Source organism: Euzebyella saccharophila, assembly GCF_014855495.1.
Classification (GTDB): Bacteria; Bacteroidota; Bacteroidia; order Flavobacteriales; family Flavobacteriaceae; genus Euzebyella; species Euzebyella saccharophila.
On sequence record NZ_JACYFJ010000009.1, the window covers coordinates 1 to 57,241 of the forward strand.

Consider the following 57,241-nt stretch of genomic DNA (forward strand, 5'->3'; position numbering starts at 1 on the left):
CATCCCCATAAATCCCTCGGTAGGAAAAGCCCGAACAGAATTTTTAAAGAATTTTCATTGGGGCTAGCCCCAATGAAAAAAGAAGATTGTTTAACTTAGAACTGTCCGAAAACGGGTAAGTCTTCAATTTGGTATGAACACATTTTATAATGTCTATAAGCTATAATTTTTTCTTTTTTCTAAAAGTCAAAAGTCTGGTTAATTCATTCTTATTTAAAATCACCAACCTCTAAAAATGTGTAGAATTCCCTAAAAATGTACTTATTCTAAAAAAAGGGAAAAGCTACACGAAGAAAGAGGATTCGTAATTTCCATCTTATAAAAGACTAATCAAAAATTTTGGCAAATCTTTCTTTAAGTAGTTCTTTATACGTTAGCTGCATTTCTTCACTTAATAATGATTCATCAATCAAATCCAAAGCGACATCTTTAGATTCGATAAAGCGATTGAACACACCATTAATTTGTTTGTTATTTAAACCTAGGACCCGGGCAAATTCTACCAAATGATTTTTAGCAATTTTTTTTCTTTTACCCGCAATACTCAGCGCCATCTCTTCCGTATCCTCAGGGTTTACAATGGAAACATTCAACAAATCATAAGCGGGTGACAAGGTCCAACCATAAGTAGAATTTATCAATGAGAAATTTTTTAAATGCATATCGTTGTTACCGGTCAAGTAGCTAAATACCGTTAGCTCAAATAATCGCAGCTTGTCCAACAACGTATTCTCCGCGTAGGAAGTAATGGCCTTACCAACACGTTCCATTGAGCCTTTGTATTTATCGAAGGCTTCCGTAATCTGAAACATATCCAACATGTGAATCTTTGTTCCATCCTCTTCCCTATCGATTCGTTTGGTAATATACGATAGCTCACCTGAAGACAACCGTATTAATGAATGTGGTACCACATCGATATTGAACAGTTTGGCCATCTTCATTGTCAAATGTTCGTTTGCCGGCATTTCCTGAAAATCCTTGGAGGGTGGTTTAAAGATATAATTGCCCCCAAGCGCACCAACGACGGTTAACCTACTATCCTTTCCTGTTTCATTTAAAACGGACATCGAAAGCTTTGGCTGCACCCCTGGTACCGCAATACTTCGTTCGACCACTTTCTTGGCCAACTCACTCATTTGATTCAATGAATATTCTATTTTGGGTGGTATTTGGGTACCGAAAAATTCAAGACTACATGATGCATGAAAGTCTCCTTCTTCGATTTCTTGATAACAATATAAGCACCTATTCATTTTCTTGAATTATGGGTTCAACACTCACCGCCCCAATACAATTTTGGCAGCAGGCCATTAATAACCCCATACGGTCATTTCTATTAATTTTCCAACTGTTGGAAGCAATGTTCAACAACCAACCTTCTGGTATCAATCCCTCGAAAAAGGGAAACAATCTCTTGTCGGTATATAATTCACTACTGACCGGCATATTAAAAGTGATAAATTGATCGGGATAATCGGTTATATACACTTCATCATAGGCAAACGTGTATTCCCCATCATCCGTTTCCGTTAACAGACCACAATAAATAGCATCGTAAAATATTTTAGCTTGCCTCATTACTATCCAAATCTTTTAGACTTACGGGAATTAATTTGTGCCCGAACATTTTCAAAACCTGGTCTACCTTTTCAAGGTTAAGGTTGGTTTTACCTTGTTCTATTTTGCGTACTACCGTCAATGCCACCCCTGCCCTTTCGGCAAATTCTTCTTGGGTTAGACCCACCTCTTTTCTTCGTTCTTTTACAAAATCCGACAACTCCTTCATTATATGTAATTAAATATAATTTTGCACTAAAATAACAAATTATATGTAAAAACGTATAATATCTTTAAAAACACTCTTTTTTATATGTTAAAACATATAATTAGGAATTAAAGACCGAATTAATAGCCGTAATTCTAGCTGTATTATCTACTTGATGGTATTGGTTGAAGGATTTTATATCAGTATGGCCACTAATACTCATTATGGTCTTATCTGCAATACCCATATTCCGCAGGATGGTTATGAAGCTTCTTCTGGCAGTATGCGTTGAAATCCGCTCGTGAAATGATTTTACGAACCGCTCCTGCACGACCCCTTTAGTCCTGGAGTATTCGACATCATGGGTTAAGCCAATTTGTTCAATCACTTCCTTTATGGCATCATTTTGTTTTTGATTGGATATCAAGGGTAGCCGATAATCATACTTCCGCAATATCTCTAAAGCTATATTGGACAACGGAATAAGACGGGTAGCTTTATTACTATTCTTCTCTTCCTTCAATAAAATACAGTTGGTTGGGGTTATTGTTCTTTTATTGATAAGTTTCAGCTCTCCGTATCGCATTCCAGTGAGGCATTGAAATACGAATGCATCTTTAACTTTCTCCAAATGCGGACTTCTAAAAGGTGTTTTATACAGTTCAAGTATTTGCTCCAACCCTAACACTTCTTCACGGGTCAAAACGCGTTGCGGTTTTTTGAAGTCTTTGAAAGCAACGTTAAAGGCGAAACCATTCTTTTGGGACCAAAACATAAATGTTTTGAAGAGCCCCACATTTCTGCTGAACGTATTGGTGTAATGATTTTTATACTCATAGCAAAAATCGGTGAACTCCGTAAAGAACTTTTTGTTGATTTTACCGAAGGTCAATTTATAATTGTATACTTCCTCAAATTCCGATAATAGATTTTTAATATTCGTATAGCGCTTGATGGTTGACTTTTTCCACTCCTTCAGTTTTATTTTTTCTTTAGTGAATTTGTCATAGACCTCAAAAAAAGAGCTTGATTTATTAACTCTTTCAAATGTTCTATCAAAGTGTTCTTTTAAAGTATGACTATCAAATTGCATTTCACCTAACTCTGAACGGGATCTAATCAAATGGAAGGCATCTTCAAAATCACGGAGGCGTTTTGATATGGCAGCCTGATTATGACTTACATTTTTACCAGTTTTGAATGGGTGCTTGTTTTCAAAGTCCCAATGTTTGGGTAAAATGGATTTTTGGGTAGAATAAACGAACTTCTTTTTTTCTTGATTGAAGTAGCAAGAAAACATAATTAAGGTCTCGGTTTCGGCTTTTGATTTCCGGAGAAAAAAGGTACATTTCATAATTTTAAAAAAATTCAGTTTGTCAACGCGTTGACAAAATCGTTGACAAAAATGTTATATCTATTTAGTTAAAAAAGTTATAAACAGCAGTAAAATTTCGACATAAACAACTGTTTTATAGAAACATACATATTAAAACCGAATAATTAAAATTATAAGAAAGGATAGCCTCCGGCTCCACGATCACTCACAACTGCGTTGTGAATAAAAACAGAACAGACCCAACAAGTTTACTTGATTGGGTCTTTTGTTTTTAGGCAGCTGTCTTTAAAAGACAGGCAGTTGTATTTGCAGAACGGAAGCTCAAGGGAACACCGCAGGTAATTCTCCGGCTCCATAAAAAAAAGCCACCTTATCGGTGGCTTTTCAATTCTACCTACGGGATTCAAAGGCTTGCGCCCCTGCTCGCCCCTTCCCTAAAAGCGATTAAAAATTCAAGACGTGCTTTAAGTTGTGTATAAAATAGAATTTACGATCACAACGAAGCCAAGCTTCGTATTTTAGAATATCACAAAGGATGTTAGCGTCTTTCCAAAGAATTCATATTTTTAATGGGCAGCAGTCCTGCCCTCCATTGAACCTACTAGCAAGCAATTCTTTATTTAATTATGCAAGAATTAGGTAGTGTTCACTAAAAGAGACTTATGAATTAAAGAATTAGATGGCAAAAGGTAAATCTTGGTTACGGACACTTATAGAAGTTTTTGAAGTCTTTTTTAACGACCTACATAAAAGCAAGAGAGGCCGAACTTGGCACCAGCATGTAGTACCTTACGAAGAAGCTTGGGCGGTACGGCGGGAAGGTAATCAGCGTATCACAAGTAAACATCGAAAACAAAGCACAGCAATCCGAAAGGCCAAAAGCTTAGCCAAAAAATACAAATCCGATGTCATTATACACCGCGAAAGTGGCGGTATTCGAGACCGGATAAGCTATGGGGAATAAACTCCAATGTCAAGTGCGCTAACTTTGGTCTTTTTTGCCTAAATAAAGCAAAAATGTGGCAACATTAAATTTATCCACATGCTTTAATCGATTTCAGCTTCATATATTCTAGCTATACAAAAATGCGCACCATCTGTACAAATCCGCCTTCGAAAATTATATTCACATTGTACTTTCAACATGTTTTCGATTAAAAGGACTCAAAATCAGTGCTTTGACTCCTCCTTTTAAAAATTTATATCCACTTAAACTATAAAGACATGTTGACCCAAAGTATTTCAAACATCGGCACCCTTAGTCCATTACGTAAAACCGATAAACTTCAAGACCTTTTCTTGCCCAAAGACATTGCCGAACAGACCGGTCTCAACGCCTGGGCCCTTTCCTCTCTTAATAAGACGAATCCTATTGCGATTAATGAGCGAATAGCCAAGGGCACCAAAGCCATCGTATTTAATCGTAAAAGACTGACCAAGGCCAGTGCGCCAAAAATGGCATTTAGCCAAAGCGCCGATGAAGGTTCACCATTGATAAGGGAAAATTATATTGAAATCACCATTAGTGACGGAAACGATACACACGGTAGCACTACAAATCATATTTTACTACATTTTGGTGAAGGGCATACCGTTCAACTTAACGGAAGGCCTACAACTAATTTCCAACGTGGAGACACCCTAAAATGGGATTTCAATACCATACAGAGCTATATGGAAGGAATTCCCACCGATGCATGGGACGAACTAATGTTGGAGACGGAAAGTGGAGATGGCATCAAAATTGACCATATTAAAATTGTACATAGCGGTGAAACTATTCTGGATTGGGACCAAAATGTTTGGTTGGACGATTCCATCATGGAACCCAATAGATTTATCTCGTTGACAGCTCAGATTTTAGAGACAAAGCTCGACCAAATAGACCACAATTGGATTGCTCAAATTCATTGGGCAGCCAGGGAGATTGGCAAGACCGACCCTACCAAATACGAAACCGAAAATGCCTGGTGTAGTGAATTTGCAAGTTGGGCATTGAAGAAGGCTAGATGGAACACCCCGGATGGAAATATTGGCTCACAATCAATGGAAGATTATTTTGCATCCCTGAATCGGGCCCATCAGATAAGCGAAATCATGAACGGTTCCTATGTGCTGAATCCCGGCGATTATCTAAGATTTCAATGGGCAAGCGGTGGACAGCATAGTGGTATTTTTATTGACTTTGTAGACGACCCCAACAATCTAACTAACAATACCCGAATTAAGACCATCGAGGGAAATACCAGTTCTACCGTGCGGGTAAGAACCAGCAGAAAATTGGGGGACGTAATTTCTTGTGGAAATACGAGGTAGGCCATTAAATAAATACATTCTAAGTTTTGAAAATTTACTTCCAAAAAAGCATACGCCATGGCGTATGCCTTCTTTGCCCTACCTGCAAACAAAACATCCCGATGACTTGACCATCGGGATGTTCATTAAATATTATCTGATTGATATACCGCTATTTCTTCACCACTTTAAAGGCCTGTTCCAATCCATTCGTCAAAACTTTCACCGTATAAATTCCATCGGGCAAAGCGGAAAAATCGAGTTCAGGCTCTTCTGCATCTGTTTTTATATCCATGAGGACCCGACCTGAAAAATCGCTTACCAAAATTTCCTTTTCCCCAGTGGGGATATTGTTGAGCCGAACCCGACCTACTGTAGGATTCGGGTAAACGAAGCCAGAAAGAACCTCTTCAGTATCAGGGTTTTGATTGTTTTCATTATTGATACTGACGAGACCTACTTTGGCGGTTAAATTGACAGATTCTTCAATTATGCTATCCTCTTCAAAAAGCTCTGATACCTGTTCTTTTGAAAGTGACTTATTGAATAGTTTTACATCATCTATACCCCCTTCAAAGTACTCATTGCCCCAACCAGACCAACCGATATAGCCCATTTCACGATTTGATACGCGTCCGGTATGTGCCTCACGGCCCACTTCCTTTCCATTGATGAACCAAGTCATGGCACTGCCGTCATAGGAAACCACAATATGTTGCCAGGTATTGGCTGTTATCGTACCGTGTGTCAGCAGTTTTCTACCTTCATCGGTTTGCAGTGCAAAAGCAAGGGAACCATCATAAACAAAAGTCATAAAACCACCGCTGGTATGGGTTCCTGCAATACCCTGATAATCGCCTGATACGTTTTCGGGATGAATCCACGCCGCTATTGTAAACTGGGTATCAATTGAACGGTCAATATCGGGCAAGGTTACAAAATCCTTTGCTCTCGATAATGACAGGCCGTTACCTATCTTGCCATTCATCGCATGGTCTTTAAAGTTGATACCACCAACCAAAAATCCATTGTATTGGTTTCCGCTGAAATCGGTAGCCCGCGTTCCTATCGCGTCATCCAAAGACCAGTGACCAACGAGACCCTCAACAGCAGGCTTTTCTATGGGTACCGATATTTTCTGCTCACCAAAAACCTCAATGGCATTAATAACGGGATGTCTAGTTCCTCCATCCGCACCCAACGCAGAAAAATCAATGTTCAACGTCCCGTCTTCGACGATAACGGTGTATGACTTTACCAGTATAGACTCCGCTCCTATTTCATTGAAAATATCCAGGTCATCTTCCACCAGACGATTTTCCATACGCACATCAAAAACACGGCTTCCTGAGGTACCACGACCACCATCGGTGGCCCCAAACCAAAGTTCCGCAAAATGTAACCTCACCGAATATTCCCCATTATCCAAAGGAATATCGTAACCCATCTCTTGACTACGGCTATAGCGGAAGGTTCTAAAAGGGTCTTCCAGACCTGTCTGGGGCCTATTTAAAGTGCTTCCCGTATCATAATAATTATCCGCTGAAAAAACATTTCCGGCATGGTAAACCTCCGCCCCTCCCGCATTGATCCGGAGTACAAAACTTTCTGGCTCCTCCTGCTGTGGAGTCTCCACAATCGGTTCCTCCTTATCTATAGCTTCTGAAAGAATTCTATACGCCCAATTCTTTGTCCGGTCGTTGTTAGGCACACTGGGTGTTTTTAACGTACCGCTATTGTCAGTGGTAATTTCACCGACATCGATCCAAACACCATTGGTCACATCCCACCATTGAAATTGATAGGTTTCCGAATTCTTTAGATTCGTAAGCCTAGGCAAGGCCTCAGGGCTAGACCGTAAATCAGCAGTAAAAAAGCCAAGGGCAAAGTCCGCCTTTTCATCCATGGCAAGTGTGTGCCTAAAATCTTGACTATCGCTCAGGTTGGTATGTGCCGCAGGGATTAATTTTTTATAATCGTGCCCTGAATCCAATATGAATTTTTTAAGGTGGCCCATAGACTGTGATTCAAACGCTTTCAAGGCATTTCGCTGAGGGTCATTATTTGGAACTATTGTACCTCCATTCTCGGAACTCCTAGAGGTAGATGCTGCCGCACCGGCGTACCACGCATCGCCCCAGGCATGGCCTGCAAGTCCACCACTTAAAACCGAACCGTACATTTGCATCTGTGCCATGGTGGTATCGTCAAGGCCTTTTTCTATCTCATTCTGTGAATGCAAACCCCAACCAGGATAAAAGGGTTCTAAATTTAAAGCAGGTTTTACAGGCTGATCCAGGTAGATATCCTTCAACCACCGGTGCATGTCTTCATCCCTTTCGGCATTGCTTACATTTTGCACATCTAGCGCGTTCGGTAAATCTTTATCCCAATTGCGTAGGGTGGTATTGAAAGACATTGCGGTTCTTGGCTGGCCGTAAGGCATCTTATTACCTAATTGCTTGCTAAGTTTCAAATGGGCATCCCTCACAAGTTCAAGCCAACCCGGATATACATTTCCGGAATTCGTATCATGGTGTACCCAGCTAAATATCATATTGTAGCCGCCATAACGTGCCCATAGATATCTAATGTAATTATAAAAGGCATTCTTTTCTTCCTGCGCGCGAAACGGCCAGCGCTCATGCCTTCTTACGGATTCGAACAAGGTTACAAATCCCTGGTCGGACAAAAATTGCATTCTTTCATCCACGGCCTGCCAGTATTCGGGTACGATTCTTCGGTAATCCACTTCCAGACTGGCATCGGTCACTGGTTGCCCGGGCTTTTTCATTTCAAAAGGAGTCGCCCCGTTCGGTGCCACTTTTTTCCCCCAAGTGCCGCTTGACCATAAACCGGTTTTGGTACCCTTACGATCTAAATTTCTTCCCTGCTGCATGAGATAGGTATCATCTGGAAAACTGGCGATAACATTCAGCCCATTAAAGCCCTGACGCTTTCTTTCAGCTATATAGTCTTTAAAGGAGATGCCAGAAATACTGTTTGCCGTATCGAAACCGAAAACAGCGGTCAATGCGGACCATGAAGTATCCGCCGTATAAAAAAATGGAGTACCGTCGGCATATTCAAGGGTTCGGTTATTTGAAGCGACCCTTATAAAACCACGATTATTGGGATTGCTCTGAACCTCCGCAGGATCAGCAAGAAAAGAACCGGTTTTACCTACAAAGCCACGATCTTCATTGGTAATAGTGCTGTCAATTACCCTCCAGGTCCATTCTCCCGGTGAAGTAGCTACCAGACGGACGCGAAAAATATTATCGCCATCCCAGAATACAGGAACCCGGTAGGTCTCTTCTGCCGATCCCGTTTTATTTAGTTCTACCCATACATCCACTTCGGTATACGGATTGTCATAAGTGTTCTCGCTATTAAATGTAACTTCAACCACCTCCATTACGCGGGCTCTGTCGTTACTTACCTGACCGGAAAGGTTAATAGCCGTAAAGGCACATAGCAATATACATACAATACGTATGTAAGCATTAGATAATAAATTTGTCATGATCGGGGGAATTTTGAGATTTTGGGGTTATTCTTTTTTAGCAATATATATTTACAAAAATATACTTACGCTTTTAATTATAATGATGGATTTCCAATTAGTTTAAATCGTACAAAAAGATAGGTAATGCACTACTAGCGGAATAAAAAACTGTTAAGGATTCGAAAATCACTTTAAAATTTAGAGGATGATGAACTAATAAAAGGTTCTGATTTAAGTGAGGGTATCCATATAAACTCTTAAAGGTTGGGGATTTCATAAAAATTTTTTCGATACCCTATTCAGCAGACCAAGCAAAAATTAAATCCATACCTATCCATCAAATGACTACCTTAGCCAGCGTATCCTAATCCCTATAAAATGTACACCTTAACCTATGAATCACAAGCCAATCCAAAGCTTACGAATAACGACATCGAAAAAATTCTAGTCACCGCCCAAAACTTTAACTCCCAAAATGGAATTACAGGCTGTCTTATTTTTTACATGGGGAAGTTTATTCAAATTTTAGAAGGGCCTAAGGAAACCGTCTTGGAGCTTTACAAAAACATTGAAAAAGATGATAGGCACTCAAAGATTAAAATGTTTTCTGAAGATGATATTACCGAACGTAATTTTCCCGATTGGGGTATGGCTTACTATCCAATTGATGAAAAAGCAATGGGTTATGCCGAATTTGAACAGTTCAAAAGAAATCTCATGTTATTGGCAGACCTCAGCAAGCCTACCAACGTGACCGCTATACTGTTTTGGAAAAAGATGAAACTTTTACTTTCATTACCTCCTAAAAAAGTTTAATCCCAAAACACTACCATTCAGACCGTTGATTTTTTGAGTTAATTCTATCTTTTATTGAACAAATGACCATAATCAAATACCAAGAGCTTTGTCTTATCATAAGTAGGTAAATTGTTTGTGGGGAACAATTTAAATATTGGAAGAGGATGGTGTGGGGCCATCCTCTTTTTTTCTTTATAACAGTAGTCTCCTAAGAATCCAATTTGAAAATACGCTTCATTTGTACCCATTTCTCACTTGAGGAAGCGTCGGGGTCAGAAGCTTGGTACTTACTCATAAATTCTTCCCACTCGGCCTGACGAGGTAATCCTGCCAATTTTCCCATTTGTTTTTCAAAATCAAAATCTGCCGGTACAGTCAATATCATCACTAATAGAGTGCCATGCCTATAAATTTCCGAATCGATGACCCCTACTTTTTTCAATCCAGCGGTGATTTCTTTCCAAATATTCTCAGAACGATGCCATTTCTCATATTCGGCAATAAGTTCAGGGTCATCTTTTAGTTGTAAAGTTTGGCAATATCTTTTTACAGGTGCGGGTTGGGCTTTTTGAACATAGCCATATGAATCATTAGTTTCTTGGGCCATCAATGGACCTGACATAACTAATAACAGAAATAGTGAACTTAGGTAGAGGATTATTTTTTCTTTCATATCTAACATATTTAGATTTTAAATATATGCAATACACTTTATTTAAGGAAAATTCAGTTCATAGGAGTATCTTTTATAAAACAGTTGTTTGGAATAACTTTCAACTCATTCGAGTCAACCTTTAAGTTTTTATTAGCACTTTTTCTAGTCGGGATCGGCTATTTTAGAAGGTCTTGGATTTTACCGTTCATCCTGCCCGACCCAAAAACCAAAAAAATGCGCTTTCCTCTTCATAGAAGTATGATGTTAAAAACAAATAAACCATTTCTAATTGGTGCTCTTTTGTTATTCCTTATAGGCTGTGCTCCCAAAATCACCAATGTGGAATTGCCTTTGAATAAAATTTCAGCATTTTCTACAACAGGAAAGGAGATACAGCCAGATGAGTGGTGGAAATCCTTTAACGACCCTAAATTAAATAGTGTAATCGATAGCGCTTTGAGCAACAACCTCAATCTTGCTGCTACATGGCAACAGTTTGTAGCGGCCAAAGCAGTAGTATCGAGGGAAGCGGGAAATAAATGGCCTCAAATTGATGCCTCGGCCCAAACGGCCATCAATCTTCCCGAGCCTGATTTTGTGGGAGGCGAAAACACACAATTGGGTCTCTCTGCCAGTTATGAGCTGGACCTTTGGGGCAGAATCAAAAGTGCAGTTCAAGCAGAGAAGTTTAGGGCACAATCCAGCCTTTACGATTATAAGGCTGCAGCAATTTCCCTCTCCGCAGAAATCACCTCTACTTGGTATCAATTGATGGCGGCTAAAAAACAACTTCAGATAACTGAGAGCCAAATAGCTACGAACGAAGATATAATTCGGCTGATCCGGTCCCGTTTTGTCGGTGGACAAATAAGGGCTGTTGACATTCTTAGGCAGGCGCAACTCTTGGAGAGCACCAAGGAACAGAAAATTATTTTTGAGACCAACGTGAGTCTTTTACAAAATCAATTGGCAGTGCTACTGGGGCGTCAACCTCAAGAAAATCTAAATTTTGAAACTTTAAACCTACCTAATCCCAATGGACTGCCCAATGCTGGTTTGCCCTTGGAATTGGTACGCCGAAGACCGGATATTCAACAATCCTATGCTCTCTTACTAGCGGCAGATCGTGATATGGCATTCGCTGTACGTAGTAGGTATCCAAGAATTTCACTAGGCGCCAGAGGACAATTGCGTTCCAATAATTTTGACAACCTTTTTGATAACTGGGCCTATTCCCTAGCCGGAAATATTCTGGCCCCACTTTTTTATGGTGGACAATTAAAGGCCGAAGCAGACCGTAACAAGGCCATTAAGCAGCAGCGACTTTTAGAATACGGACAAGCAACCTTGGTTGCTTTCAGGGAAGTAGAAGATGGTATGGTTCAAGATATCAAGCAAAAAGAACGGCTAGAAAATATTGAAAGGCAATTACAATTGGCCGAAAAAAGCAACAAACAGCTACGAGTAGAATTTCTCAATGGCTTTAGCCCTTATTTGGACGTGTTGCTAGGTTTGGACCAAGAACAACAGTTACGTAGGGATTTGGTGGCTGCCCAATTGCAGCATATACAAATTAGAATTGGCCTTTACCGGGCACTTGCTGGCGGTTTTGAAACGGAACGTGAACTGAACAACTAAGAAAAACACTCTATGAGCAATAAAAAAATACTCTATATCTGCTTGGCTATTTTAGGCGGAGGAATTTTGTTGACTACACTTATTTTCTTTACGGAACCCGAGGCCGAAAGGGAAGGGGCTTCCGTAGAAACTGCCATGTTGGTAGACGTTATGGAAGTACAAAAGGGAACTTTTGAACCGGTTATTGTTGCTACCGGAACGGTGCAACCGGTAGAGGACGTGACTTTAAGTCCACTAGTCTCCGGACAAATAACTCGCAGGGATCCGGCCTTCACCCCCGGGGGTTTTGTAAAAAAAGGGCAAGTTCTCATGCAGATAGACCCCTCAGATTACAAAAACACCTTAGAACTTAGAAGAAGCGAATACATGCAGGCCCAGACCTCTTTGGCAACTGAAATGGGCCGGCAGCAGATTGCAGTGCAAGATTTGGAACTCATAGCCAATGATTCGCTGTTTGGGGGTAGCCCCCTTTCTGATGACGAGCGTCAATTGGTATTAAGAAAACCACAATTGAATGCCGTAAAAGCCACTATTGCAGCAGCAAAAGCAGCAAAAGAACAAGCCGAACTTAATTTGGGCAGAACCACTATAAGAGCTCCTTTTGACGCACATATTCTTACCCAAAACGTTACCAACGGTTCCCAAGTGGCACCCGGGGATGATTTGGGCCGTATTGTTGGAACGGACTTTTATTGGGTAACGGCAGCCATACCGGTCAACAAACTGCAATGGCTGCAATTTTCAGATGGCGATTCAAATTCCGGTGCCCCGGTTAAAATATTGAATCCCACAGGATGGAGTCCAGGCTCTGAAAGGCAGGGATATCTCTATAGACAGATTGGTGCTCTGGATGGACAAACCAGACTAGCGCGTGTTTTGGTAAAAGTCCCAGACCCGTTGGCCACCCTTCCAAAAGACGAAACCCTTCCCAAAATGATGATCGGAACCTTTGTTGAAGTGAATATTCAGGCCAAGCCCATTGCCAACGTGGTCAGGCTCAGTCGGGACTTTATAAGGAACAACCAGACCGTATGGGTAATGAAAGAGGAAAAGCTGGAGATAAGGGAAGTTGAAATAATGCTTAACGATGATGAATATGCCTACATCAGTAAAGGACTTCAAGATGGCGATCATATAGTTATTACAGATTTAAGCACGGTAACCAATGGTATAGGTTTACGTACAGAAGGCGCATCGGACTAAAAAAATAAAAATGGAAAAGGAAGAAAAGAAGACCAGAAAAGAGGGTGCCATTGCCTATATGGCAAAAAATTCCATTGCCACCAATTTACTCATGATTATTCTTTTGGGAGGTGGCCTGTTTACTATGTACACGATTCAAAAGGAGGTTTTTCCGGAATTTCAATTGGATTTTGTGGAAGTTTCCGTGGTTTATCCCGGTGCCAGCCCTGCAGAAGTGGAACAAGGGGTGCTTCAACCGGTAGAAGAGGCCGTTAGGGGCGTTCAAGGAATTAAGGAAGTGGTTTCCGAAGCCAGTGAGGGTTCCGCAGAAATAAGTATAGAACTGGTTGCTGGTACGGAACGTATGAAAGCATTTCAGGATATTGACCAGGCCATTAACCGCATACGTACCTTCCCTGATGATATAGAGCGACCGGAAGTTCGTTTACAATCCAGACAACGAGATGTTTTGCAAATTGGTCTTTTTGGCAAAGCCGATATATGGACACTAAGGCAATTGGCAGAAAGACTCCGTACCATTCTTTTGAACAATCCACAGATTACACAAGTTGAATTGGGGAACGTACCTGATTACGAGACCCATATTGAAATTCCACGTCGCAATCTCCAAAAATACAATCTTACCCTAGGGCAAGTGGCCGATATCATTAGACAAAGCAGCAACGATGTACCTGCCGGGGCCGTACAGACACGTAGCGGTGAGATTTTACTAAGGATGCAAGAACGTAAACAATGGGCCAAGGAGTATGGCAACATCACTATTGTTTCCTCGGATACAGGCGCAAAAGTGGCTCTCAAGGATATTGCCACTATAACCGATGGTTTTGAAGAAGTAGGTTTCCACGGCCAATTCAATCAAGAGAATTATGTGGAACTTAGAATATTTAGAATTGGCGACCAGTCCCCGCTTGAAATAGCGGATGCCGTAGAAGAAATTCTAGCAGATTTTCAACTCCCACCCGGCGTTAAATATAGGACCGACAGCAATCGCGCAGCAGATTATAGGGAAAGACTCTCTTTATTGACCGAAAATGGGGTGTTGGCAATAATTATCGTTTTAATAATCCTTACCCTCTTTTTGGAATATAGACTGGCATTTTGGGTTATGATGGGTATGACGGTTTCCTTTATTGGCGGAATGATTTTGCTACCTCTCATAGGCATAAGCGTGAATATGATTTCCATGTTCGGGTTTTTGGTGGTTTTGGGTATTGTTGTAGACGATGCTATTGTGGTAGGTGAAAATGTTTACGAATACCGTCAAAAGGGTCTAAGTCCTATGAAAGCCGCCATTGAAGGTACCAAAGATGTGGCCTCCCCTGTGGTTTTCAGTATTGTCACTACCATCATTGCTTTTGTTCCCCTCCTATTTATGCCTGGGGAAACCGGAAAGTTCTGGCAACCGTTACCGGCCGTGGTAATAGTGATTTTAGGGGTAAGCCTGTTGGAGGCCCTTTTTATTCTTCCCTCTCACTTGGCACATTTAAAAAAGAAAGAAAACAAGAATACATGGGTCAAGAAATTGGAGGGTTGGCAGCGTTCTTTCGCCAGTACCTTTGATCGTTTCGTTGAAAATAAATACCGCCCTTTTTTGGACCTTTGTCTTCAATACCGCTATATAACCCTTAGTGCGGCCGTGGCACTTTTATTAGTGGTTGGCGGTTTTGGTTATAGCGGGCATATGGGCCTGATCATGATGCCAGAAGTTGCCGCAGACGAAATTGAGGCCGGAGTACGGCTTCCTGTTGGTACAACACCTGATCAAGCCGCCAAAGTTGCGCATGATATTTCGCAAGCAACGCAACGCATGTTTGAAGAGCACAACTTATATGAAGTGGCCGAAGGAATGAAAACCAATGTTCGAGGTCAAAATTTTATTGATGTTGAAATTGTTATGCTTCCGCCAGACCAACGGAATATTACCGCTAGGGAAGTCATTGCCCTCTGGAGGGACAATATTGGAGATATTGAAGGTGTAGACCAAATAACCTTTGAGGCAGAAAGAGGCCCGGGAGGAGCCAGGCAGGCTATAAGCGTAGATTTAAGCCATTCAGATATCGAGGTATTGGAAAAGGCAAGTGCCGCTTTTGTGGAACGAATGAAAAGTTTTAGTAATACCCGTGATGTAACGGATAATTACAACAAGGGTAAGCTGCAATATGATTTTAAACTTTTGCCTCAAGGGCGAAATTTAGGACTAACCTCGGACGAAGTAGGAAGACAGGTCCGGGATGCCTTTTTTGGGGCATTGGCCATGAGACAACTGCGCGGTATGAACGAAATTGAAGTACGTGTAAAACTGCCCCAGGAGGAAAGAAAAGACATTAACAATTTGGAAAATTTCTTGATCAGAACGCCAGATGGAATTGAGGTACCACTTTTAGACGTTGTGGAAATTGAGCAACGGGAAGCTTTTACCAGTATCAACAGAAGGGACGGGAGAAGAGTGGTAAACGTGGGCATGGATGTGGAACCGGCCAATACCGTGGGTAGGGTCATCTCATCTGTGCAGGAGGAAACCTTACCACAGCTACGAGCAGATTTTCCAGGGCTCACGTGGACTTTTGAGGGAAGCCAAGCAGACATGCGAGAAAGTACCAACACCTTAAAGGCAGGATTTACTATTGCCATGCTTCTCATTTATGCGCTCTTGGCCATTGCCTTTAGCAGCTATATTCAACCACTGATTGTAATGACCGCTATTCCTTTTGGGATTGTAGGTGCTGTTATTGGACATATTCTTTTGGGATACGATTTATCTTTGGTAAGTCTAATGGGGGTTATAGCTCTTTCTGGGGTAGTTGTGAATGACTCTCTGATTATGATCGATTATGCCAACAAGCGAAGAAAAGAAGGGTTTGCCATTTATAAATCCATTCATGAAGCCGGTCTTAGAAGGTTTAGGCCCATTATGCTGACCACTATGACCACTTTTGGTGGTTTAGCACCCATCATTTTAGAAACATCAAGTCAAGCGTTCCATCTTATTCCCATGGCAATTTCATTAGGTTTTGGTATAGTTTTCGCAACTGCCATTATTCTAGTAATTGTGCCATGTCTTTATTTGAGTTTAGAAGATGTAAGGCTGATGGCAAAAAAAGGTGAAACCGTTCAGCAAGTAGATGTAATGAGCTAGCGCAGCATACGGGCATAAAAAAACCGGCCTATAGCCGGTTTTCCTCTATAGTGGTACCAAATTAATTATTCACGACAATTGACCCACCAAAAGTCTTATCTTGTTCTATTTGCTCCGGGTTGCCAAAAATTTCAATACTACCGCCAGCAGTTACGTTTGCCTCAACATACTCTTTAGAATTAACGAAGGCTTTTCCTCCCGCAAAAACGGTAACCTCTGTTTGATTCGACGCCAAATCCTTGGCATGGTATTCACCTCCAGACCGTATGCTGGCCTCTTGATTAGGTGCTGCACCGCTAAGCCAAATTTTTCCACCGGTAATGGCTTTGACATCCAAGTTGCGCGTGTTTATAGAAGCCTTTACTTGCCCTCCTTCTTGCGACCTAATAGAAATATACCTGTTTGCCAATTCACTTTGAGAAATTACCTTGGCTCCTTCATTGGCATCAATTAAAGCCAATTCTTCTTTATAATGTAATTCTACATTGGTTTCATTTCCATCTAGAAAATCCTTTACTTCCATCCTTATTTTAAGAAGTCCATCGTCATTGGATATTTTTACATCATCTGCATCATCGCCTGTAATTATGGCTTTATTCTCAGTAGATTTTACTAAAGTTACATTAATCCTGTCAAAGACCTTTAACTCCATAAAGTTGTCCAAATCGATAGTGGTTTTTTGACCAAAGGCCAAAGTACCTGAAAGCACAAGAATTAAAAAGGCTGTTACAATATTTTTAGTGTTCATATTATTTCTGTTTAAATGTTCTTAATTAACCAACAGTTTAAGCTTGAGGAGAGCCAAAAATTAATGCAGAAACAATTATTCCTATTACTAGGAGAACCAAAAAGGCCGCTATGATATAGGTGCCGGTTTTGGTCTTTGTATTCTTTTGGAATATATATTGGTCGTGCTTTTCTTCTTCCTCTTTTATAAAGTCGGTTTTTTCCGTTCCTTGTTTCATCGCTGTCTGTTCTTTATACGTTTCCATGCCGCAAAATATACGTTTCACTACAGGTGCATTGTTGCAATTAAAATAATTAGTGGCGTTTTTGAATTTATGTTGAAGCCACAAATACAACGCTACACTTTAATTTACTTTACAGTCAATCAATAACTTGATTGAGCAAAAACATGTAGGTCTACCAGCCTACTTTTGAAGTGTTGATACAAAACACATATACGATTACTCGTATTTAAAATAGTTTGGTTGGTTGTTAGAGAATGGTTTCGGCGTACTTCAATTGTCGAAGCCATTTTCAGTATCAAGTAGTATTTAAAAAATTTAACGCCATGAACATATTCGAAGCCTTAAGACAAGACCATGATATTCAAAGAAAATTACTGGAGCAACTGGTAGATACTTCCGGAGATACCTCAGCGAGGGACGAAATTTTCAAGAAGCTTAAAACCGAATTAGAAATTCATGCAGATGCCGAGGAGCGCTATTTCTACAAACCGCTTATTGATGTGGATAGAACCCAGGATTTGGCGAGACATGGCATAGCCGAACATCATGAAATTGATGAACTGATAGAGCAATTGGAAGAAACGGATTATTCCTCATCTGCTTGGTTAAAAATTGCGAAAGACCTTCAAGAAAAGGTAGAGCATCATTTAGAAGACGAAGAACATCAATTCTTTCAAATTGCAGGGAAGGTTTTTTCTGATGGAAACAAGACCACACTAGCAAAGGATTACAACAAACATATGGAAGACAACCGATAATTTCTTCTTAAGACGAAAATGGCCGTAAAAACTCTGGATACCAAGCTAATTAAGCAGTTGATAGATTCCCCCGAAACGGCTATTGAACATATCAACCTAGTTTATGTTACGGAAGAACATCTTTCCATAGTACGTAAAAAAAATCAGGATAATTTTATCTACCTATCCCCTAAAGGTCCCCTTACCGAAGAACAGCAATTAGAACGAATAAATAGTCTAGTGATTCCTCCGGCTTGGGAAGAAGTTAGAATCACCCATCTAGAAAATGGCCATTTGCAGGCCATAGGTAAGGATGAAAAAAAACGAAAACAATACAGGTATCATAGTCTTTGGACCAAGGTTAGAAATCAAACCAAGTTCTACCGAATGTCCTTCTTTGGTAAAGTACTCCCCAAAATAAGAAAACAAGTAGAAAAAGACATGGAACTAAAGGGATGGCCGCGAAGAAAAGTGCTTGCCCTGGTGGTCAAATTAATGGAAGAGACCCATATTCGTATAGGTAATGAGCAATACGCCCGAAGGAATAAATCGTACGGACTCACTACTCTAAGAAAAAAACATGTGGATGCCTATAAAGATAAATTACGATTTCATTTTACGGGTAAAAAGGGTAAAGAGCATAAAATAACCCTACGGAACAAAAAGTTGATAAAACTAGTAAACAGATGCGAGGAAATACCCGGTTGGGAACTTTTTAAGTTCTATGACAAAAATGGGGAGAAGCAGGTGATAGACAGTGAAATGGTCAATGAGTATATTAAAGAAATCAGCGGTTATTCCTTTACAGCCAAAGATTTTAGGACCTGGGCGGCTACCGTGGTATTTTTTGACACTCTTTTAGAGCTGCCACCCGCAGAAGAGAAGAAACAAATACATAAAAATGTGCTAGCCGGTTTCGATGCCGCTGCTAAAGCCTTAGGAAACACTAGAAATGTATGCAGAAAATATTATGTACACCCCTTACTGGTAAAAGAATATGAGGAAGGTAGTTTGGACCAAACATTTAAGAAGGCAAATAATTATAGGAATGGCCGGCATTTTACCTCTTCTGAAAAAGCAATCCTCAAAAGAATTGAAAAATTCAATCCCCTTGAGGAATGTATTTCTTGATCAATCTACACGTTCTACTTCGCTTTCGCTTTTAAGAACATGGTCGCCATCTTCCTGTTCAATATATAAAGCTTTATTGCCCTCTTCTCCTTTTCTAGTTACTTCATTACCCTTTATTTTTTTAGTAACTTCTTTGGTATAGGTCTCTTTCACTTTTCCTTTAGCGCTGCCATTACCCCATTCCCACTTAACATTCGTTCCTTTTTGTATCATGATTTTTCATTTTAATTATTTAAGTGAATTTCACTAAATACCAGTGTAAATAAGTCCCCTATAGCATTGAATACGAACTCTTTTGCCCCGGAAGGCTTTCCCATCAATTCTTTTAGTTTTTGAACAAAAGTACTGTTACTGAAATAATTAGCTTTGGGATGTTTATGGATGACAAGTGGTAGGCATCCTTTAAAAAAATCTGCCATTAATAAAAAGATAAATTATGAGTACATATACAGAAAAAGTCGGAAGTCAATTAAATAATATTTTGGAACGTACATATGACGCTGAGAAAGGTTATTTAAAAGCGGCGGAAAATGTAGCGAATTCCAATCTCAAGAGCTATTTTAAAAAGAAGGCTCAGGAACGCTATGATTTCGGTCACGCCTTAAAATCGGAAATAAAGCAATTCAATCAAGATGTGGACAAAGGAGATAGCTTTGCCAGTAAGGCCCACCGCTCATGGATGGATGTTAAAGAATGGTTTTCAGCGGATAGTGAAGAAGCAATGTTAGAAGAGGCTATTAAAGGCGAAAAAGCGGCCATTGAACAATATGAAGAAGTTTTGGATGAAACCAATCTACCTCCAAGTACGGAAACCTTACTCACCCAACAAAAGAATAAAATTGTTGGAGGATTGAAGAACATTGTAAAACTTGAAGATTTAGCATAAACAGCTAAATAGATAGTATGAAAAGGCGCCTTTAGGGCGTCTTTTTTTATGTTAGCAATCCTGCTTTTCAAGATAATGGTAGCAATCCGGAAGCTACGTCCACAATTAGATTAGCCTGTGGAAAAAGTTAAATTTTAAAACTTTAGATGAATCAATTTTGAAATGGATTAGGTTAATTGGAACTAATTGATTTTCGGAATTTTACATCATACCAATAAGGATAATCCTTGTGTGGTAATTGTAAAACATATTAACCCTAAAACAATAAATTATGTTACGTTGGACAGTTATATTCGTTATATTGGCTATAGTAGCCGCAGTATTTGGATTTGGTGGAATTGCAGCAGGTGCAGCAAGTATCGCTAAAATCTTATTCTTTATCTTTTTAGTACTATTCGTTATTTCCCTTTTTATGGGCAGGAAAAGTATTTAGACCACAAAGACTTTCCAATAAACAAGTAAATTATAATTAATCTTAAATTTTGTGAAAATGAGAAAATCAGCATATTACTTTATGACTCTTTGCGCACTAGTTTTTTCCTTAAGCGCATTTAATAGTTGTAGAGAAGAAAAATCCACCGGTGAAAAAATTGAGGACACTATGGATGAAGTTGGAGATGATATTGAAGAAGGTGCAGAGGATGTAGAGGATGAAGTAGAAGACGCCGTAGACGACAATTAAAAAGCCTCTTTTTCTAAAGAGTGAATTTTATATGACGGGTCTTCTCAGTGGGAAGGCCCGTTTTTGTTTGATAACTAAAATAAAATTATGGAAGAATACGCAAAACATGAGAAAGATCTCATAAGAAAATATGAAGCTAAAGGATATTCTAAAAATTTTAGATATGCTAACGGTAAATTGGTGGACACGGAAACAAAAAAGGAGTATGGCCCCAATGAAATTACGGTGATAGAAGAACATAGATACGAGGGTATGAGCAACCCTTCTGATATGTCCATTCTATATGTCATAGAAACTTCGGATAATGAAAAAGGAATCTTTCTTATGGCATATGGTCCCAATGCGGATACGGATACTGCGGAATTTTTTAAAGAAATACCAAAAGAGAATTTCGTGGAGAATGAGTAAATTTTATTTTCCTATATTAAATAAAAATGCGACCCCTTTCTCGGTCGCATTTTTTCATTCCCATTTTTCATCCAAATCTTAATTATTTCTTAGCGCCTTTATCAGTTCACTTTTGTTCATTTGTGACCTGCCTTCTATGTCCACTTTTTTAGCTTGCTCGTAAAGTTGCTGTTTAGTTCGTTCCTCATAGGTTTTTGCCTTTCCGCCCTTTTTTCCAGAGTCATCTGTATTTGCAATACGTTCAGCCTTTTCTTGACTATAACCTTTTTCCCTCAAGGCCTCATATTGGTCTTCATTCTTAATACTAGGTCTGTCCATGTTTTTTCTTTAAAATTAAATAGAATCACATAGGACTTAGCACCTTTTCACTACCAAAATTACCTTTAAAAGCTATTAATTAATTTAATATTCATCTAGATTGTCAAGAGGATGTAGAATTTATTTCTTCTTCCATAACAAATTTGAATAGAAAGCCTATGGAATGGGGATAAACTATTGATCAAAAACGTTAAATTTAACATTGGTATTATAACTATCTTTGACCCCTTGGGTCATTGACCGAAGCTTGAACAATGAAATTTCGATTGAATTACAACCCAAAGGAGTTGAGCCAAAAAGTTATTGCTAAAGAGCTTAACAAATTAGGGATATCCCATTCTTTTACCGATAACGGATTACTAGTCCTTACAGATAGTATTTCCAAAAAATTGAAAGAAGACCTGGACAATGTAATCGCAGGCTATGGGATACAGCTCACGGAAGCAGGAAAAAGTAATATTGTAGGTGATATAAAAAAGGCGATAGATGAGCTTATTTATTCCCAGAATATGCGTAAAAAAACGGTATCCGCATACTTAACAGAACGCTTGGGATACACCTATTCTTATCTGTCTAACCTGTTTTCTGAAGAAACGTATACCTCAATCGAGAATTTCATTATATTGCGTAAAATAGAGTACGCCAAAAAGCTAATTTTACAAGGCGATATGAGCTTGACAGAAATTGCCCATCAATTAGATTATAGTAGTGTGGCCCATTTATCGGGGCAATTTAAAAAAGTGACAGGTTTAACGCCTACAACTTTTTTACGCATACTAGAAAGAAGAAAAACCGAGAACACTTAATTAAAGATTACCCAAATGAGTACTAAACCCATGAAGGTTGTGCTTGTAGACGACGATGAAGACGATAGAATGTTTTTCGCCGATGCGTTACAGGAAATAGAATTAAAAACAGATTTACAAGAATTCCATAACGGACAGGAATTATTGGATTTTTTGACCGGGGACTGTGAAGAATTTCCCCAGTTAATTTTTCTAGATTTGAACATGCCCGTGATGGATGGTTTTGAATGTCTAAAGAAAATAAGGAGCAATCCAAAATTGGAAAATTTGGTAGTCGCCATATATTCTACTTCATCATCAGAAAGGGACATTGAAGAAACCTTTGTGAACGGCGCCAATATCTACATTAACAAACCCAACAAGTTTGAAGAACTAAAAAAGACCATTGCACAAGTGGTGAAAAGGAATTGGCAATACGAAGAAAACGAACTGGACAAGGGAAATTTCCTTTTTAGAATATAAGGTTGAAAAATGGCGGATTTAGGCAACGTTGGTAAATCCAAAACGGGCATTATGCCCTACTTACTTTTGTTGCTCTTAGCCGTCATTGTCATTTTCTATATTTCCTATACATCATTTCAACAAAATACCGCACTACGCAAGTCTACTGAACTGGTTACCCATACCCAGAACACCATTAATGAAATAAACATGCTGTTTGCCAACTATTCCAGTTCGCAAGCAGATGGGGTACAATTTCTAATAACAAATGATACTACCCTAATCCCCTCAATTGGTGAATATGAAGGACTGGCAGACACCGGTCTTAAAAAACTTCGGCTTCTATTAAGCGACAATAAAGACCAGATCAGGAGACTTCAAAAAGTCCCCACATTTAGCGAAAAACTTTTCAAAGAACTTGGCACCTTAAATACAGAGAACGCACGGCTTATCTTACAATCCAGAGCACTCCGTAACAAGGTACTTCTTATAGAAAACCAATTGGATAGTCTAACGGCCATTCAGGAAGCTATGATCGATGAGGAAAGAAGGTTGCTTAAAGAACGGAGAAAAGAGTATGAGTCCAATGTAACATTGACCCCTACCCATATTTTATACTTTGCCTTATTTGCCTTAGGAATTCTCATGTTCTCCTTCACCAAAATAAACATGGACCGCAAGCAGATGGACACCACCGGTGCCTTTTTGCGCAACATTTTGGACAATACCGATAACATTGTAAACTTCTTTCAACCTATTAGGGATAGCTCCAATAATATAATAGACTTTACCATAGGCTATTCCAATGCCCAAGGAAGAAAAGATATAGAGTTTGTACCCGATGATGCCATAGGCAGAAAGCTTTCTGAAGTTTTCCCCTTTTTAGAACAACACGAGCATGTCTCCTTTTTGGCTGAAGCCATAAAACAAAATAAAGCACTTGAAAAGGAGGCAGAGTATACTATAAATGGCAAAAAAGTATGGTTTCACACCATTGCTTCCCCTTTGGAAAATGGTGTAAGCACTACCGTAAGGAACACCACGCTAGAAAGGGAGGCCGAGAATAAGCTGTTGACATTGAACGAACAGCTGGAAGAACGTAACCGTGCACTTATGCAGACTTCGGGATTTTTACAGAACCTTCTTTCTTCCTTTCAATACATTGTAAGTTACTTTAAAGCTATTAGAAATGAGGCCGGTGAAATTGTAGACTTTAAGATTCTTTACACCAATGAAAAAATTATAGACCTTATGGGCAGGCCTTCCAACGAAATTGAAGGAAAGCGCATCTCAGAGGAGTATCCCTTCCTTTTTAAGAATGGGGACTTTGAAATTTATAAAAAGGTAATTGAAACCGGAGAACCGGAAGAGGTAGAAAGAGAATACAAGCTGCCCAAAGGGGAATTTCTTTTCTGTAATGAAATAGCAGTCCTTGATGACGGTGTCACCATTCTTTCCCAGGATATCACCCAGAGAAAAGTAGCCGAGGAAGAACTTAAGCGTTCTAAGGACGCATTAGAGGTACAGAACACCATATTAAATGATGCCGAAAGAATAGCGGGAATAGGTAGCTATAATCTCAATTTAGATAATGGCACCATGGAGTATTCCGATAATGCATTTCGATTGTTCGGATTTAAACCAGGGGAGTTTGAACCTTCTTTTGAACGCTTTTTGTCATTTTTGAGCCCCAAGGAAGCCAAGCGCTTAAAGGCTAAAAATATCAAGGCCCTAAAAGAAAAGTCAAGAACGCGAAGCAAATACAAAATAAGGACCAAGGACGGCAAAACCAAGTACATGTCCTCTATGGCCCATTTTATAGAAAAGGACGGTCAATCCTTTATGGTAGGCGTTATTAGTGATATTACCGCTAAAACAGAAAATGAACAGAACCTGAAATTAAAGAACAGGGCGCTAAAGAGAACCAACGCAGAATTGGAATCCTTTAACCGTGTTGCCAGCCATGACCTCCAAGAACCGTTAAGAAAAATTCAGATGTTCATTAGTAGGTTATCGGATTTTGACCGAGAGAACCTTTCAGATCGAGGACAACGTTATCTTGATAAAATTGAGGATTCTGCCAACCGCATGCAATTACTCATTAGAAATCTATTGTCTTACTCCAGGATTACAGATACGGAAGTTAGCACACCTATTAAAGTAAATCTAAATGGAGTTTTTGAAAAGGTCTTGGATGATTTTTCTGAAAGGATTAAGGAAACGGAAGCAACTATAAATGTTCCAAATTTACCCTTGGTCAACGGTACCGGCTTTCAATTAGAGCAGCTTTTTAGTAATCTTATTAGCAATGCCTTAAAGTATAAAAAACATGATCAGGCACCCATAATAGATATTTCACATGAAATTCTGGATGCTAAAAAAATAGATGCCGATACTAATTTACCCAAAGGAAAATATCTTCTAATAACCATTAAAGATAATGGCATTGGTTTTGAACAAGAGCTGAGTAAGAAAATATTTGAACTTTTTGAAAGACTCCATGAAAAGCATGCTTTTTCCGGTACGGGCCTGGGGTTAGCAATTTGCAAAAAAATTATAGAAAATCACCGAGGACATATCCAAGCTAAAAGTGAACCTGGAAAAGGTACCACATTTGAAGTATACCTTCCCTTTTAATAAATCTTGATTGCATCCTCTTCCTTTTTATTAGCCCCCACACCTTCTCTTATTGTAAACACCTGTCGTAATCTTATACCTACAAATTAGCGGTTCGTCGAGGGTTTTACAAAATTATATAACGGTATCCCAAAATTCTGTAACACATAACCTTTTTGATTGGGTCATATTTGTGACAAATCATAAGGGGCATGTCTTTAGTAAGGTTTTTCGGTTTAGGGTCGAAGCCAAATAAGAGAGAGCAACACACTCAAAACGAAATCGTTATCAACAACTTTATGCTGGGATTCACAGGCTACCTGTGAGAGATGTACAGCCACAGACTAATGTCCTATTAATATTAAAAACAACAACGCAGCCATGAGAACATTATCACTTCACACATTATCATTAGAAAAAACATTAAATGCTATCAACCTAGCCTTAGGTGGTTCTGTATCAGAATTAGGTAGTGAGAGAATTTTAGAGTTTGACAACGACTACGGAACCGGAACTATAAAGGGAATTACCCTTGAAGGTGGATTATCCTATTTACAATATGATGTTTGCTTCACAGAAGAGTTTAAGATCAGTAATGATCCTACCCCCTCAATGCCATTGTACTTCATGTATTGTCTAAAAGGTCATTTATACCAAAGATTTCAAGATTATAGGGACAAATTATTATTAGATGAGTTTCAAACAGCCATTATGGGTGGTACCAATCATATAAATGAACTCATTTTCCCTAGTAACCAAAGAGTAAAGTTATGCATCATTAGAGCGGTAGATACAAGTACTGATTTGGATAGCAATCTTCCGTCAAGCCTTAAAAATACCATGATGGAATTATTCTCCCATGGTAAGGAACAAGACACTCCTGTAAGATACTTTGGAACTTATAACCTAAGGATCGGTGAGCAGCTGGCTCAATTAGAAAAAATTAAGCAAGAAGGTCTGGTCAAGAAATTACTTATTGAAGGTATCTTGAACCTCACCTTAGCGATGGAAATACAACACTTAAGGTCTGATTTGGAAAACGAACAGAATCCTACCGGTTCCTTAACCCAGTACGAACTTAAATGCATTAAGGAAGTTTCCAGAAAAATTGAGGAACATCCGGAAATTCAGTATTCGATTAAATCCCTATGTATAGATTGTGGTCTTTCCGCTAGTAAACTTCAAGAAGGATTTAAATTATTACACGGTAAAACCGTTTCGGATTTTATTAGAAATGAAAGATTGAACACTGCAGAACGCCTTATTTCTACGACAGACATGAATATTAGTGAAATAGTTTATACAGTTGGTCTGTCCAGTAGGAGTTATTTCTCCAAAATATTTAAAAGAAGGTACAACTGTAGTCCAAAAATGTACCAAGACAATAAAAAATCCTTGGCTGCTACAGCTTAAGGAATCTCACTGCTATGAGAAAGAAAAAAGCTCCGCACAACGGAGCTTTTTTTATTCCTCATCTTCCTTTTTACCCCTTCCCAACATGGTATTGACCATACCATCCTGTACATTTATCCAGAGATAATTGAAAAAGGATTTGGTGGGGTCTCGCTGGGCTTCAATAGACCCATATCTAAATCCTTGTGCATCACTATTGGAACCGTCATTAACAAAAAGGTTTCCCAGAAATGTTAGAAACTTGTTTACTCCCAATCTATCCTTTTTGAGCACTGCAAATTCAAAATCATCATATTTCATTTTAATATCGCCCGTGGAAGAATGGGCATCTCCGCTTATAGTGAAATAAAGCCTGTCAATAGTTCCCTTAGCCTTAGCTCTCAAACTGCTTTCCAAAAAACTGTTCAGTGTATTGGATTTAAAATTTTTGACTATTCCCGAAGCCAAAAAAGTATCATTGTTTTTATTGACATCAAACTCCCAATTGAGCTCAATGGGTGCATGATCCATTAGCAAGGCCTTTGCGTTAATGCTAGTTTTCCCATCATTCTCTACTTTATTGTTTACTTGGGCAATGGTAGCATTTAAGTTATTAAAACTTACCGTACCAGGAGGTACCCCTTCCTTAATCTTCTCTGAGTAGGTGAGATTTCCCTTTTCAATTTCTACTTTTGGCACATGCAGATATATGGGCAATTCCCTAAGCATTTGACTATATAGTTTCTTTTGGCTTACATCATCCTTTACCAACTTATCCCTATATATTTCCGCTTTGGGTTTTATAATTTTTCCATTACCTGTAGCTACGGATAATGAATCTCCTATAAAAGAGACTTCAATAGAATCTAATGTGATTTCAGGAATCTTTAGACTTACATAATCCCTTTCTACAGGAATAAAATCAGACAATTTTTGCCTATCATATTTTGAAGCCAATGTTAAATCCCCTACCCTAACATTTCCATCGTGAAACTTTAATTCCTTCACCGTTAATTTTTCATACTCACCTAAATCCACAAAAACTTCCTTTAAATCCAAATCATAGGGGCCATAGATTACCGGTATTCTTTTTTTAATTTGTTCCGGGCTTGTTTGAATATGGTTAGCCATAAAATTAACTTTGGCTGCCCTAAATGTGACACTATCTTTTTTATGTATAGAAATAGCACCTTCTGCCACTTTCAATTTTTCAACTTCAATGGTTTTTAAAAGACTTACCACCCCTTGTCGTTCCTCATTTGGTTGAGAATAATCTTTTGAAATATAATAATTGACCTCAGGTTCTTCCACGTCTAGTTGCGAAATCACAATTTTGTCCTTAAAAAAGAATGGGCCGTACTCTAAATCAACCAGGGATATAGAATTCAATTCAATTTTGGTGTGTAGATTTAAGGAGTCTCTATCCATAATCTCCATTTGAACATCAGTAACGGTAATACTTCCGTTTATAATATTGGTTTGTATACCATCATATTCCAAATTAATATGGGCCGGAATTTTACGTTGAAGAAAATCAGCTACCCATTCTTCTGCTTTTACATGAACGTAACCTAAAGCCAAAAGAGTTAAAGAGACCAATCCGGTAAGTGCGTATATCGTTATTTTCTTAGTTTGAGAGCTAGACATGTTCTTATTTAAATGGAATATATTTTCCACTTATCAATTACTTCTTTTAAAAACGGAATTCAGAACTTTTTCCAATATTTAATTGACCTTAAAACTCAAATAATTTATAAGTCATCCAGATTTTTTATATTGATAAAATTGAAATGTCACCAACAACTAACACTTGCAAGCTCAACATATGCGCTTCATAAGCCTTTTAATAAATATGACCCTGATTTCACTTAGTGCCCAACACAAAGCTCCTGAGTCCATTAAAGAAGAGGCTATAATAGCCTTATCGCACTACCCTGAACTAACAGAAACTCCGGTCACTTTTAAGTTCAAAAAGAACATTAAAAAATCGACCATGAGGGCACAGCCCGCTTTTTGGAGTTTGTTCAGAGGAAGAAAGAAAAGAAAATATGTGGTATTGATAAGTGAACGCGTCAAAATTTCGGATAGTGTTTACCTTACCAAAGACATACCTAAAAATATAATGGTTGGCTGGTTAGGTCATGAGCTTGGGCACATTATGGATTATAAGAACAGAAGCAGTTTAAATCTTATATGGTTTGGAATCAAGTATACCTTATCGGGAGCTTACCTGAAGGAAGCCGAAAGAGCCGCGGATACGTATGCTGTTAGTCATGGCATGGCAGAATATATTCTGGAAACAAAAAGCTTTATATTGGACAATGCTGAAATTGAAGAAAAATATAAAAACCGTATTAGAAAATACTACCTATCCCCTAAAGAAATTATGATGTTGGTGGAGGAAAAAGAAGAGGTAGAGAGTGATGATTAAAATTCCCGCCTAAATTCATCTCTTCCTTTTAATAATATCTTACTATTTAACTTCTTTTATTTATGTAAACCTAAAGATGGATATCAAAATTTAGGAACAATATACTACATTACGAAAACGTTATAGTTTGAAATAGCATAAGGTTAAAAAAAGTTCAATTCATTTCAAATAACGAAGTATTTTCTTACGTTTACTAAAGAAAAATAAATATATTTGATTCCTGCCAAGCAGTAAAATATATTAGACATACTAACCCCATTTTCAAATGATGTCTAGTTTTATGAGATTAAAAGACCAAATATTGGCCAAATTAAAAGAGTGCCAAAAAGATTATTACAGTAGACAAAATGCCGTTGAAGCCTATCAGATTTTAACCAATAACCTTCCGGATATTGATTTTAATTCTGAAAAGACACTACAGACATTTGAGAGAAACCTAGATGAATTGAAACGTTCTATGACCTTGGTAGATAAGGACCTTTTTGCAAAGACCTTCGCCAGTGCCTGTCTTAATATTTCTTTGGCGATAAGACTATCCAGTACCAAATATTAGTTAAAGGACCCTAGGACTGTTGTTGAATGAACTCTTCCCATTCTGCAAACTTGTCTTCGCCCATAACGCGTTCCATTTTCACTTGCCCACCTTTCTTTTTATTCCTTCCGTTCCAGTCGTAAAACATTTCAGGGGTAACGGTGGTAACTTTTACTCCTTCCAAAGCTTTGGAACGTGCAACTTTGTAATTTTTGTTGGCACTTTTCAAGTAATTGTCCATGGAAGTCGCTAACTTTTCATTATCCACATGGTCCTCAGTTCCTAAATACCAACAATGATAAAACTCGTCTTCTATTCTATTGGCACAAAGCGTATATTCGGGTATTTTCATTGAAAATTCATCTTCCAAAAATTGAACGGCATCATCTAGCTTATTTACCGATAACTGAGAACCTACGGTATTAAGAAAGAATTTAGTGCGGCCGGTAATTTTTATTTCAGCACGCTCTACATCCGTAAATTCTATGGTATCTCCAATAATATATCTCCATGCACCGGAAACCGTGGAAATGATCAGTACATAATCCGTTCCTTTCTCCACTTGGTCCAGCGTAATACTTGGGGCATCCTTTACCAGAGACCCATCTTGGTTGATGTATTCTGGTTGAAATGGTACAAACTCGAAATAAATACCTCCATCCGTTACCAATTGCATGGCATCTGTTTCCGGCCTTGCCTGAAAAGCCACAAACCCCTCGGAAGCCAAATATGTGTCAATGACTGTTATTGGCTTTCCCAATAAAGCATTAAAACTCTTTTTATAGGGTCCAAAAGCTACACCACCAGAGGTGTAAACCTGTAGATTAGGCCATATTTCGTGAATGTTATTTAAGCCGTGGTAATCAATAACCTTTTGTAACATAAGCTCCATCCAAGAAGGTATACCACTTAGGGCTCCAATATCCCAATCTGCGGCTTGTTCGGCAATCTTTTGAACCCTTTGGTCCCAATCATCAATTTCTGCAATTTCTTCGCCCGGCTTGTAGTATCCTCTAAACCAATTTGGAATGTTACTGGCACTAATTCCACTTATTTCTCCCTCTTTATGACCATCAACTTGCTGCAAATCTGTGGAGCTGCCCAACATGAGAATTCCTTTTTCAAAAAAATCTGCGGGCAGGTCAAAGTTGCTTAAAGCATATACCTGCTGAATTCCTGCCTCTCTAATAGCAGCAATCATTTCATCCGTAACCGGAATGCGCTTACTAGTCTTACCTGTTGTTCCTGAACTAAGGGCAAAATAATCAGGCTCTCCAGGCCAAGTGACATCCTTTCTACCTTCGTGTAAAAGATGCCACCATTCATCGTTCATTTTATTATAGTCATGGAAAGGCACCGTTTGGGAAAATCCCACCTCTGGCCGTTTGGCCTTGAGCATTTCCTCAAAACGATAGTTTTTACCAAAAGCCGTATCCTTTGCTTTGGTAAGAAGTTTTTTCAGTACTTCTTGCTGTTCTTCTACCGGATTCTTCTCTCCTGATAACTTATCGCGAACGTCTATAAATCCTTTAATGATATTACCTATTATGGGCATGGCTGTTTTTTGATAAAAGTAAAACAGAAGCCATTGTCTTAGGTGCTTCAAAAAAAAGGAGTTTAGCTCATTATAATTATTCTGTACTTTAGGGCTGTACTTCTGTGAACAGTTCTGCTGGATAGGGAACTTGTTTGCCGCTTATCTTGTAGGTGGGCATCTGAGCGTCTACGTCCTTAAGGTGTTCCGTAAGATCCTTCGCCAATTCTGCCGCCTTATCGCTCTCCTTTTCAATAAGATTATTGGTTTCACCAATATCTTCCTTAAGATTAAAAAGCTCCATTTGTTGGTCTAAATGATAGTAAATGAGCTTCCAATCTCCTTTTCTTATGGTACTGGCCGCTCCAATTCCGGGACCTGAAGGCCCCCATTCATTAGGGTAATGCCAATGCAAGGACCTTAACCCATCATATTCCTTTTCGCCCTTCAAAACTGGCACAAAACTTTGTCCGTCTACCTTTTGTACGGTATTTAAACTATCAACGCCTGCCATTTCCAATATGGTGGGATAAAAATCTTCAATAATTACCTGATATCCGGATTGCGTCCCAGGTTCAATTTTATCTGGCCACTTGGCCAACATGGGTTCTCTAATTCCACCTTCCCTCATAGATCCTTTTCCGCTTGAAAGTGGCAAGTTATGGGTATGCGGGTCTCCACCACCTCGGGCGTGGGCACTGAGGCCTCCATTATCAGACATAAATAGAACCACCGTATTATCGGCCACTTTCTTGTCCTCTAAATATTGCATGATATCACCAAGGCTTTTGTCCATGCCCTCCACCAAAGAGGCGTACTTGGCTTCCGTAGAATCCAATCCCTTTTCCAAATATTTTTGGAAAAACCGCTTATCTGCCATGATTGGCGTATGAACCGCATAGTGGGACATGTACAGAAAGAAGGGTTGTTGGGAAGTTACGGCGGTGTCCAATGCACTAAGCGCCTCTTGAGTTAGGGCCTCGGTTAAAAAAATATCCTTGCCATGATATTTTTCCAATCCCGGTACGGCCCACACTTCCTTGCCCTTTTTTCCATTTCCAAAATTCTCTTCCCCTAAATAGCTTTCCGGTGCCCCAGCTGCATGCCCTGCAATATTTACTTGAAAGCCCAAGTTCATGGGATTTTCCCCCGGCGTTCCAATAGCGCCCAAATGGGCCTTGCCTGCATGTACCGTATAATAACCTATATCACTAAGTGCTTGGGCCAAGGGCATGGCATGAACACTTTTAGGATTTCCGTCAACTGGACTTAGGCCATTTACGTTCCATTCGGGAAATTGTAGGGAATCGTGGTTCTTCTCCATTGGTTGTAGCGAATCTTTGCGCAGCGTCCAATTCGTAACCCTATGGCGAGCAGCATTCATTCCCGTCATTAAGCTCACCCTACTTGGGGAGCAGACCGGTGTGGCATATGCCTGGGTAAACTTCATTCCCTGAGCAGCCAATTTTTCCATGTATGGGGTATGGAATTTTTTATTTTGGGTAGTCTGCTCTGTGTGAAAAGGAACAGATGTATCCTGCCAACCCATATCATCCACCAAAAAAACAACAATGTTAGGAGGTAGTTCTTCTACCTCATCGGATTCACAACCAACAAAGAACAAACAACTTATCAAATAAAAAATATTAATGCTTCTTTTCATTTTCTATTTATTGAAAACAGTTTCTAGCTGATGCCATTGTTTACCCGCTAAATTTAGCGGGCTATTTTTTTGTTTAGGGCCCGGAGTGCTCCTACCATTATCGATAAAGCTTACCAGCAAATCTTTAAGTTCATTGACTTTCTGCGGATATTCTTCAAAAATGTTATGCTTTTCAGAAGGATCTTTGGATAAATCGTATAATTGCTCTTTGGGCATTCCCTCAATTTCTTTTGAGCCGGGCCTTGGACTGCTCCATCCACCGGAACCTGGGCATAGTATTAGTTTAAAGTCCCCTTTCCTTATAGCGAAGCTCCCATTTATAGAGTGGTGTACCGTAGCCTCACGAGCAAACTCCTTATTTCCCGTAAAAATGGGAAGCATGGAAAAACTATCTTCCGCTTCATTCGCATTTAAATCTAGTCCGGCAATTTCGGCACAAGTGGCCATAAAATCCGTGGTACAGATAATTTCATTAGAAATACTACCGGGTTTTATCTTATCGGGCCATTGAACAACAAATGGAACGCGATGGCCACCCTCGTAAATATCAGCTTTGTGCCCCCGGTACGGTCCACTAGGATGATGCCCTTTTTCTGCCAGCAACTCAAAATTTGCTTGCGGAGAACATCCATTATCACTGGTAAAAACAATCATGGTATTATCGGTCAATCCCTCCTTCTTCAGAACCTCCAATAATTGCCCCATGTAATCATCTACCTGCATTACAAAATCTGCATAAGGATTCAAATCACTTTTACCCAACCACTCTTGGGTGGGTAAAATTGGTGTATGTGGTGAAGGCAATGCCAAGTAAAGAAAGAAAGGTTTATTCTCCTTGCCCCTTTCTTTTACGTACTCCATTGATTTTCTAAAAAAGTGTGGAGTTACATCTTCATGGACAAAATCTGCCGCAGTAGGGCCCTCGCGCCACCAGGTATATTTTCCCTTATCAACGGTAACTGTATCCACTTTGGCAGTGGCCATTCCATTTTCAACATAGACATAAGGCGCCATATCCAAGGAACCTGAATGACCGTAGGAATAATCAAAACCCAGCTCTTTTGGTCCATTGCTTATCGGTTTTGTAAAATCCAAGTTCTCGAAATCCCAGGCATTCCAACCTTCTCCGGTAGTATCACTAGCTGTCTTTTGGGCCCAATCCCAACCTAAATGCCATTTTCCAATAAAAGCAGTATGGTATTCGGCCTTTTTAAGCAAGGAGGCTACCGTACTTCTATCATTGGGTATCAACGCTCTGGATTTTCCAGTGAGAACCCCACTTTTTAAAGGACTTCGCCAGTTGTATCTACCCGTTAAGATTCCATATCTTGTTGGGGTACATACGGCTGAGGAAGTATGCGCATCCGTAAATTTTATTCCGGATGCAGCCATTTCATCAATATTAGGGGTGGCAATTTTACCTGCTGGATTGAATGTTTTAATATCACCATACCCCAAATCATCTGCCAACACATATATAATGTTGGGCAACGGCTTTTTCTTTGGAATGGGTGATTTTTCTTTCTTACAATTGAATAACAATAAGGCAAGAACGAGTAAAATAGGTAGTTTGGTCATGTTCTTTTGGTTAAAATAGCTTGGTGCCTAAAAATAAGCAATCAACCTTATACTACCTTGTACAATTTGTATTTTTGCAATAGGATTACTTCCCTTCAATTTTTAAATAAAAAACAGGCTCCTAATAATTGTACTGCATTGTAGACATAGAAACCACGGGCAATAGCATAAAAGGCAATAAGATTACCGAAATATCCATATTTAAATATGACGGATATGAAATTGTAGACGAATTTACCACATTGGTCAATCCCCATTGTGAAATACCCTATTTTATTACCCGGCTTACAGGAATTGACAATGATATGCTCCGCGATGCTCCTACCATTGAGGAAATTGCGCAAAGTATATTGGACATTACCAAAGACACCATCTTTGTTGCCCACAGTGTAAATTTTGATTACAATATTATTAAAAACGAACTGAAGGAAATTGGATTTGAGTTTACCCGAAAAAAACTTTGTACGGTTAGACTTTCCAGAAAGCTTATTCCGGGTTATCACTCCTATAGTTTGGGCAAATTATGCTCTTCTTTGAACATTCCTTTAACAGATAGGCACCGCGCACGTGGTGATGCACATGCCACTACTCTATTATTTCAAAAACTATTAAGGTCCCCCAACGCAAATCAGGTTTTTAAATCCTTTCTAAATGCCCGTTCACAGGAAGCAACGCTTCCTTCTGCATTACCTAAAGAGGTATTTGAAAGAATACCTTCGAAACCAGGGGTTTATTATTTTAAGGATGGAAAGGGAAAGATAATTTATGTAGGTAAGGCCATTAATCTTAAAAAAAGGGTGCTCGGTCATTTCTATGATAAATCTGCCAAGGAAGTACAGCTTTGCAAAGATACGGCAGACATTGATTTTGAATTATCTGGAAGTGAATTGTTGGCACTCCTCATGGAATCGTCGGCCATAAAAAGTCTATATCCCATCTACAACCGGGCGCAAAAAAGAAAAATTCAGCCCTATGGTATCTTTTCCTATGAAGACCGAAACGGCATCAAACACTTAGCATTTAACAAGCTTAAATCTGCTCCGAATGCCATTTATACCCTCTATAGCCCAACGGCATGCCGCCTCTTTATAGAAGAAATCTGTAAAGAATTTAGACTTTGTCCTAAATATTGCCATCTTCAAGAAAATGTTCCTACCTGCTCCCATTATAGACTTAATAATTGCGATGGTATTTGTTCCGGTACTGAAAGTGTGGAAAATTATAATCAAAAGGTAATGGCAGCCATGGAGCACATTAACTCCCAGCGGGCAAATTTTATTATAAAGGAAAAAGGCAGGGATGCTAATGAGGAAGCCCTTATAGTTGTTAGGAACAACGCCTATGCCGGTTATGGTTTTATTGATAAGGAAATGGTCATCAACTCTTTTGAAGACCTGGAGGCTTACGTAGAATTACAGCCAAATACGTTGGAAACAGAGCGTATTATTAGATCTTACATCATGAAGCAACAAGGTACAATTATTCCCATGGAATTGTTACTCGCTGATTCTGTCCAGAAATAATCAATTAAAGACTTTCATCTTTTTTGTTCATTTTCCTGTACATTCTAACAACGAGGAACATCCAGACCATAAAGATGACCAATACCAAAACGGAGTATAGTACGTAGTAGTCCATTGCTTCCCTTTCATTAACAATCGTAGAAATTTAATCTTAGGCCTTTTTTTCTTACTCAGAAGGTTCCCGTATACTTAAAAGGCTAGCCCCTTTTTGCCAAACCACTGATAAACCTGTGAATATTTTCCTACTTAAATTACACAATAAATCCTTAAAAACTTAACTTTTAGTTGGGTTTTCATTAACATTTACGAAATTCTTAATAAAGAGGATGTTTGTATTCTCCATTCACACCAAAAATTGACTTAAATCAGATTTTTTTCAATTGAAAACAATTAGATATGAGATGGTTATAACAAAAAAAGCCGTGGCAATTGCCACGGCTTCGTTATTTAAGTATATATTTTATAAGGTACTGGGGCAAACATAGTCGGTAACTTCAGCTCCTGCATTTTTAAGAGCTCCAAAACCACCATCCACATCAATAAGGTTGTGGATTCCTCTACTTTTTAAAATAGAAGCTGCTATTACAGAGCGGTAGCCGCCGGCACAATGTACAAGAAATTCATCCTTTTCGGGAAATTCCGAGAGGTGCTTATTAATGAAATCAAGCGGGGTATTTTCAGCATCAATAACATGCTCAGACTGGAATTCACTGGGTTTTCTCACATCAAAAACCGGAACGGATTCCTCATCAATTTTGGTTGTAGCTTCATCCGCTGTAATTGATTCAATAGAGTCAATTGCTTTCCCGGAATCCTTCCAAGCTTCAAATCCTCCTTTTAAATATCCAATAGTACCATCAAAACCAACCCTTGATAATCGAGTCACGGCCTCTTCCTCCTTTCCTTCCGGACAAACCAATAAAATGGGCTGTTGCGTATCTGCAATCAAGGCCCCTACCCAGGGAGCAAAGTCTCCATTGAGACCTATAAAGATGGAACGCGGCACATGGCCTTTTACAAAATCCTTTTGGTGCCTAACATCCAAAACTACAGCACCGGTCTCATTGGCGGCTGTTTCAAACTCCTCAGGGCTTAAAGCCGTGGTACCTCTGGTAAGTACTTCACCAATATCTTCATAACCCTCTTTGTTCATTTTTACGTTAAGCGGAAAATACTTGGGTGGCGGTAGAAGCCCGTCCGTCACCTCCTTTATAAATTCCTCTTTGCTCATATCTTGACGGAGGGCATAATTGACCTTCTTTTGATTTCCCAAAGAATCAACCGTTTCTTTCATCATATTTTTTCCGCAAGCAGAACCTGCTCCATGTGCCGGATATACAATCACATCATCAGCAAGTGGCATAATTTTGTTTCTCAAACTTTCATAGAGTAAACCTGCCAATTGCTCTTGGGTCATATCTGCTGCCTTTTGGGCCAAATCGGGTCTACCTACATCTCCCAGAAAAAGCGTATCTCCAGAAAATATGGCGTGGTCCTTGCCCTTTTCATCCTTTAATAGATAGGTGGTACTTTCCATAGTGTGCCCGGGAGTGTGAAGCACATAAATACTCACATCTCCCAACTGAAAAGATTCTCCATCTTTGGCAATAATGGCATCAAAGGAAGGATTGGCATTGGGCCCGTAAATGATAGGAGCTCCCGTTTCTTTTGAAAGGGTCACATGACCACTTACAAAATCCGCATGAAAATGGGTTTCAAAAATGTATTTGATTTGGGCACCTGCATCTTGGGCACGCTTGATGTAGGGTTCTACTTCCCTTAAAGGGTCTATGATTGCCACCTCTCCCTTACTCTCAATATAATAGGCTCCTTGGGCTAAACAACCTGTATAAATCTGTTCTATTTTCATTTTATCATTTTTGATCAATCGCCCTCTATTCCATAAAGTATATAATTCCAAAGACGATAAATATTGAAATACAAAAATACCCTAAACCCAAAGATTACATTGTAACATTGGTTACCGTCTTCTTAGGTTCTGGTACGCGACCTTCTCACTTAATGGAGAAGGAACGGTAGTATCATCAAAATAGGCAACTGCCTCCTTTGTCTGTACAAATAGATGTTTTTTAGACAAAACGTCTATTAAACCACTGCTAAAAATGATATCCCGTGTAGGTCCTATAGCCCCGGCAATGTAGAATTGCAAGTTTTTGTCGTGTAGGTCCTCTATTATCCGTATAAGCATTTGAGCTGCACTAGAATCTATATAATTAATAGCTTCCGCATTTAGGATAATCCCCTTCAATCCCTCTCCTTTTGCCGCGATGTACTTATAAAGCAGTTTTTTAAAATAGTTTTTATTTCCAAAATACAATTGGGAATCAAACCTTACTACCAACAAATCATTTCTAACATCTATGTCCTCTCCAAATCGGTCAATATTCTTATAATAATCAGAACCCTCTATCTTTCCAAGAACTGCAAAATGCGGTTTGGAACTTTTATAGACCATTAGTAATAGGGAAAGTAGCACACCCAGAAGAATTCCTTGCGTAATCCCAATAAATAGGGTAGCCAGAAAAGTAAGGATTAAAATGGCCAATTCATCTTTTCTGTAAGCCCATAAACTTTTTGGATATTCGACATCTACCAAACCCACAACAGAAACCATAATGATACTTGCCAATACAGCATTGGGAAGGTAATAGAACAAAGGCGTAAGAAACAACAGGGTGATTACGATCATTAAGGAGCTGAACAAAAGGGATAAAGTTGTTTTTGCCCCTACTGAACCATTAATTGCCGAACGGGAGAAACTACCGGTTACCGGGTATGATTGAAATAAAGAACCTAAAAGATTGGAAGAACCTATGGCAATAAGTTCTTGATTAGGGTCTACTGTTTCCTCCCCATTCTTCTCCTCGAGTGATTTTCCAATGGAGATAGCCTCTAAATAACCAATTAAAGCCAAGGTAAGGGCTATAGGAGCTAATTTTATAATACTTGGAACATCGAATTGAGGTAATTGAAAATGTGGAAGCCCCGTAGGAATTAAACCAACTATTTTAACCCCATAGGATTGAAGCCCCATCGCATACACAAAAAGAATGGCAACAATGACCACCACCAACACTCCTGGAAACCTTGGTCTCCATCTTTTAAAAAGCACGATGGCCATAATTCCGGCAATACCAATGGTAAGGTCCAAAAGATTCGTCTCCGGAATTTTCACCATCGCATTGTATAACATTTCATGAAACAGGCCACTTCGCTCCACCGAAGTACCTAACAGATGCTTTAATTGACTGAAAATAATAATGATGGCTGCCGCCGATGTAAAACCACTAATGACGGGTTTGGAAAGAAAGTTGACTAAAAAACCCATCCGCAGAAATCCCAAAACAATTTGGATGGCCCCTACCATGAAAGCTAAAAGAAGGGCCATTACCACATAATTCTCTCCCCCGGAGGTAACAAAAGGTGCCAACGCTGCGGCCACCAAAAGTGAATCCATAGCAACGGGACCAACGGCCATTTGTCTAGAGGTTCCCAAAATAGCATACACTACTACGGGCACAAGAGAGGCATACAGTCCGTAAACCGGGGGTAGCCCGGCTATCATAGCATAGGCCATACCCTGCGGGATCAATATAATTCCAACAGTTAGGCCGGCAATCATATCTTTACCTAACCACTTGCGGTCATAGGTTGGCAACCATTGTAAGAATGGTAAAAATCTGCGCATACTATAAAACTACACATTTAATGTTTTGATGTAGAAATTGGCGTTTGGAAAAACATGCCTTACAAGTCCACTACCTTAATTTCGTGCCGGTGCATCTTTATTTTTCCTTCTTTTTCCAATTTTTTAAGAAGCCTGGAGATTACCACTCTAGAAGTATTTAAATCATAGGCTATTTCTTGATGGGTAGTATGTATACTGTCGTCATGATTTACTTTGGCCTTGTCCCTTAGGTGCTTGAGCAAACGTTCATCCATTCTTAAAAAGGCAAGGGTGTCCACCGTTTCCAAGAGCTCCATCATACGGGTATGATAACTATCTAAAATAAATTGACGCCATGATTGGTATTTGGCCATCCAAAGCTCCATTTGCTGCACGGGAATCATGAGCAGTTCCGTATCACTTTCGGCAATTGCCCTTATCTCGCTCTTGTGGGTACCCATGCAGCAAGACAGGGTCATAGCACAGGTATCTCCCCGCTCTAGGAAATACAATAACAGTTCGTCCCCATCCTCATCTTCCCTTAAAATCTTTATGGCCCCTTCTAAAAGTAAGGGCATGTGTGTAATATTTTGGCCAATATCCATAATCACAGAACCTTGAGGAATACTTTTCTGCAAGCCTACTTTGGTAATTTCCTTAAAAAGCTCCTCCTCGAACAAATAGCCGTAAAACTGTTGTAACTTTTCTTTCATCCTATGCTAGCTAACGGAAATTTTAACCCTAAAAACCTGGTCATCGTTTCCTAAAAATTGGAAACCATCATTTAAATTCTTCTGTTCCACATCATACGGATAGAAGGTAATTGGCTCCAGACAGATCATATTTTCAACTTCTGTCCACAACATAAAATTCTGGAAGCCCTCTGTTTCAACAGTCACCTCTTTTTCATCCTTTAGTACGATTTTTTCACAATCAGCCACCTTGTACGCCCGGCTACCGATCGCTAATACCTCTTTAAGAGAAATTTTTCTAGCACCGGCCAAAATAGTGGGGTTTTCATTGTGAAGTTTAAAGGCAGGATGGTAACCCAACATAAATGGCATATCCCTCTCCCCGGAGACAACAAACGAAATCTCCAATCCGGCTTCCGTTAATAGAAACTGCTTTTTAAACAGAAAGCCATAAGTGTAATAGAGAAATTGCTTATTACTTTTCTCGGGAAATTTGCTGTTGCGCACCGGACTTCTCTCTTTGTATTCTTTCTTAAAGACGGCACTTACGGCAGAACTAGTTTCTAATTCATATTCCAGCTCCCTTAAAATACCATGCTGGTCCATGATGGCAATATCCCTAGGGGTCTGTACTTGAAAGTGGGCTTCTGAAGTTGGACCAATTATTGGGAACATTTCCGTATCCGAGCTTCTCCAACCAGGACTACCTTTTTGATGAATGACCTCATGCCCATCTACTTGGTATCCTACAAGTTCGCCTTTATCTATTTTAACTGTTTGATTTCCGTTCTGTAAAATCACCATAACCAACTTAAATTTATCGTTCGCAAATTACATAGTTCCGTAATCGTAAACATACCCAAAGCAACTGAACATCAGCCTACAGCGTTTCCCTTACTAAAATACCTACTCGAACTGTATTGCCTTAACGGGCGTTATTTTGGTAATAATGTACGAGGGTATCAATAACATTAAAAGACAAAGTATCAAAACACCAACATTTAATACTATCACTGTTAGAACATCTATGTGTACGGGTATGTAATCTATATAATATTCTTGTGGATTAGGAAATTTCAACACCTTAAATTTATGCTGAACGTAAATTGCCCCTAGTCCTAGAAGGTTGCCCCAAAAGAGTCCAATACCAATCAAGTACGCCGCATTGTACAGAAAAACCTTTCGAATGCTCCAATTGGCAGACCCCAGCGCCTTTAATATACCGATCATGGGCGTTCTTTCCAATATAAGCACTAACAGGGCCGTAATCATGTTAAATCCACTTACGATGATAACTATCCCTAAAATGAGGAAAATATTAAAATCGAACAATCCGATCCACTCAAAAATCTTGTAATATTTATCTACTATGGTCTGGGTATCCAATGTGGACAAGGTCTTTCCATAAATTTCATTGCTCTTTTCCTGTAGCTGATCAAAATCATCCAAGAAAACCTCAAAGTTTCCAATTTGGTCGTCACCCCACTTATTCATACGCTGAATGTGACGGATATCGGTAAATACGTACACCCCATCAAACTCCTCAAAACCACTATCGAACAAGCCCGTAATAGTAAATTTTCGTTGGTTGGGTAATTGGGAAACATCGTCATCTTTAAGAAAAAAGGCGTAAAAACTATCTCCTGTGGACAGTTTAAGTCGGTTGGCCATTAGGCTGCTCATCAACACTTGTGAATTGAGTTTTCCAGTGAAATCCGGTAGTTCGCCCTCCACTAGATACTCTTCAAAACCAGACCAATTGTAATCTTTTCCCACCCCTTTTGCCAAGATACCTTCAAAGGTTTCTTGGGTACGGATAATGCCACCCTTACTGGCTATGGCCTGCACATGGGTAACTCCCTCAACATCCTTAAAACTGGGATAAAAATCCTGATTTAGGTCAACGGGAACTACCGAAACATCCGATGCATTATTATCGTAATTAGAAATTTGGATATGTCCGTTAAACGCAGCAACTTTTTCACGTATTTTGTACTTGAGTCCAACGCCGGAAGCAATGGCCACTAACATCATGATCATACCAAGTGCAATAGCGGTAATTGCTATTTTTATTATAGGAGCGGAAATACTAATTTTGTGCGCCGCTCCCTTGATAAGCCTCTTGGCCAAAAAATATTCAAAATTCAAATTATGGCATTTTTTTCCTCCTTCAAAAGTACATTTTTCATTTGGTTTTTGGTGCTTTCCTCTTGTGGTAACAATGACAAAGTGCATCATACCGAAGGTGCCACAGCAGTACAAGCTAAGGATAGTGTAATTCCGCTTCCGGTCACCGTGGGTGCCAATAGGACAAAATTGTACCTTGAGGAATTAAAGGACAAAAAGGTGGGAGTTGTTGCCAACCAGACAAGCGTTATATTTAAAGATAGCGAAAAAGAACCTTCCTACGTTCATTTGGTAGACTCCCTATTGTCCCTGAATGTACAAGTACAAAAAGTTTTTGCTCCGGAACATGGTTTTAGGGGTGCTGCCGATGCTGGTGAAAAAGTACAGGACGGGACGGATCCAAAAACGGGTTTACCGCTTATATCCCTATATGGAAAAAACAGAAAACCCACTGCCGATCAATTAAAGGATTTGGATATTGTAATTTTTGATATTCAAGATGTGGGCGTACGCTTTTATACCTATATAGCCACCTTACAGTTAGTTATGGAGGCCTGTGCAGAGAGTAAAAAACCTATCATTGTATTGGACAGACCCAACCCCAACGGCCATTATGTTGATGGGCCCACCATGGAAAAAAAACATAAAGGATTCCTAGGCTTGCAGGAAATACCGTTAGTTTACGGTATGACCATAGGAGAATATGCCACTATGATCAATGAAGAAGGATGGCTGGAAGGTGGCAAGAAGGCCAACCTAAAAGTGATACCGCTTGAAAACTGGACGTATGAAACCGTCTATTCTCTCCCTATAAGGCCTTCCCCTAATTTACCCAATGACAAGTCGATTAACCTATACCCTAGCTTAGGGCTTTTTGAAGGCACTAATGTTAATGCAGGTAGAGGAACGGAATTTCAGTTTCAGCGCTATGGGGCTTCCTTTTTAGATAGCACCCAGTACAGCTTTAGTTATGTGCCTATGCCTAATTTTGGCTCAAAGCACCCTAAAGAAGAGGGCAAAAAGTGTTTTGGAAAAGATTTGTCCCAAATACCTACAAAAAACGAAGTTTCACTGCACTGGGTAATAGATGCCTACATGAACTCGGGAGACAAATCCAACATTTTCATTACCTCGGGTTTCACCAAACATGCGGGTACGGAAACTCTTCAGAAACAAATTGAAGATGGTATGACCGAGGAAGAAATTAAGAAAACGTGGCAGCCCCAGTTAGAAGCGTTCAAGAAAATAAGGGCCAAATATTTAAGGTACTAACTTATTTTTAAATTCAGGATTATCTTTCGAACGTTGATCCAGAAAAGGTTGACTGTAGTGGATAATCTTTCTGAAAAATCTGCCAATAAAAGAAGGTTTTTTTCAAAGTTGGCAATATCCGCTTTGTTTAGGCCATGGAGGTGGGGATCAAAATAGGCCATGTTCCAATCTGAAAAGCTTCTTTCTTCATCCATTTCCTCACTTACCAATCTTACATTAGAATGGCGGACATCTTTAGAAATGATTTGAAACAATTTGTTCACTTCCTCCCTATCGCCCTCTAAAATCTGTACAAAAGCTCCATTGTGATATACAAGGCAACCTGTTATGTTCTGTACTTTGTTATGATCTCGTGCCTGCTCAAGAATTCTATCAATGCCCAGTTCATCAAAGGACACACATGCATTTGATTCATACGTTAACTTGTAAATCATTGAGCAAATATAGAATAGTTTGCTTTTTAGGCAATTGTTATAGGCCTTACATTCGATAAAAAGTTAAACACTTTCAACTTTTTCTATACCCGTGGGCTTTCTATACCTATGGAACGGTTGCTTTAAAAGCCCTTTGATACTTGAATTTTCTACTTCATCCGGAAAGGTATCCACACCATAAACAATCGCATCCCTATCATATTGCATATACGTACCAAAAATACGGTCCCAAATAGAGAAAATATTTCCGTAATTACTATCTGTAAAAGGCAATTTATAATGATGGTGTACCTTGTGCATGTCTGGTGAAACAAAAACGTAACTAATCAATTTGTCCACTTTTTTAGGAAGTTTAATATTGGCGTGACCAAATTGCGATGCCACTAAGGACAAGGATTGATACAACATTACTATGCCAATGGGGGTACCCACCAAAAAGACACCTAACAATGTAAACATGAAACGGATAACACTCTCTAAAGGGTGATGCCTGTTAGCGGTAGTCGTATCTACATTATGGTCTGTATGATGCACCAAATGAATCATCCAAAGGGATTTTACTTTATGCTCCGTTAAATGGGCAAGATAGGCTCCAATAAAGTCAAGAAATAAAACCCCTAGTAGCACGTAAGCCCACAAAGGCATTTCTGGCAGCCAGTTGATGATACCAAATTCATTACTGACCGTCCAATCGGCCGTTTTTAAAAGTAGAAATGCCAATGCGAAATTGACGATGATGGTGGTGAGAGTAAAAAAGAAATTGGGAAGTGCATGGTTCCATTTTTTATAGGAAAACCTCACCAAGGGCACTGCACCTTCCAAAACCCAAAAAAAAGTAATGCCCCCTACTAAAATTAAAGATCGGTGCAAGGACGGAATGGTCTCAAAATAGTTGATTAGCGTTTCCATTTGTTCAATAACAATTTATGAATTCAATTACTTCCTTTTAAATATACGAAACCTAAACCAATAGGTAAGGTCTTAACATCCGCATTAAAAATTGGACTAATTTTGCAGTTGGCACTAATTTTAAAAACGAATTATGAAATGGATATTTCTTATAATTGCCGGACTTTTTGAGGTGGCCTTCGCCGCCTGTTTGGGAAAAGCAAAGGAGGAATCTGGTGCTATTGCCACTTATTGGTACTTGGGATTTTTGGTGTGCCTCACCATTAGCATGGTACTCTTGGTAAAGGTCACCCAAGTTTTACCTATTGGGACCGCGTATGCCGTTTGGACGGGAATTGGAGCAGTGGGCACTGTTTTGGTTGGCATTTTCCTTTTTAAGGAACCTGCCTCCTTTTGGAGACTTTTCTTTTTAACTACCCTGATTACCTCAATTGTAGGCCTTAAATGGGTATCCCAATAAGACATTCTATTCCTTAACTTCTCTAATGGGAATCCAAACCTCCTCTTCAGAATCAGGATGGTTGTTTTTGTATTTTTCCCCGAGAAGTTCAAAATGCGGGCGGTCATCCAATTCATAACCAGAATTTGGCAACCAACCCTTAAATATGGCATTCATAGTTTTTGGAAACCCAGAAGGCGGTCCTTTATGAACAAAAACAGCATACTGCCCAGCTGGCAATATCATCGTTTCAAAATCATCGTTCTCAAAATCGCTCACCTCAACAGCCGCCCATTTCACAAATTCCGTGGTAGGTGAAAAAACTGACTCCGGTTTTGATTTGGGATATACTTGTAGCGAATATAGGGAAGTACCGATCATGTTCTTTACCAAGCGTTTTTTTTGCATAAATCCGCTCCATAGCTCAAAAGTCCTGTTGTTTTTCAAACTCATGCTTAGGGAATGGCCAACCAATTTTTTCTGGCTCAAAAATTCAATTCTAGGTTGCATAGTGAATTATTTCTGGGGTAAACGTTCTTTCATGGCTTCCACAATATTAAAAGCCGCCGGACAGATGGCTACATTTTTCATGGTAAGATGTGCTATTTGTTGAAATTTTTTCCTGTCCGTATGGGGAAACTCTCGGCAAGCTTTTGGCCGTACATCGTAAATGGAACAATAATTATCCGCACCTAAAAAAGGACAAGGCAGCTGTTGCAGCACATAGTCATTATCCTCATCAATCTTTAAATAGCTATCGATAAAGACTTGCGGCTTTTGCTTAAAGGACTTTGCAATTCTTTCTATATCGGCATTGGTAAAAAGAGGTCCGGTGGTCTTACAGCAATTGGCGCAATCTAAACAATCCGTTCGCTCAAACTCCTCTTCATGAAGTTCTTGCATTACGTAATCAAGATTTTTAGGAGGTCGCTTTTTAAGTTTGGCAAAAAACTTTCTGTTTTCTGTCATCTTTTCCCTAGCCTTTTGAGGAAGTTGCTTCAAGATTTTCTCCATCTACCTAAAAATTAAGACAAAACTAAACAAGAAATATTTAAATAGTCCATTTTTGCATTTGAAACGGCAGACATGACGAAAGATATACTTGGTCAAGCACTACTTGATTATCAAAACGAAAATTATTCTGAGGATATCACCACCTACTCTCCTACGTTGGACGAGGAAGATGTAATGCCACTTCCTTATTTGTTCAGGGATTATTCCCAAATGCCTCAATTGGAGAAGAAAGCCCTTCGACTTTGCAAAGGAAAAGTTCTGGATATTGGCGCGGGATCAGGGAGCCATAGTTTGTATCTACAGGAAAAAAAAGTAGACGTAACTGCTCTGGACAATTCTTCAGGAGCAATTGAAACCTGCCGGCTACGAGGAGTTGAAAAAACCATCCTCCAACCCATTTTAGAGTATTCAGGAGAAACTTACGACACCCTATTACTTCTTATGAACGGAATTGGCCTAGCGGGCCGAGCTGCCAATTTAAATACGTTTTTAAAGCACCTTACATCGTTATTAAAACCCAATGGTCAAATTTTATTGGATTCTAGCGATATCATTTATATGTTCGAAGAAGATGAAGACGGCGGTGTTTGGGTTCCCAATACCGGTAACTATTACGGAGAGGTAGATTTTCAAATGACCTACAAAGAACAGAAAGGAAAAACCTTTAATTGGCTCTATCTAGATTACAAAAGCCTTGAAAATGCCGCAGAACTGGCGGGCTTAAGCTGTGAGATGGTTTTGGAGGGGGAACATTATGATTATCTGGCACGATTATGGAAGGATTCCTCCAAATGACCGTCTAACCTAAGGTGGGCCTAATGACAAAACGTATGAAAAATTCATTCTTAGTTCTTCTCAGTATGGTATTCTGCCTTATACAAGGCTGTTCAGATAATTCCTTGGACGTAACCAATGACCCCTCGGAACCTAAAGCGGTGGACAAGACGGCAAACTTGCAAAGCACGGGAGATTCCGCCAATGATATTTTAAGCAATTCGTCCTTTTCCAAATTAAAAATCGAAATAGCCTATGTAGAAGGGTTTGGTCCTACCCAAGAAGCTATAGACGGATTTATTTCCTATCTCAAAGAGCGTACGTTCAAGGAAGAAATAGAAGTAGAATATGCATCTTTGAGCTCCCCAGATGAAGAAAGTCTTACGCTTGAGGAAATTATAGAATTGGAAAACCAAAACAGAACGGTTTACAATGACGGGAACACCCTAGGGATATATATTTATTTTTCTGATGCCCCAGCGGAGGGGGATGACTTGGAGGAAGGATTGGTTACCTTGGGAGCCGTTTACAGAAATACTTCCATGATCATACACGAAGCCACGGTAAGAAGATTGGCCGATCAAAGCTTCTTTATCTCTGATGCCGATGTAGAACTCACTACTTTGAACCATGAATTTGGGCATCTATTTGGACTGGTAAATTTAGGCTCGGATATGGTCAATGACCATGAAGACGTAAAACTAGACGAAAACGGAGAACAGGAAATAGATAGAAATGGGAATCCCGTAGGCAATAATCACTGCTCTGTTGATGGTTGCCTTATGCGTGCCGAACTTCAATTTGGAAGGTCAACGAGCAAAGGAAATTTACTTGTTCCAGAACATATATTGGACCATAAAGTAACGTGTAGGCTTAACGGAAATACCGTAATGCATTTATTGGAAAGTAAATCTGCCAAGGACCTTATCGTCGCTCCAGAACTTGACACACAGTGTCTATTGGATTTGGCCAATAACGGCGGTAGGTAAACCCTACGGAATATTTAGATATTTATGGGTCTGAAGAGACACCTTCCATTTAGGGTTGGCCATTACATAATCCACAATTAAAGGCACTACTTTATCCCGTACGCTCCATTCTGGCTGTAAGTAAAGAATGCAGTCCACATTTACTTTCGCTGCCTGTTCTTCTGCAAAAATCAAATCGTGTTTGTTATAGACAATCACTTTTAATTCATGCGCCACATCATAAATACGCTCCTCCGGTAATTTATTTTTTTTGGGAGAAAGACAGATCCAGTCCCAAGTACCGGTTAAGGGGTAGGCCCCTGAAGTTTCTATGTGCGTACTAAGATTTTTCTCCTTGAGAGCACTGGTTAGCGGATCCATATTCCAAGTCAAAGGCTCCCCTCCTGTTACGACAATGGTGTTGGAATATTTGGCGGCATTTTCCACTATGTCATTAATTGCCGTTGGAGGATGCGTACCTGCATTCCAACTTTCCTTTACATCACACCAATGACAACCTACATCACAGCCCCCAACCCTTATAAAATAAGCAGCCGTACCTTTATGATATCCTTCTCCTTGAATAGTATAAAACTCCTCCATTAAAGGCAACATTAGGCCTTTATCTACTTCCCTTAAAACTTCCTCTTCAACCATTTGGCAAAGATAGTGCTTGTTGGCAGCAAAACCCAAAAAATAGAATTTGCAATTACCTGCATCTCAATAAATGCGCAAACGCAACTGCCAATTTGTAATTTCACTTCAGCCAAAAGAAGCAAAATTCCCTTATTTTTACCCAAAATTCTATCTCATGGCCACCAAAGAAGATTTTTTCAACCATATAGAAAAAGGGTATACTACCAAAGGGGAACACATAGTTATGGGCGCTGCCATGCTCAATGGCGAGGCGGTTACCAACGCACATGTTAAAGTACCCCTAAAAACTATGAACCGCCATGGTTTGATTGCTGGCGCCACGGGTACCGGTAAGACCAAGACACTTCAGGTTTTGGCAGAAAACCTTTCTGATAAGGGGGTGCCGGTCTTGTTGATGGATCTTAAGGGAGATTTAAGTGGCATTGCGCAAGCAAGTGAGGGTCATCCCAAGATAGACGAACGCCATGCCAAAATAGGATTGCCTTTTGAGCCTAAGTCCTTTCCGGTAGAGATACTATCACTCTCAGAACAAGATGGTGTCAAGTTAAGGGCTACGGTATCAGAATTCGGCCCAGTATTACTCTCCAGAATCCTTGACCTGACCGTGACACAGGAAGGCATAGTGGCCGTAGTTTTTAAGTATTGTGATGATAACAAGTTGCCTTTATTGGATCTTAAGGATTTTAAAAAAGTACTCCAATATGCTACGGGAGAAGGAAAAGCGGAGTTTGCTAAAGATTACGGAAGAATCTCCAGCAGTTCTACCGGAGCCATCCTGAGAAAAATTATTGAACTGGAACAACAAGGAGCTGAACTTTTTTTTGGAGAAAAGTCTTTTGAAGTGGATGACCTTACCCGCGTAGATGAGAATGGTAGGGGCTACATTAATATAATCCGTCTGACGGATATACAGGACAGGCCCAAACTGTTTTCTACCTTTATGTTAAGCTTGTTGGCAGAAATATATGGAACCTTTCCTGAACAAGGAGACAGTGATAGACCAGAACTTATTCTTTTTATAGACGAGGCCCATCTCATTTTCAACGAAGCCTCCAAAGCGCTTTTAGAGCAAATTGAAAGTATTGTAAAATTGATTCGTTCAAAAGGTATCGGACTCTATTTTGTTACCCAAAACCCTACTGATGTGCCCGATGCGGTACTCTCTCAATTGGGGTTAAAGGTGCAACATGCCCTGCGTGCCTTTACGGCCAAAGACCGCAAAGCTATCAAGTTAACCGCCGAAAACTATCCTGATTCGGAGTATTATGACACCAAAGAAGTGCTTACTTCATTGGGAATTGGAGAGGCATTGGTAAGTGCCTTGGATGAAAAAGGAAGACCTACTCCGCTCGCTGCCACCTTACTTAGAGCCCCCATGAGCCGAATGGATGTTCTTACAGACACTGAATTGAAAGACTTGATTTCCTCCTCAAAATTGGTAAAAAAATATGGGGACATCATAGACCGTGAAAGTGCTTACGAAATATTGAACGAGAAAATTGAAAAAGCCGAAGCAGAGGCAGAAAAGGAAAAAGCCAAACCAAGGACAAGAGCTAGAAAAAGCTCCTATACCAGACAAAACCCCGTTATCAAGGTATTGACAAGCGCCACGTTTATTAGAGGCGTTTTAGGAGTGCTTAAAAAGGTTATCAGGTAAGAATTATTGGTTCAGAAAAAATTTATAAAAGTTTTATATGAGATATATTATTTTGATCAGCGCTTTGCTTTTAGGACTTTCAAGCTGCCAAACTGAAAAAGACACTACTTTTTTGGTATCCAAGGATGCCGTAGGTAAACTTGAACGTATTAGCCTAGCAAGGGATATTGAAATTATCTACGAAAATGACTCGATTGTTAAAGATTCAACGGTCATTAATACCTCCAACAATAGCAAAAAAATAAAGGTTTTTGAAAAAGGTGGAAAGCATCTATTGACCCTCACTCCTAGCTCGGATAGCATCCCTACCATTGAGAATATTCGCATTGAGGACAAACGCTATGTTACGGAAAAGGGAATAGGATTATTGAGCACCTTTAAGGATATTAAGGACAACTACACTATTAGGAAAGTGATTACCTCCATGAACAACGTGGTCATTTTGCTAAAGGATAGCGATGTTTATTTTACCATAAGCAAGGAGGAGCTTCCGTCAAGTTTAAGGTATGCTTCGAGCGTCAACATTGAGGCGGTTCAAATACCTGATGATGCCAAAATCAAGTATATGATGGTCGCCTGGGAGTAGTTAGGCTCTATTATAAAACCCTTCAAAACGAAGTAAACGAAGTAAAAGAATCCTTTCCCCATTGAACAAACTTATTCCAAAGATTTACGGTCAATATTTCAATTTTTTGGCACTTTTTTCAAAACGAAGGGCGGCCTTGGCCACCTTTGAGGTTTTTAGTAAAGTGCGCAAGGGCCGGGTGCTACCTCAACAAAAAACCTATTTAGAGGAGGCCAAGGACCAGATTTTAGAAATTGAAAATCATACTATCCAAACCTACCAATGGTCAGGAAAAAGAGAGACCGTACTTTTAGTACACGGTTGGGAAAGCAATACTTTTAGATGGCGCAACTTGATTGCCAAATTGAAAGATGCAGATTACAACATTGTAGCCTTTGATGCACCAGGGCATGGAAATTCATCAGGAAAGAACCTACACTTACCTTTGTATATCAACTGTATTCAAGCCATGGTTGATGAATACGCACCAGCTCACGTGATAGCGCATTCCTTTGGTGGAATGGCCCTACTTTTCAATGAATATCTGCGACCTAGCGACTATATTGAAAAAATGGTCACCATCGGCTCGCCTTCAGAATTTCGGGAATTACTTGGCCATTATCAAAAATTGGTAGGATTTAACAATCGGGTGCTATCCGCTTTCGAAGATTACATAAGAGAACGGTTTGGAATGGAAGTGGATAATTTTTCGTCCTCTAAATTTGTAGCCAATAATCATAAAAAAGGATTGTTGCTACATGACAGATTAGATATTTTAGCACCATTTCATGCTTCGGAAAAAGTTCATGCCCATTGGAAAGGAAGTCGGTTTATAAAAACTAAGGGGTTGGGACATTCCATGCATCAGCCTCATATAAATGAATATATTGTCCATTTTTTGGAAGATAAGCCTATAATTGAAAAGCATTAGCCTACCTCTACTACCCTCTCTCTATGTTCCAGGCCCCATTCTATCATGGAGTCCATAACGGCGAGTATTTTTTTTCCGCTCTCCGTTAGGTGATATTCGATACGAACCGGAGTTGTGTTAAAGACCTTCCGTTCTACCACGCCGTTCAGCTCCAACTCTTTTAATTCCTTACTTAGCATTCTGGGGGTAATCTTTCCTATATTTTCCTGCAAGTCCTTAAAGCGATGAATTCCATACAAAAGGGAAGCAATTATGGGCATTTTCCACTTTCCACTAATAACATTTAGCGTATCGTTAACCGCCAAAACGTATTGCCTAGGGCATTTCTTCACTTCTAACAATTCTTTTAAATCACTCATTTACAGATATTAAAATATAACTATACAAAAGTATACCAATACTTTTTAGTAATCAACTATACTTTGTATACCAAAAGTAATAATTTTGTTTCATATAAATTGAATTTTTGTAATTATGATACTAGTAACCGGATCAACAGGATCTTTTGGCTCTTTAGTGATTGAGCATTTAATTGACAAAGGAATAAACAAAAGTGATATTGCCGCCTTGGTGCGTGATGAAGAAAAAGCATCCAAGGTGTTACCCAAAGGCATTAAATTTAGAAAAGGTAACTATAATGACTACCGCACCTTGGTAGAAGCTTTTAAAGATGTAGACCAACTCATGTTTGTTTCCGGTAGTGAAGTTGCAACAAGGGAGGCGCAACATAAAAATGTGGTCAATGCTGCAAAGGAGGCTGGCGTAGGGCACGTGGTATACACCTCTTTTATGAGGAATGACGAGATTAAAAACTCCGGAATAGCATTCTTGCAGGACACGCATATTAAAACTGAAAATTGGATCAAGGAAAGTGGTATTACGTACACAATAATCCAGAATGCCTTGTATGCCGATATGCTTCCGATGTTCATAGGGGAAAAAGCGATTGAAAACAGCCTTATTGTTCAACCAGCACAAGATGGTAAAATAAGTGCATTACTGCGTACCGAAATGGCAGAAGCTGCCGCTGAAGTCCTTACAACCAATGGCCATGAGAATACCACTTATGTTTTGTCCAATCCTGATGTAGTGTCGTATATGGATATAGCTCAAATACTATCGGACATCACAGGGAAGGAAATTAAATATCAATCCCCAACGGTAGCCGATTTTGAAAAAGCCTTAAAAGACAAAAATGTTCCAGATGAGTACATTGGGCTTTTCGTAGGGTTCTCCATAGCCCAAGCTCAAGGGGAGTTAGCACTTCAAGACGCTAGTCTTGAACAACTTTTAGGTCGTAAACCCATAACAATTAGAGAAACTTTGACAAAGATATATGGTTAAATGAAGCGAAAAGCTTTTATTAGAGCATTGGGATTATCCATTTTAAGTACACCAAGCATGACAACATTGAAGGAACTGGAAAAATTTTCCAGTAATTTAAAAAATACCTCCCTCATGCCCGCTTTATTTTTGGGTCATGGTTCGCCCATGAACGGGATTGAAGACAATGAGTTTGTAAGGGAGTTTAAAAAACTGGGGCAACAGCTGGATAAACCCAATGCTATAATAGTTGTATCTGCCCACTGGGAGACTTTTGGCACAAAAGTAACAGCAATGGAAAACCCTCCAACCATTCATGATTTTGGTGGTTTTCCTAAAGAACTTTATGAGGTGCAATATCCTGCCCCCGGAAACCCAAAATTGGCGAAGGATATTTCGCAAATGCTCCATCCAAATTATGAGGTAACCTTAGACCATCGTTGGGGACTTGACCACGGTTCCTGGACGGTAGTCAAGCACATTTTTCCTAATGCAGATGTGCCCATTATTCAACTAAGTCTCAATAAATCCTATACACCAAAGGATCATTTTCAATTGGCACAACAATTACAAAAGTTGAGAAGCAAAGGTGTATTGATTGTTGGCAGTGGTAATATGGTTCATAATCTTAGACAGGTAGCTTGGGACAAAATTTCTGAGAATTATGGGTACGATTGGGCCTTAGAGGCCAGGAATAAAATGAATCAATGGATTTTAGATGGCAATTCTGAGGAACTTATAAATTATAGGAGTCACGGTAAAGCCTTTGATTTGGCAATTCCTACACCAGAACATTTCCTCCCCCTACTCTATACCCTTGGACTTAGAAATGAGAAGGATGAAGTTTCCCTGTTTAATGATGTACCCTTGGCAGGATCCCTAAGTATGACTTCTGTGAAGCTCTCACACGAATAAAAGTAAGACCCTAAAAAAGTATCTTGCGAGCTTTTAAACTTTTGATGTATGGTTAAAATAGAGGAGGCCGCCATCCAGGATTGTCAAAAACTAATAGCTTTGGGAAAAAGCACCTTTTCAACCTCTCATGGGCACAGCGCCGCACCCCAAAATATTCAAGAATATATGGATGCTAATTTCACAGTGACTAAATTACTTCCTGAACTTTTGGATAAAAATTGTATTTATTCCCTTATTTACATGGATGATTCTCTAGCGGGATACTCTAAAATCACACTAAATGCAACCCATCTCCAGATAAATTCCTCACAAGCAACCAAATTGGATCGGCTGTATCTAGACCAAAATTTTTACGGTAAAGACCTTGGTAAAAAATTGATGCACCATAACTTTCGACTATCCCAAGAAAAGCAACAATTGGGGATGTGGCTTTATGTTTGGAAGGAAAACAAACGGGCCGTCAACTTTTATCAAAAAATGGATTTTAAGATTGTAGGGGAAGACGATTTTAGGATAACGGACACTCACAGTAATCCTAATTTTATAATGTACCGGGAATATTGAATCCTAAAGAAAGTATAAATAAACTATAAGTATTTGGAATATATATTCCAATTTATATATTTGCATCGTGAACAAAAAAGATAGCATATTACAAGCCGCTTTAAAGTTACTGACCTCCAACGGTCTACATGCTACCCCTATGTCCGCTATTGCCAAAGAGGCCGGAACGGGTATGGGTACCATCTATAATTATTACCCAACCAAGGAGGTACTGATCAATGAAATCTATGTGGATATCAAACAACAAGAAGAGGCACTTTTTGACCACTTTAATTCAGAACTACCAACTAAGACCCAATTTGAGACGTATTTTGAGAACACCGTAGATTTCTTTCTCCAGAACCCGCTATACTTTAAGTTTATGGAGCAATTGCACGCCTCACCAATTATTACCAATGATAGCAGAACTGTTGGCCGAAATGCGGTTGAAAGCGTGGTACAGCTTATTGATTCGGGCAAAAACGATAGAATTATAAAGAACATCAATACCAGTGAAATTTTACAATTTGTAGGAGGAGCCATTCTGTCCTACTTACGCTGGTATTTATCCGATAATAACAATCAAGGAAATTCCCGCTCCTTGAAAAATTTAACAAGCATGGTTTGGGACGCCATTAAAGAATAAACAAAAAAATTTATTCCAATATTGGAATGAACATTCACTCTATTATATCAATATGAAAAAGAACATCTTAATTACCGGAACCTCTACAGGAGTTGGCTACGAAGCCACCCTATTATTCGCAAAAAATGATTTTAAAGTTTACGCTACCATGCGAAACCTTGACAAATCAACCCCCTTAAAAGAAGCTATCGCAGCAGAAAACTTAGATATTGAATTACTTCCCCTTGATGTTTCCGACAATGAAACCATTCTTAAGGCAGTAAATACCATCCTCGAAAAAGACGGCAAAATAGATTTCTTACTTAATAATGCCGGAGCAGGATTTGCTAAAACCTTGGAACAGTCAACCTTGGAAGAAATTGATTGGGTGACCGATGTGAACTACACCGGAGTTGTACGTACAACCAAAGCGGTACTACCCCATATGAGGGAGGCACGCTCTGGCCATATCATTAATGTTACTTCGGTAGGCGGACTTATCGGACAGCCTTTCAACGAGGCCTATTGCGCCGCCAAATTTGCCGTTGAAGGTTTTACCGAGGCACTTGCCACTTACGTATCAAAAGCATTTAACGTAAAATTCAGTATGGTTGAACCAGGCGGTATTTCTACGGAATTTATGACCAACGCTGTATCAAAAACAGCTAATGATAAAGGCGAGTTTGTTACGGGAGAGTATGCGCCCATCTTTCAGAAATATTTGGAAGGTGCTTAAAATCGTGCCGAAACAGGGGAAGCATCTCCTTACCAAACCGGAAAGGAAGTGGCAGAAATCATTTTAAATGTAGCACTTTCGGAAAATCCTCCATTGCGTATCAGAACGTCTAAGTGGGCTGAGGATTTCACCCAGTTAAAAACCCAAGCCGATCCAGATGGAAGTAAGTTAGTCGCACAAATTCAAGCAACTATTAGTTAATGGGCAATCTAGCTTTCTGGATAACCACAGGTTTCCTTTCCCTATTTTTGGTACTTAGCTCTTACTCTTATGTATTTAGTCCCAATACCATTGAAGGTATTAGAGACCTCGGGTTTCCTGATTACTTTAGATGGCAACTGGCCATTTTAAAGCTCGCGGCAGCGCTCATCATTCTTCTGCCAAATTTGCCATGGACCCTCAAGGAATGGGGCTACGCCGGAATTAGTTTCTTTATAATCACCGCTTTAGTGGCCCATGTTGCGCACAAAGATTCTGTACAGATTTCCATTAGTTTGATCATCCTGCTACTCACAACAATAGCATCTTATGTATTGGCAAAAGGGCTGCTTTAAACCATTATGCAGCTTGCGTAATTTCTGTTTACACAAGCTGCATTATTTTTATATTTAAAGCAAAGCTCAAAAAATGGATATTAAGCCAATTTTCTTCCTATTACTGCTAAGTTTTTCGACCAGCTTCGGACAAATTTTGAAAAAAGAAATTCCCGACAAACTGGTGGTGCTTACGTTTGATGACGCCCCGGCCAGCCACTATTCCCACGTAGCTCCCTTACTTAAAGAATACGGGTTTGGCGCCACTTTCTTTGTTTGTGAATTCCCTCCAAATTATAAGGATAGTACGCTTTATATGAATTGGCGCCAAATGAAGGAATTGCACCAAATGGGGTTTGAGATTGCCAACCATACTAGAACACATGCCAACGTTTCTAAACTGTCCAAAGACTCATTTTTTAACGAGCTTAGCTATATTGAAGATAAATGCGA

At 39.4% G+C, this 57,241-nt stretch carries 59 protein-coding genes (1 of these 59 cut by a window edge); 34 read left to right on the plus strand and 25 right to left on the minus strand.

The window, feature by feature from the left end; genetic code table 11:
- Positions 1-326: 326 nt before the first annotated feature.
- The 4 genes from IL355_RS18350 to IL355_RS18365 form a co-directional block, all read right to left on the minus strand.
- Positions 327-1,256: a HipA domain-containing protein gene (locus IL355_RS18350; RefSeq protein WP_192463554.1), complete on the minus strand. Its 930-nt coding sequence runs from the start codon at positions 1,254-1,256 to the stop codon at positions 327-329.
- Positions 1,249-1,581 carry a HipA N-terminal domain-containing protein gene (locus IL355_RS18355; protein WP_192463555.1) on the minus strand — a complete coding sequence of 111 codons (333 nt, stop codon included), beginning with the start codon at positions 1,579-1,581 and terminating at the stop codon, positions 1,249-1,251. The genes IL355_RS18350 and IL355_RS18355 overlap by 8 nt, the downstream gene beginning before the upstream one ends.
- Positions 1,568-1,789: a type II toxin-antitoxin system Y4mF family antitoxin gene (locus tag IL355_RS18360; protein WP_192463556.1), complete on the minus strand. Its 222-nt coding sequence runs from the start codon at positions 1,787-1,789 to the stop codon at positions 1,568-1,570. The genes IL355_RS18355 and IL355_RS18360 overlap by 14 nt, the downstream gene beginning before the upstream one ends.
- Positions 1,790-1,889: 100 nt before the next feature.
- Positions 1,890-3,122, minus strand: a complete 1,233-nt coding sequence (locus IL355_RS18365) for a tyrosine-type recombinase/integrase (protein WP_192463557.1) — start codon at positions 3,120-3,122, stop codon at positions 1,890-1,892.
- A 661-nt stretch (positions 3,123-3,783) separates the two neighbouring features.
- On the opposite strand from IL355_RS18365, the gene IL355_RS18370 reads away from it, so the two are divergent.
- Both IL355_RS18370 and IL355_RS18375 read left to right on the plus strand, forming a co-directional pair.
- Complete coding sequence (locus tag IL355_RS18370) at positions 3,784-4,068, plus strand: DUF2188 domain-containing protein (RefSeq protein WP_192463558.1); 285 nt, start codon at positions 3,784-3,786, stop codon at positions 4,066-4,068.
- A gap of 260 nt (positions 4,069-4,328) precedes the next feature.
- Positions 4,329-5,420 (plus strand): hypothetical protein, encoded by a 1,092-nt coding sequence (locus IL355_RS18375; RefSeq protein ID WP_192463559.1) that lies wholly within the window; start codon positions 4,329-4,331, stop codon positions 5,418-5,420.
- A 151-nt stretch (positions 5,421-5,571) separates the two neighbouring features.
- On the opposite strand, the gene IL355_RS18380 is transcribed toward IL355_RS18375, so the two are convergent.
- Positions 5,572-8,925, minus strand: coding sequence for an apiosidase-like domain-containing protein (locus tag IL355_RS18380; RefSeq protein WP_192463560.1), 3,354 nt, complete (start codon positions 8,923-8,925; stop codon positions 5,572-5,574).
- A gap of 360 nt (positions 8,926-9,285) precedes the next feature.
- Here IL355_RS18380 and IL355_RS18385 point away from each other — a divergent pair, with 360 nt between their 5' ends.
- On the plus strand, positions 9,286-9,723 hold the full coding sequence (locus IL355_RS18385) for a BLUF domain-containing protein (protein WP_192463561.1): 438 nt from the start codon (positions 9,286-9,288) through the stop codon (positions 9,721-9,723).
- A 190-nt stretch (positions 9,724-9,913) separates the two neighbouring features.
- Here IL355_RS18385 and IL355_RS18390 read toward each other — a convergent pair whose 3' ends face one another.
- A complete protein-coding gene (locus tag IL355_RS18390) occupies positions 9,914-10,378 on the minus strand; it encodes an L-rhamnose mutarotase (protein WP_225621334.1) in 465 nt (154 codons plus the stop codon).
- A 216-nt stretch (positions 10,379-10,594) separates the two neighbouring features.
- Between IL355_RS18390 and IL355_RS18395 the strand changes: the two genes are divergently transcribed.
- From IL355_RS18395 to IL355_RS18405, 3 genes are read left to right on the plus strand one after another with little or no spacing between them, the layout of a single operon-like run.
- Positions 10,595-11,998 carry an efflux transporter outer membrane subunit gene (locus IL355_RS18395; protein ID WP_192463562.1) on the plus strand — a complete coding sequence of 468 codons (1,404 nt, stop codon included), beginning with the start codon at positions 10,595-10,597 and terminating at the stop codon, positions 11,996-11,998.
- A gap of 12 nt (positions 11,999-12,010) precedes the next feature.
- Positions 12,011-13,201, plus strand: a complete 1,191-nt coding sequence (locus tag IL355_RS18400; protein WP_192463563.1) for an efflux RND transporter periplasmic adaptor subunit — start codon at positions 12,011-12,013, stop codon at positions 13,199-13,201.
- A gap of 10 nt (positions 13,202-13,211) precedes the next feature.
- Entirely contained in the window at positions 13,212-16,337 is a 3,126-nt protein-coding gene (locus tag IL355_RS18405) for an efflux RND transporter permease subunit (RefSeq protein WP_192463564.1), read from the plus strand.
- Between the two features lie 61 nt (positions 16,338-16,398).
- Here the strand turns inward: IL355_RS18405 and IL355_RS18410 are convergent, their stop codons facing one another.
- Together IL355_RS18410 and IL355_RS18415 are read right to left on the minus strand one after the other, a co-directional pair.
- The gene (locus IL355_RS18410; protein WP_192463565.1) at positions 16,399-17,085 is read right to left on the minus strand and encodes a head GIN domain-containing protein; all 687 of its coding nucleotides are present in this window, start codon (positions 17,083-17,085) and stop codon (positions 16,399-16,401) included.
- A 37-nt stretch (positions 17,086-17,122) separates the two neighbouring features.
- Positions 17,123-17,329: a hypothetical protein gene (locus IL355_RS18415; RefSeq protein ID WP_187457071.1), complete on the minus strand. Its 207-nt coding sequence runs from the start codon at positions 17,327-17,329 to the stop codon at positions 17,123-17,125.
- Between the two features lie 302 nt (positions 17,330-17,631).
- Here IL355_RS18415 and IL355_RS18420 point away from each other — a divergent pair, with 302 nt between their 5' ends.
- A complete protein-coding gene (locus IL355_RS18420) occupies positions 17,632-18,066 on the plus strand; it encodes a hemerythrin domain-containing protein (RefSeq protein ID WP_192463566.1) in 435 nt (144 codons plus the stop codon).
- 18 nt (positions 18,067-18,084) lie between these two features.
- Entirely contained in the window at positions 18,085-19,176 is a 1,092-nt protein-coding gene (locus IL355_RS18425; RefSeq protein ID WP_192463567.1) for a DNA topoisomerase IB, read from the plus strand.
- Here IL355_RS18425 and IL355_RS18430 read toward each other — a convergent pair whose 3' ends face one another.
- Positions 19,177-19,389, minus strand: coding sequence for a hypervirulence associated TUDOR domain-containing protein (locus tag IL355_RS18430; RefSeq protein ID WP_192463568.1), 213 nt, complete (start codon positions 19,387-19,389; stop codon positions 19,177-19,179). It lies immediately after the preceding gene.
- A gap of 223 nt (positions 19,390-19,612) precedes the next feature.
- Here IL355_RS18430 and IL355_RS18435 point away from each other — a divergent pair, with 223 nt between their 5' ends.
- The 4 genes from IL355_RS18435 to IL355_RS18450 all read left to right on the plus strand — a co-directional run bounded on the left by IL355_RS18435 (position 19,613) and on the right by IL355_RS18450 (position 21,152).
- Positions 19,613-20,062: a ferritin-like domain-containing protein gene (locus IL355_RS18435; protein WP_192463569.1), complete on the plus strand. Its 450-nt coding sequence runs from the start codon at positions 19,613-19,615 to the stop codon at positions 20,060-20,062.
- A gap of 271 nt (positions 20,063-20,333) precedes the next feature.
- A complete protein-coding gene (locus IL355_RS18440; RefSeq protein ID WP_187457066.1) occupies positions 20,334-20,495 on the plus strand; it encodes a DUF1328 domain-containing protein in 162 nt (53 codons plus the stop codon).
- Between the two features lie 57 nt (positions 20,496-20,552).
- Positions 20,553-20,744: a hypothetical protein gene (locus tag IL355_RS18445; RefSeq protein ID WP_192463570.1), complete on the plus strand. Its 192-nt coding sequence runs from the start codon at positions 20,553-20,555 to the stop codon at positions 20,742-20,744.
- A gap of 87 nt (positions 20,745-20,831) precedes the next feature.
- The gene (locus tag IL355_RS18450; protein ID WP_192463571.1) at positions 20,832-21,152 is read left to right on the plus strand and encodes a hypothetical protein; all 321 of its coding nucleotides are present in this window, start codon (positions 20,832-20,834) and stop codon (positions 21,150-21,152) included.
- Between the two features lie 78 nt (positions 21,153-21,230).
- Here IL355_RS18450 and IL355_RS18455 read toward each other — a convergent pair whose 3' ends face one another.
- Positions 21,231-21,470: a DUF7218 family protein gene (locus IL355_RS18455; protein WP_192463572.1), complete on the minus strand. Its 240-nt coding sequence runs from the start codon at positions 21,468-21,470 to the stop codon at positions 21,231-21,233.
- A 254-nt stretch (positions 21,471-21,724) separates the two neighbouring features.
- Between IL355_RS18455 and IL355_RS18460 the strand changes: the two genes are divergently transcribed.
- From IL355_RS18460 to IL355_RS18475, 4 genes are all read left to right on the plus strand, one after another.
- Complete coding sequence (locus tag IL355_RS18460) at positions 21,725-22,276, plus strand: helix-turn-helix domain-containing protein (RefSeq protein ID WP_192463573.1); 552 nt, start codon at positions 21,725-21,727, stop codon at positions 22,274-22,276.
- 15 nt (positions 22,277-22,291) lie between these two features.
- Entirely contained in the window at positions 22,292-22,738 is a 447-nt protein-coding gene (locus tag IL355_RS18465; RefSeq protein ID WP_192463574.1) for a response regulator, read from the plus strand.
- Positions 22,739-22,789: 51 nt separating this feature from the next.
- A complete protein-coding gene (locus tag IL355_RS18470) occupies positions 22,790-25,354 on the plus strand; it encodes an ATP-binding protein (protein WP_192463575.1) in 2,565 nt (854 codons plus the stop codon).
- Positions 25,355-25,714: 360 nt separating this feature from the next.
- Positions 25,715-26,746 (plus strand): helix-turn-helix domain-containing protein, encoded by a 1,032-nt coding sequence (locus tag IL355_RS18475; protein WP_192463576.1) that lies wholly within the window; start codon positions 25,715-25,717, stop codon positions 26,744-26,746.
- Positions 26,747-26,797: 51 nt separating this feature from the next.
- Here IL355_RS18475 and IL355_RS18480 read toward each other — a convergent pair whose 3' ends face one another.
- The gene (locus IL355_RS18480) at positions 26,798-28,372 is read right to left on the minus strand and encodes a hypothetical protein (protein ID WP_192463577.1); all 1,575 of its coding nucleotides are present in this window, start codon (positions 28,370-28,372) and stop codon (positions 26,798-26,800) included.
- Positions 28,373-28,577: 205 nt separating this feature from the next.
- Here IL355_RS18480 and IL355_RS18485 point away from each other — a divergent pair, with 205 nt between their 5' ends.
- Positions 28,578-29,156 (plus strand): hypothetical protein, encoded by a 579-nt coding sequence (locus IL355_RS18485; protein WP_192463578.1) that lies wholly within the window; start codon positions 28,578-28,580, stop codon positions 29,154-29,156.
- Between the two features lie 280 nt (positions 29,157-29,436).
- Positions 29,437-29,709: a hypothetical protein gene (locus tag IL355_RS18490; RefSeq protein ID WP_192463579.1), complete on the plus strand. Its 273-nt coding sequence runs from the start codon at positions 29,437-29,439 to the stop codon at positions 29,707-29,709.
- 10 nt (positions 29,710-29,719) lie between these two features.
- Here IL355_RS18490 and IL355_RS18495 read toward each other — a convergent pair whose 3' ends face one another.
- From IL355_RS18495 to IL355_RS18505, 3 genes are all read right to left on the minus strand, one after another.
- Positions 29,720-31,243 carry a GH3 family domain-containing protein gene (locus IL355_RS18495; protein ID WP_192463626.1) on the minus strand — a complete coding sequence of 508 codons (1,524 nt, stop codon included), beginning with the start codon at positions 31,241-31,243 and terminating at the stop codon, positions 29,720-29,722.
- Between the two features lie 88 nt (positions 31,244-31,331).
- Positions 31,332-32,885, minus strand: a complete 1,554-nt coding sequence (locus IL355_RS18500) for a sulfatase (protein WP_192463580.1) — start codon at positions 32,883-32,885, stop codon at positions 31,332-31,334.
- Positions 32,886-32,888: 3 nt separating this feature from the next.
- Complete coding sequence (locus IL355_RS18505; RefSeq protein WP_192463581.1) at positions 32,889-34,463, minus strand: sulfatase family protein; 1,575 nt, start codon at positions 34,461-34,463, stop codon at positions 32,889-32,891.
- Between the two features lie 128 nt (positions 34,464-34,591).
- Between IL355_RS18505 and IL355_RS18510 the strand changes: the two genes are divergently transcribed.
- On the plus strand, positions 34,592-35,986 hold the full coding sequence (locus tag IL355_RS18510) for an exonuclease domain-containing protein (protein WP_192463582.1): 1,395 nt from the start codon (positions 34,592-34,594) through the stop codon (positions 35,984-35,986).
- Between the two features lie 460 nt (positions 35,987-36,446).
- On the opposite strand, the gene IL355_RS18515 is transcribed toward IL355_RS18510, so the two are convergent.
- The 5 genes from IL355_RS18515 to IL355_RS18535 all read right to left on the minus strand — a co-directional run bounded on the left by IL355_RS18515 (position 36,447) and on the right by IL355_RS18535 (position 42,514).
- A complete protein-coding gene (locus tag IL355_RS18515; protein ID WP_192463583.1) occupies positions 36,447-37,856 on the minus strand; it encodes an MBL fold metallo-hydrolase in 1,410 nt (469 codons plus the stop codon).
- A gap of 111 nt (positions 37,857-37,967) precedes the next feature.
- The gene (locus tag IL355_RS18520) at positions 37,968-39,695 is read right to left on the minus strand and encodes a SulP family inorganic anion transporter (RefSeq protein WP_192463584.1); all 1,728 of its coding nucleotides are present in this window, start codon (positions 39,693-39,695) and stop codon (positions 37,968-37,970) included.
- A gap of 59 nt (positions 39,696-39,754) precedes the next feature.
- A complete protein-coding gene (locus tag IL355_RS18525) occupies positions 39,755-40,387 on the minus strand; it encodes a Crp/Fnr family transcriptional regulator (protein ID WP_192463585.1) in 633 nt (210 codons plus the stop codon).
- A 6-nt stretch (positions 40,388-40,393) separates the two neighbouring features.
- Positions 40,394-41,170: an aldose epimerase family protein gene (locus IL355_RS18530; protein WP_192463586.1), complete on the minus strand. Its 777-nt coding sequence runs from the start codon at positions 41,168-41,170 to the stop codon at positions 40,394-40,396.
- 102 nt (positions 41,171-41,272) lie between these two features.
- Positions 41,273-42,514 carry an ABC transporter permease gene (locus IL355_RS18535; RefSeq protein WP_192463587.1) on the minus strand — a complete coding sequence of 414 codons (1,242 nt, stop codon included), beginning with the start codon at positions 42,512-42,514 and terminating at the stop codon, positions 41,273-41,275.
- Positions 42,515-42,517: 3 nt separating this feature from the next.
- On the opposite strand from IL355_RS18535, the gene IL355_RS18540 reads away from it, so the two are divergent.
- The gene (locus tag IL355_RS18540; RefSeq protein WP_192463588.1) at positions 42,518-43,765 is read left to right on the plus strand and encodes an exo-beta-N-acetylmuramidase NamZ family protein; all 1,248 of its coding nucleotides are present in this window, start codon (positions 42,518-42,520) and stop codon (positions 43,763-43,765) included.
- Here the strand turns inward: IL355_RS18540 and IL355_RS18545 are convergent.
- Both IL355_RS18545 and IL355_RS18550 read right to left on the minus strand, forming a co-directional pair.
- A complete protein-coding gene (locus tag IL355_RS18545) occupies positions 43,762-44,199 on the minus strand; it encodes a BLUF domain-containing protein (protein ID WP_192463589.1) in 438 nt (145 codons plus the stop codon). The two genes, IL355_RS18540 and IL355_RS18545, sit on opposite strands and share 4 nt — an antisense overlap.
- A 63-nt stretch (positions 44,200-44,262) precedes the next feature.
- Positions 44,263-45,108, minus strand: coding sequence for a sterol desaturase family protein (locus IL355_RS18550; protein ID WP_192463590.1), 846 nt, complete (start codon positions 45,106-45,108; stop codon positions 44,263-44,265).
- A gap of 133 nt (positions 45,109-45,241) precedes the next feature.
- Between IL355_RS18550 and IL355_RS18555 the strand changes: the two genes are divergently transcribed.
- Entirely contained in the window at positions 45,242-45,568 is a 327-nt protein-coding gene (locus tag IL355_RS18555) for a DMT family transporter (protein WP_192463591.1), read from the plus strand.
- 6 nt (positions 45,569-45,574) lie between these two features.
- Here the strand turns inward: IL355_RS18555 and IL355_RS18560 are convergent, their stop codons facing one another.
- Positions 45,575-46,057 carry a GyrI-like domain-containing protein gene (locus IL355_RS18560; RefSeq protein WP_192463592.1) on the minus strand — a complete coding sequence of 161 codons (483 nt, stop codon included), beginning with the start codon at positions 46,055-46,057 and terminating at the stop codon, positions 45,575-45,577.
- 6 nt (positions 46,058-46,063) lie between these two features.
- Positions 46,064-46,561: a YkgJ family cysteine cluster protein gene (locus tag IL355_RS18565; RefSeq protein WP_192463593.1), complete on the minus strand. Its 498-nt coding sequence runs from the start codon at positions 46,559-46,561 to the stop codon at positions 46,064-46,066.
- A 72-nt stretch (positions 46,562-46,633) separates the two neighbouring features.
- Between IL355_RS18565 and IL355_RS18570 the strand changes: the two genes are divergently transcribed.
- Entirely contained in the window at positions 46,634-47,356 is a 723-nt protein-coding gene (locus tag IL355_RS18570) for a class I SAM-dependent methyltransferase (RefSeq protein WP_192463594.1), read from the plus strand.
- 35 nt (positions 47,357-47,391) lie between these two features.
- The gene (locus IL355_RS18575) at positions 47,392-48,324 is read left to right on the plus strand and encodes a hypothetical protein (protein ID WP_192463595.1); all 933 of its coding nucleotides are present in this window, start codon (positions 47,392-47,394) and stop codon (positions 48,322-48,324) included.
- 3 nt (positions 48,325-48,327) lie between these two features.
- Here the strand turns inward: IL355_RS18575 and IL355_RS18580 are convergent, their stop codons facing one another.
- Positions 48,328-48,960 carry a 7-carboxy-7-deazaguanine synthase QueE gene (locus IL355_RS18580; protein ID WP_192463627.1) on the minus strand — a complete coding sequence of 211 codons (633 nt, stop codon included), beginning with the start codon at positions 48,958-48,960 and terminating at the stop codon, positions 48,328-48,330.
- Between the two features lie 154 nt (positions 48,961-49,114).
- On the opposite strand from IL355_RS18580, the gene IL355_RS18585 reads away from it, so the two are divergent.
- From IL355_RS18585 to IL355_RS18595, 3 genes are all read left to right on the plus strand, one after another.
- Positions 49,115-50,617 (plus strand): helicase HerA-like domain-containing protein, encoded by a 1,503-nt coding sequence (locus tag IL355_RS18585; RefSeq protein ID WP_192463596.1) that lies wholly within the window; start codon positions 49,115-49,117, stop codon positions 50,615-50,617.
- A gap of 37 nt (positions 50,618-50,654) precedes the next feature.
- A complete protein-coding gene (locus IL355_RS18590; RefSeq protein WP_192463597.1) occupies positions 50,655-51,203 on the plus strand; it encodes a hypothetical protein in 549 nt (182 codons plus the stop codon).
- Between the two features lie 61 nt (positions 51,204-51,264).
- Positions 51,265-52,113, plus strand: a complete 849-nt coding sequence (locus IL355_RS18595; protein ID WP_225621335.1) for an alpha/beta fold hydrolase — start codon at positions 51,265-51,267, stop codon at positions 52,111-52,113.
- Here the strand turns inward: IL355_RS18595 and IL355_RS18600 are convergent.
- Positions 52,110-52,472, minus strand: a complete 363-nt coding sequence (locus IL355_RS18600; protein WP_192463598.1) for a winged helix-turn-helix transcriptional regulator — start codon at positions 52,470-52,472, stop codon at positions 52,110-52,112. The two genes, IL355_RS18595 and IL355_RS18600, sit on opposite strands and share 4 nt — an antisense overlap.
- Before the next feature lie 115 nt (positions 52,473-52,587).
- Here IL355_RS18600 and IL355_RS18605 point away from each other — a divergent pair, with 115 nt between their 5' ends.
- The 8 genes from IL355_RS18605 to IL355_RS18635 form a co-directional block, all read left to right on the plus strand.
- On the plus strand, positions 52,588-53,457 hold the full coding sequence (locus tag IL355_RS18605; RefSeq protein WP_192463599.1) for an SDR family oxidoreductase: 870 nt from the start codon (positions 52,588-52,590) through the stop codon (positions 53,455-53,457).
- Between the two features lie 57 nt (positions 53,458-53,514).
- Positions 53,515-54,351 carry a 4,5-DOPA-extradiol-dioxygenase gene (gene ygiD, locus IL355_RS18610; protein WP_192463600.1) on the plus strand — a complete coding sequence of 279 codons (837 nt, stop codon included), beginning with the start codon at positions 53,515-53,517 and terminating at the stop codon, positions 54,349-54,351.
- A 48-nt stretch (positions 54,352-54,399) separates the two neighbouring features.
- Complete coding sequence (locus IL355_RS18615; RefSeq protein WP_192463601.1) at positions 54,400-54,915, plus strand: GNAT family N-acetyltransferase; 516 nt, start codon at positions 54,400-54,402, stop codon at positions 54,913-54,915.
- A gap of 67 nt (positions 54,916-54,982) precedes the next feature.
- The gene (locus IL355_RS18620) at positions 54,983-55,540 is read left to right on the plus strand and encodes a TetR/AcrR family transcriptional regulator (RefSeq protein WP_192463602.1); all 558 of its coding nucleotides are present in this window, start codon (positions 54,983-54,985) and stop codon (positions 55,538-55,540) included.
- A 52-nt stretch (positions 55,541-55,592) separates the two neighbouring features.
- Positions 55,593-56,255, plus strand: coding sequence for an SDR family oxidoreductase (locus IL355_RS18625; protein ID WP_225621336.1), 663 nt, complete (start codon positions 55,593-55,595; stop codon positions 56,253-56,255).
- Between the two features lie 48 nt (positions 56,256-56,303).
- On the plus strand, positions 56,304-56,456 hold the full coding sequence (locus IL355_RS19275) for a hypothetical protein (protein ID WP_225621337.1): 153 nt from the start codon (positions 56,304-56,306) through the stop codon (positions 56,454-56,456).
- Positions 56,456-56,809 carry a DoxX family protein gene (locus IL355_RS18630; RefSeq protein ID WP_192463603.1) on the plus strand — a complete coding sequence of 118 codons (354 nt, stop codon included), beginning with the start codon at positions 56,456-56,458 and terminating at the stop codon, positions 56,807-56,809. The genes IL355_RS19275 and IL355_RS18630 overlap by 1 nt, the downstream gene beginning before the upstream one ends.
- A 73-nt stretch (positions 56,810-56,882) precedes the next feature.
- On the plus strand, positions 56,883-57,241 hold the 5' end (the start) of the coding sequence (locus IL355_RS18635; RefSeq protein WP_192463604.1) for a polysaccharide deacetylase family protein. The gene runs 430 nt beyond the window's last position; the window shows 359 of its 789 coding nt (coding positions 1-359); its start codon is at positions 56,883-56,885; its stop codon lies beyond the right edge, outside the window.

Excerpts from the sequence above, each read along its gene's own strand:
- IL355_RS18390 (WP_225621334.1), bottom strand. The coding sequence starts at position 10,378 with ATGAAAGAAAAAATAATCCTCTACCTAAGTTCACTATTTCTGTTATTA.
- IL355_RS18385 (WP_192463561.1), top strand. The coding sequence starts at position 9,286 with ATGTACACCTTAACCTATGAATCACAAGCCAATCCAAAGCTTACGAAT.
- IL355_RS18355 (WP_192463555.1), bottom strand. The coding sequence starts at position 1,581 with ATGAGGCAAGCTAAAATATTTTACGATGCTATTTATTGTGGTCTGTTA.
- IL355_RS18565 (WP_192463593.1), bottom strand. The coding sequence starts at position 46,561 with ATGGAGAAAATCTTGAAGCAACTTCCTCAAAAGGCTAGGGAAAAGATG.
- IL355_RS18630 (WP_192463603.1), top strand. The coding sequence starts at position 56,456 with ATGGGCAATCTAGCTTTCTGGATAACCACAGGTTTCCTTTCCCTATTT.
- IL355_RS18570 (WP_192463594.1), top strand. The coding sequence starts at position 46,634 with ATGACGAAAGATATACTTGGTCAAGCACTACTTGATTATCAAAACGAA.
- IL355_RS18555 (WP_192463591.1), top strand. The coding sequence starts at position 45,242 with ATGAAATGGATATTTCTTATAATTGCCGGACTTTTTGAGGTGGCCTTC.
- IL355_RS18525 (WP_192463585.1), bottom strand. The coding sequence starts at position 40,387 with ATGAAAGAAAAGTTACAACAGTTTTACGGCTATTTGTTCGAGGAGGAG.
- IL355_RS18470 (WP_192463575.1), top strand. The coding sequence starts at position 22,790 with ATGCCCTACTTACTTTTGTTGCTCTTAGCCGTCATTGTCATTTTCTAT.
- IL355_RS18590 (WP_192463597.1), top strand. The coding sequence starts at position 50,655 with ATGAGATATATTATTTTGATCAGCGCTTTGCTTTTAGGACTTTCAAGC.
- IL355_RS18455 (WP_192463572.1), bottom strand. The coding sequence starts at position 21,470 with ATGGACAGACCTAGTATTAAGAATGAAGACCAATATGAGGCCTTGAGG.
- IL355_RS18435 (WP_192463569.1), top strand. The coding sequence starts at position 19,613 with ATGAGTACATATACAGAAAAAGTCGGAAGTCAATTAAATAATATTTTG.
- IL355_RS18365 (WP_192463557.1), bottom strand. The coding sequence starts at position 3,122 with ATGAAATGTACCTTTTTTCTCCGGAAATCAAAAGCCGAAACCGAGACC.
- IL355_RS18520 (WP_192463584.1), bottom strand. The coding sequence starts at position 39,695 with ATGCGCAGATTTTTACCATTCTTACAATGGTTGCCAACCTATGACCGC.
- IL355_RS18560 (WP_192463592.1), bottom strand. The coding sequence starts at position 46,057 with ATGCAACCTAGAATTGAATTTTTGAGCCAGAAAAAATTGGTTGGCCAT.
- IL355_RS18500 (WP_192463580.1), bottom strand. The coding sequence starts at position 32,885 with ATGAAAAGAAGCATTAATATTTTTTATTTGATAAGTTGTTTGTTCTTT.
- IL355_RS18495 (WP_192463626.1), bottom strand. The coding sequence starts at position 31,243 with ATGCCCATAATAGGTAATATCATTAAAGGATTTATAGACGTTCGCGAT.
- IL355_RS18475 (WP_192463576.1), top strand. The coding sequence starts at position 25,715 with ATGAGAACATTATCACTTCACACATTATCATTAGAAAAAACATTAAAT.
- IL355_RS18480 (WP_192463577.1), bottom strand. The coding sequence starts at position 28,372 with ATGTCTAGCTCTCAAACTAAGAAAATAACGATATACGCACTTACCGGA.
- IL355_RS18550 (WP_192463590.1), bottom strand. The coding sequence starts at position 45,108 with ATGGAAACGCTAATCAACTATTTTGAGACCATTCCGTCCTTGCACCGA.
- IL355_RS18450 (WP_192463571.1), top strand. The coding sequence starts at position 20,832 with ATGGAAGAATACGCAAAACATGAGAAAGATCTCATAAGAAAATATGAA.
- IL355_RS18350 (WP_192463554.1), bottom strand. The coding sequence starts at position 1,256 with ATGAATAGGTGCTTATATTGTTATCAAGAAATCGAAGAAGGAGACTTT.
- IL355_RS18360 (WP_192463556.1), bottom strand. The coding sequence starts at position 1,789 with ATGAAGGAGTTGTCGGATTTTGTAAAAGAACGAAGAAAAGAGGTGGGT.
- IL355_RS18585 (WP_192463596.1), top strand. The coding sequence starts at position 49,115 with ATGGCCACCAAAGAAGATTTTTTCAACCATATAGAAAAAGGGTATACT.
- IL355_RS18425 (WP_192463567.1), top strand. The coding sequence starts at position 18,085 with ATGGCCGTAAAAACTCTGGATACCAAGCTAATTAAGCAGTTGATAGAT.
- IL355_RS18625 (WP_225621336.1), top strand. The coding sequence starts at position 55,593 with ATGAAAAAGAACATCTTAATTACCGGAACCTCTACAGGAGTTGGCTAC.
- IL355_RS18530 (WP_192463586.1), bottom strand. The coding sequence starts at position 41,170 with ATGGTGATTTTACAGAACGGAAATCAAACAGTTAAAATAGATAAAGGC.
- ygiD (WP_192463600.1), top strand. The coding sequence starts at position 53,515 with ATGACAACATTGAAGGAACTGGAAAAATTTTCCAGTAATTTAAAAAAT.
- IL355_RS18600 (WP_192463598.1), bottom strand. The coding sequence starts at position 52,472 with ATGAGTGATTTAAAAGAATTGTTAGAAGTGAAGAAATGCCCTAGGCAA.
- IL355_RS18415 (WP_187457071.1), bottom strand. The coding sequence starts at position 17,329 with ATGGAAACGTATAAAGAACAGACAGCGATGAAACAAGGAACGGAAAAA.
- IL355_RS18395 (WP_192463562.1), top strand. The coding sequence starts at position 10,595 with ATGCGCTTTCCTCTTCATAGAAGTATGATGTTAAAAACAAATAAACCA.
- IL355_RS18580 (WP_192463627.1), bottom strand. The coding sequence starts at position 48,960 with ATGGTTGAAGAGGAAGTTTTAAGGGAAGTAGATAAAGGCCTAATGTTG.
- IL355_RS18490 (WP_192463579.1), top strand. The coding sequence starts at position 29,437 with ATGAGATTAAAAGACCAAATATTGGCCAAATTAAAAGAGTGCCAAAAA.
- IL355_RS18440 (WP_187457066.1), top strand. The coding sequence starts at position 20,334 with ATGTTACGTTGGACAGTTATATTCGTTATATTGGCTATAGTAGCCGCA.
- IL355_RS18505 (WP_192463581.1), bottom strand. The coding sequence starts at position 34,463 with ATGACCAAACTACCTATTTTACTCGTTCTTGCCTTATTGTTATTCAAT.
- IL355_RS18615 (WP_192463601.1), top strand. The coding sequence starts at position 54,400 with ATGGTTAAAATAGAGGAGGCCGCCATCCAGGATTGTCAAAAACTAATA.
- IL355_RS18375 (WP_192463559.1), top strand. The coding sequence starts at position 4,329 with ATGTTGACCCAAAGTATTTCAAACATCGGCACCCTTAGTCCATTACGT.
- IL355_RS18460 (WP_192463573.1), top strand. The coding sequence starts at position 21,725 with ATGAAATTTCGATTGAATTACAACCCAAAGGAGTTGAGCCAAAAAGTT.
- IL355_RS18430 (WP_192463568.1), bottom strand. The coding sequence starts at position 19,389 with ATGATACAAAAAGGAACGAATGTTAAGTGGGAATGGGGTAATGGCAGC.
- IL355_RS18605 (WP_192463599.1), top strand. The coding sequence starts at position 52,588 with ATGATACTAGTAACCGGATCAACAGGATCTTTTGGCTCTTTAGTGATT.
- IL355_RS18405 (WP_192463564.1), top strand. The coding sequence starts at position 13,212 with ATGGAAAAGGAAGAAAAGAAGACCAGAAAAGAGGGTGCCATTGCCTAT.
- IL355_RS18515 (WP_192463583.1), bottom strand. The coding sequence starts at position 37,856 with ATGAAAATAGAACAGATTTATACAGGTTGTTTAGCCCAAGGAGCCTAT.
- IL355_RS18420 (WP_192463566.1), top strand. The coding sequence starts at position 17,632 with ATGAACATATTCGAAGCCTTAAGACAAGACCATGATATTCAAAGAAAA.
- IL355_RS18575 (WP_192463595.1), top strand. The coding sequence starts at position 47,392 with ATGAAAAATTCATTCTTAGTTCTTCTCAGTATGGTATTCTGCCTTATA.
- IL355_RS18380 (WP_192463560.1), bottom strand. The coding sequence starts at position 8,925 with ATGACAAATTTATTATCTAATGCTTACATACGTATTGTATGTATATTG.
- IL355_RS18445 (WP_192463570.1), top strand. The coding sequence starts at position 20,553 with ATGAGAAAATCAGCATATTACTTTATGACTCTTTGCGCACTAGTTTTT.
- IL355_RS18370 (WP_192463558.1), top strand. The coding sequence starts at position 3,784 with ATGGCAAAAGGTAAATCTTGGTTACGGACACTTATAGAAGTTTTTGAA.
- IL355_RS18465 (WP_192463574.1), top strand. The coding sequence starts at position 22,292 with ATGAGTACTAAACCCATGAAGGTTGTGCTTGTAGACGACGATGAAGAC.
- IL355_RS18400 (WP_192463563.1), top strand. The coding sequence starts at position 12,011 with ATGAGCAATAAAAAAATACTCTATATCTGCTTGGCTATTTTAGGCGGA.
- IL355_RS18485 (WP_192463578.1), top strand. The coding sequence starts at position 28,578 with ATGACCCTGATTTCACTTAGTGCCCAACACAAAGCTCCTGAGTCCATT.
- IL355_RS18545 (WP_192463589.1), bottom strand. The coding sequence starts at position 44,199 with ATGATTTACAAGTTAACGTATGAATCAAATGCATGTGTGTCCTTTGAT.
- IL355_RS18540 (WP_192463588.1), top strand. The coding sequence starts at position 42,518 with ATGGCATTTTTTTCCTCCTTCAAAAGTACATTTTTCATTTGGTTTTTG.
- IL355_RS18410 (WP_192463565.1), bottom strand. The coding sequence starts at position 17,085 with ATGAACACTAAAAATATTGTAACAGCCTTTTTAATTCTTGTGCTTTCA.